General features: G+C 63.7%; 48 protein-coding genes, 1 tRNA gene and 1 pseudogene. 27 read left to right on the plus strand and 23 right to left on the minus strand.

What is annotated here, in order from left to right; translation table 11 throughout:
• The 3 genes from VKR55_RS31850 to VKR55_RS31860 all read left to right on the plus strand — a co-directional run.
• Window positions 1-1097 (plus strand): ammonium transporter (locus tag VKR55_RS31850; RefSeq protein ID WP_324409372.1); only part of this gene is annotated, 1097 nt, incomplete at its 5' end.
• Window positions 1098-1215: 118 nt separating this feature from the next.
• Entirely contained in the window at window positions 1216-1560 is a 345-nt protein-coding gene (locus VKR55_RS31855; RefSeq protein ID WP_324409373.1) for a hypothetical protein, read from the plus strand.
• Window positions 1544-2671: a DUF6745 domain-containing protein gene (locus VKR55_RS31860; protein WP_324409374.1), complete on the plus strand. Its 1128-nt coding sequence runs from the start codon at window positions 1544-1546 to the stop codon at window positions 2669-2671. The genes VKR55_RS31855 and VKR55_RS31860 overlap by 17 nt, the downstream gene beginning before the upstream one ends.
• 104 nt (window positions 2672-2775) lie before the next feature.
• Here the strand turns inward: VKR55_RS31860 and VKR55_RS31865 are convergent, their stop codons facing one another.
• Window positions 2776-3306, minus strand: coding sequence for a hypothetical protein (locus tag VKR55_RS31865; RefSeq protein WP_324409375.1), 531 nt, complete (start codon window positions 3304-3306; stop codon window positions 2776-2778).
• 245 nt (window positions 3307-3551) lie between these two features.
• Between VKR55_RS31865 and VKR55_RS31870 the strand changes: the two genes are divergently transcribed.
• Complete coding sequence (locus VKR55_RS31870) at window positions 3552-4088, plus strand: hypothetical protein (RefSeq protein ID WP_324409376.1); 537 nt, start codon at window positions 3552-3554, stop codon at window positions 4086-4088.
• A gap of 64 nt (window positions 4089-4152) precedes the next feature.
• Here the strand turns inward: VKR55_RS31870 and rpmG are convergent, their stop codons facing one another.
• From rpmG to VKR55_RS31910, 8 genes are all read right to left on the minus strand, one after another.
• Window positions 4153-4320, minus strand: coding sequence for a 50S ribosomal protein L33 (rpmG, locus tag VKR55_RS31875; RefSeq protein ID WP_007603295.1), 168 nt, complete (start codon window positions 4318-4320; stop codon window positions 4153-4155).
• Window positions 4321-4454: 134 nt separating this feature from the next.
• The gene (locus VKR55_RS31880) at window positions 4455-5780 is read right to left on the minus strand and encodes an LLM class flavin-dependent oxidoreductase (RefSeq protein ID WP_324409377.1); all 1326 of its coding nucleotides are present in this window, start codon (window positions 5778-5780) and stop codon (window positions 4455-4457) included.
• 231 nt (window positions 5781-6011) lie between these two features.
• Window positions 6012-7346 (minus strand): amidohydrolase, encoded by a 1335-nt coding sequence (locus VKR55_RS31885; RefSeq protein ID WP_324409378.1) that lies wholly within the window; start codon window positions 7344-7346, stop codon window positions 6012-6014.
• A gap of 17 nt (window positions 7347-7363) precedes the next feature.
• Window positions 7364-8125 carry an NUDIX hydrolase gene (locus tag VKR55_RS31890; RefSeq protein ID WP_324409379.1) on the minus strand — a complete coding sequence of 254 codons (762 nt, stop codon included), beginning with the start codon at window positions 8123-8125 and terminating at the stop codon, window positions 7364-7366.
• A 36-nt stretch (window positions 8126-8161) separates the two neighbouring features.
• Entirely contained in the window at window positions 8162-8605 is a 444-nt protein-coding gene (locus VKR55_RS31895; protein ID WP_324409380.1) for a DUF983 domain-containing protein, read from the minus strand.
• A complete protein-coding gene (gene rnr, locus VKR55_RS31900) occupies window positions 8593-10923 on the minus strand; it encodes a ribonuclease R (protein ID WP_324409381.1) in 2331 nt (776 codons plus the stop codon). Before rnr ends, VKR55_RS31895 begins: the two co-directional genes overlap by 13 nt.
• Window positions 10924-13695 carry a type I DNA topoisomerase gene (gene topA, locus VKR55_RS31905; RefSeq protein WP_324409382.1) on the minus strand — a complete coding sequence of 924 codons (2772 nt, stop codon included), beginning with the start codon at window positions 13693-13695 and terminating at the stop codon, window positions 10924-10926.
• Between the two features lie 200 nt (window positions 13696-13895).
• Window positions 13896-14387 (minus strand): winged helix-turn-helix transcriptional regulator, encoded by a 492-nt coding sequence (locus VKR55_RS31910; protein WP_324409383.1) that lies wholly within the window; start codon window positions 14385-14387, stop codon window positions 13896-13898.
• A 126-nt stretch (window positions 14388-14513) separates the two neighbouring features.
• On the opposite strand from VKR55_RS31910, the gene VKR55_RS31915 reads away from it, so the two are divergent.
• Both VKR55_RS31915 and VKR55_RS31920 read left to right on the plus strand, forming a co-directional pair.
• On the plus strand, window positions 14514-15287 hold the full coding sequence (locus VKR55_RS31915; RefSeq protein WP_324409384.1) for an SDR family NAD(P)-dependent oxidoreductase: 774 nt from the start codon (window positions 14514-14516) through the stop codon (window positions 15285-15287).
• A 174-nt stretch (window positions 15288-15461) separates the two neighbouring features.
• Window positions 15462-15623, plus strand: a complete 162-nt coding sequence (locus tag VKR55_RS31920; RefSeq protein WP_324409385.1) for a hypothetical protein — start codon at window positions 15462-15464, stop codon at window positions 15621-15623.
• A gap of 78 nt (window positions 15624-15701) precedes the next feature.
• Here the strand turns inward: VKR55_RS31920 and VKR55_RS31925 are convergent, their stop codons facing one another.
• Complete coding sequence (locus VKR55_RS31925; RefSeq protein WP_324409386.1) at window positions 15702-16310, minus strand: FMN-dependent NADH-azoreductase; 609 nt, start codon at window positions 16308-16310, stop codon at window positions 15702-15704.
• A 100-nt stretch (window positions 16311-16410) separates the two neighbouring features.
• Here VKR55_RS31925 and VKR55_RS31930 point away from each other — a divergent pair, with 100 nt between their 5' ends.
• Window positions 16411-16818, plus strand: coding sequence for a winged helix-turn-helix transcriptional regulator (locus VKR55_RS31930; RefSeq protein WP_324409387.1), 408 nt, complete (start codon window positions 16411-16413; stop codon window positions 16816-16818).
• Here VKR55_RS31930 and dprA read toward each other — a convergent pair whose 3' ends face one another.
• The 3 genes and pseudogenes from dprA to VKR55_RS31945 form a co-directional block, all read right to left on the minus strand.
• Complete coding sequence (dprA, locus tag VKR55_RS31935) at window positions 16819-17937, minus strand: DNA-processing protein DprA (RefSeq protein WP_324409388.1); 1119 nt, start codon at window positions 17935-17937, stop codon at window positions 16819-16821.
• Between the two features lie 358 nt (window positions 17938-18295).
• Window positions 18296-19021 (minus strand): hypothetical protein, encoded by a 726-nt coding sequence (locus VKR55_RS31940; RefSeq protein ID WP_324409389.1) that lies wholly within the window; start codon window positions 19019-19021, stop codon window positions 18296-18298.
• 54 nt (window positions 19022-19075) lie between these two features.
• Window positions 19076-19165: pseudogene (locus tag VKR55_RS31945) on the minus strand (hypothetical protein); the annotation flags it as partial.
• Between the two features lie 135 nt (window positions 19166-19300).
• Here VKR55_RS31945 and VKR55_RS31950 point away from each other — a divergent pair.
• On the plus strand, window positions 19301-20536 hold the full coding sequence (locus VKR55_RS31950; RefSeq protein ID WP_324409391.1) for an amidase: 1236 nt from the start codon (window positions 19301-19303) through the stop codon (window positions 20534-20536).
• A gap of 2 nt (window positions 20537-20538) precedes the next feature.
• Here the strand turns inward: VKR55_RS31950 and VKR55_RS31955 are convergent, their stop codons facing one another.
• The 4 genes from VKR55_RS31955 to VKR55_RS31970 form a co-directional block, all read right to left on the minus strand.
• Window positions 20539-22014, minus strand: a complete 1476-nt coding sequence (locus tag VKR55_RS31955) for a patatin-like phospholipase family protein (protein ID WP_414642513.1) — start codon at window positions 22012-22014, stop codon at window positions 20539-20541.
• Window positions 22015-22159: 145 nt separating this feature from the next.
• Window positions 22160-22756 carry a glycerol-3-phosphate 1-O-acyltransferase PlsY gene (gene plsY / locus VKR55_RS31960; protein WP_324409393.1) on the minus strand — a complete coding sequence of 199 codons (597 nt, stop codon included), beginning with the start codon at window positions 22754-22756 and terminating at the stop codon, window positions 22160-22162.
• Window positions 22757-22777: 21 nt separating this feature from the next.
• Window positions 22778-24079, minus strand: a complete 1302-nt coding sequence (locus VKR55_RS31965) for a dihydroorotase (RefSeq protein WP_324409394.1) — start codon at window positions 24077-24079, stop codon at window positions 22778-22780.
• Between the two features lie 97 nt (window positions 24080-24176).
• On the minus strand, window positions 24177-25130 hold the full coding sequence (locus VKR55_RS31970; RefSeq protein WP_324409395.1) for an aspartate carbamoyltransferase catalytic subunit: 954 nt from the start codon (window positions 25128-25130) through the stop codon (window positions 24177-24179).
• Window positions 25131-25394: 264 nt separating this feature from the next.
• Here VKR55_RS31970 and VKR55_RS31975 point away from each other — a divergent pair, with 264 nt between their 5' ends.
• Genes VKR55_RS31975 through VKR55_RS31985 form a run of 3 tightly spaced genes read left to right on the plus strand, consistent with a single transcriptional unit; the run spans window position 25395 to window position 28599 of the window.
• Window positions 25395-26138: a M15 family metallopeptidase gene (locus tag VKR55_RS31975; RefSeq protein ID WP_414642514.1), complete on the plus strand. Its 744-nt coding sequence runs from the start codon at window positions 25395-25397 to the stop codon at window positions 26136-26138.
• 21 nt (window positions 26139-26159) lie between these two features.
• Window positions 26160-27803, plus strand: a complete 1644-nt coding sequence (locus tag VKR55_RS31980; RefSeq protein ID WP_324409397.1) for an acyl-CoA dehydrogenase family protein — start codon at window positions 26160-26162, stop codon at window positions 27801-27803.
• A 37-nt stretch (window positions 27804-27840) separates the two neighbouring features.
• A complete protein-coding gene (locus VKR55_RS31985; RefSeq protein WP_324409398.1) occupies window positions 27841-28599 on the plus strand; it encodes a CPBP family intramembrane glutamic endopeptidase in 759 nt (252 codons plus the stop codon).
• A gap of 139 nt (window positions 28600-28738) precedes the next feature.
• Here VKR55_RS31985 and VKR55_RS31990 read toward each other — a convergent pair whose 3' ends face one another.
• Window positions 28739-29662: an AEC family transporter gene (locus VKR55_RS31990; protein WP_324409399.1), complete on the minus strand. Its 924-nt coding sequence runs from the start codon at window positions 29660-29662 to the stop codon at window positions 28739-28741.
• Window positions 29663-29665: 3 nt separating this feature from the next.
• A complete protein-coding gene (gene ruvX / locus VKR55_RS31995; RefSeq protein WP_324409400.1) occupies window positions 29666-30145 on the minus strand; it encodes a Holliday junction resolvase RuvX in 480 nt (159 codons plus the stop codon).
• A gap of 169 nt (window positions 30146-30314) precedes the next feature.
• Between ruvX and VKR55_RS32000 the strand changes: the two genes are divergently transcribed.
• From VKR55_RS32000 to gatB, 7 genes are all read left to right on the plus strand, one after another.
• Complete coding sequence (locus VKR55_RS32000) at window positions 30315-31310, plus strand: NAD(P)H-dependent flavin oxidoreductase (protein ID WP_324409401.1); 996 nt, start codon at window positions 30315-30317, stop codon at window positions 31308-31310.
• Between the two features lie 25 nt (window positions 31311-31335).
• Window positions 31336-32412 carry an NAD(P)H-dependent flavin oxidoreductase gene (locus VKR55_RS32005; RefSeq protein WP_324409402.1) on the plus strand — a complete coding sequence of 359 codons (1077 nt, stop codon included), beginning with the start codon at window positions 31336-31338 and terminating at the stop codon, window positions 32410-32412.
• Window positions 32413-32495: 83 nt separating this feature from the next.
• Complete coding sequence (gatC, locus tag VKR55_RS32010; RefSeq protein WP_324409403.1) at window positions 32496-32783, plus strand: Asp-tRNA(Asn)/Glu-tRNA(Gln) amidotransferase subunit GatC; 288 nt, start codon at window positions 32496-32498, stop codon at window positions 32781-32783.
• A 75-nt stretch (window positions 32784-32858) separates the two neighbouring features.
• Complete coding sequence (locus VKR55_RS32015) at window positions 32859-33083, plus strand: hypothetical protein (protein ID WP_324409404.1); 225 nt, start codon at window positions 32859-32861, stop codon at window positions 33081-33083.
• Window positions 33080-34555, plus strand: a complete 1476-nt coding sequence (gatA, locus tag VKR55_RS32020) for an Asp-tRNA(Asn)/Glu-tRNA(Gln) amidotransferase subunit GatA (RefSeq protein WP_324409405.1) — start codon at window positions 33080-33082, stop codon at window positions 34553-34555. Before VKR55_RS32015 ends, gatA begins: the two co-directional genes overlap by 4 nt.
• Before the next feature lie 3 nt (window positions 34556-34558).
• Window positions 34559-34843 carry a hypothetical protein gene (locus tag VKR55_RS32025; protein WP_324409406.1) on the plus strand — a complete coding sequence of 95 codons (285 nt, stop codon included), beginning with the start codon at window positions 34559-34561 and terminating at the stop codon, window positions 34841-34843.
• A gap of 4 nt (window positions 34844-34847) precedes the next feature.
• Window positions 34848-36326 carry an Asp-tRNA(Asn)/Glu-tRNA(Gln) amidotransferase subunit GatB gene (gatB, locus tag VKR55_RS32030; RefSeq protein WP_324409407.1) on the plus strand — a complete coding sequence of 493 codons (1479 nt, stop codon included), beginning with the start codon at window positions 34848-34850 and terminating at the stop codon, window positions 36324-36326.
• Window positions 36327-37099: 773 nt separating this feature from the next.
• On the opposite strand, the gene VKR55_RS32035 is transcribed toward gatB, so the two are convergent.
• Entirely contained in the window at window positions 37100-37522 is a 423-nt protein-coding gene (locus tag VKR55_RS32035; RefSeq protein WP_324409408.1) for a hypothetical protein, read from the minus strand.
• Window positions 37523-37627: 105 nt separating this feature from the next.
• On the opposite strand from VKR55_RS32035, the gene VKR55_RS32040 reads away from it, so the two are divergent.
• A complete protein-coding gene (locus tag VKR55_RS32040; RefSeq protein ID WP_324409409.1) occupies window positions 37628-37894 on the plus strand; it encodes a hypothetical protein in 267 nt (88 codons plus the stop codon).
• 265 nt (window positions 37895-38159) lie between these two features.
• Here the strand turns inward: VKR55_RS32040 and VKR55_RS32045 are convergent, their stop codons facing one another.
• Window positions 38160-38750, minus strand: coding sequence for a TVP38/TMEM64 family protein (locus VKR55_RS32045; protein ID WP_324409410.1), 591 nt, complete (start codon window positions 38748-38750; stop codon window positions 38160-38162).
• 173 nt (window positions 38751-38923) lie between these two features.
• On the opposite strand from VKR55_RS32045, the gene VKR55_RS32050 reads away from it, so the two are divergent.
• Both VKR55_RS32050 and VKR55_RS32055 read left to right on the plus strand, forming a co-directional pair.
• Window positions 38924-40534 carry a hypothetical protein gene (locus VKR55_RS32050; protein WP_324409411.1) on the plus strand — a complete coding sequence of 537 codons (1611 nt, stop codon included), beginning with the start codon at window positions 38924-38926 and terminating at the stop codon, window positions 40532-40534.
• Between the two features lie 132 nt (window positions 40535-40666).
• Window positions 40667-40960 carry a DUF3551 domain-containing protein gene (locus tag VKR55_RS32055; protein WP_324409412.1) on the plus strand — a complete coding sequence of 98 codons (294 nt, stop codon included), beginning with the start codon at window positions 40667-40669 and terminating at the stop codon, window positions 40958-40960.
• A 149-nt stretch (window positions 40961-41109) separates the two neighbouring features.
• Here the strand turns inward: VKR55_RS32055 and VKR55_RS32060 are convergent.
• Window positions 41110-41203 (minus strand) — tRNA-Ser (locus VKR55_RS32060).
• A gap of 773 nt (window positions 41204-41976) precedes the next feature.
• Between VKR55_RS32060 and VKR55_RS32065 the strand changes: the two genes are divergently transcribed.
• Both VKR55_RS32065 and VKR55_RS32070 read left to right on the plus strand, forming a co-directional pair.
• Window positions 41977-43551 (plus strand): porin, encoded by a 1575-nt coding sequence (locus tag VKR55_RS32065; RefSeq protein WP_324409413.1) that lies wholly within the window; start codon window positions 41977-41979, stop codon window positions 43549-43551.
• A gap of 265 nt (window positions 43552-43816) precedes the next feature.
• Complete coding sequence (locus tag VKR55_RS32070) at window positions 43817-44317, plus strand: MarR family winged helix-turn-helix transcriptional regulator (protein ID WP_324409419.1); 501 nt, start codon at window positions 43817-43819, stop codon at window positions 44315-44317.
• Window positions 44318-44632: 315 nt separating this feature from the next.
• On the opposite strand, the gene VKR55_RS32075 is transcribed toward VKR55_RS32070, so the two are convergent.
• Window positions 44633-46831: a transglycosylase SLT domain-containing protein gene (locus VKR55_RS32075; protein ID WP_324409414.1), complete on the minus strand. Its 2199-nt coding sequence runs from the start codon at window positions 46829-46831 to the stop codon at window positions 44633-44635.
• 303 nt (window positions 46832-47134) lie between these two features.
• Between VKR55_RS32075 and dapA the strand changes: the two genes are divergently transcribed.
• The 4 genes from dapA to VKR55_RS32095 all read left to right on the plus strand — a co-directional run bounded on the left by dapA (window position 47135) and on the right by VKR55_RS32095 (window position 49696).
• Window positions 47135-48025 carry a 4-hydroxy-tetrahydrodipicolinate synthase gene (gene dapA / locus VKR55_RS32080; RefSeq protein WP_324409415.1) on the plus strand — a complete coding sequence of 297 codons (891 nt, stop codon included), beginning with the start codon at window positions 47135-47137 and terminating at the stop codon, window positions 48023-48025.
• 41 nt (window positions 48026-48066) lie between these two features.
• On the plus strand, window positions 48067-48480 hold the full coding sequence (mscL, locus tag VKR55_RS32085; protein ID WP_324409416.1) for a large conductance mechanosensitive channel protein MscL: 414 nt from the start codon (window positions 48067-48069) through the stop codon (window positions 48478-48480).
• A gap of 16 nt (window positions 48481-48496) precedes the next feature.
• A complete protein-coding gene (gene smpB, locus VKR55_RS32090) occupies window positions 48497-48970 on the plus strand; it encodes an SsrA-binding protein SmpB (RefSeq protein WP_324409417.1) in 474 nt (157 codons plus the stop codon).
• 144 nt (window positions 48971-49114) lie between these two features.
• Entirely contained in the window at window positions 49115-49696 is a 582-nt protein-coding gene (locus tag VKR55_RS32095; RefSeq protein ID WP_324409418.1) for a peroxiredoxin, read from the plus strand.
• The last annotated feature ends 249 nt before the right edge of the window (window positions 49697-49945 follow it).

Raw genomic sequence — 49945 nt, forward strand, 5'->3', positions numbered from 1 at the left:
TCACCTGCCTCGTCACCGTGCTGTTTGCGTGTCTCACCTACAGCCTCGCCTTCACGGAGGGGGGCGCCTACATCGGCGGCCTTTCGCGCGCCTTCCTGCAGGGCATGGTGAGCGACGGCAAGAACAACACCGGCACCGCGAACGGCCTGGCGCCGACGATCCCGGAAAGCGTCTACATGTGCTTCCAAATGACCTTCGCGATCATAACCCCGGCGCTGATCGCGGGCGCATTTGCGGAGCGCATGAAGTTCTCGGCGATGCTGTGGTTCATCGGGCTGTGGGCGATCTTCGTCTACGCGCCGATCGCGCACTGGGTCTGGGGGCCTGACGGCATCTTCTCCTCCGGCAACGACGCCGCCTGGGTGAAAGTGCTCGACTTCGCCGGCGGCACCGTCGTGCATATCAACGCGGGCGTCGCCGGATTGATGTGTGCCATCATGCTGGGACCGCGCAAGGACACCGGCCCCGCGCACAACATGGTGCTCACCTTCATCGGCGCCGCGCTGTTGTGGGTCGGCTGGTTCGGCTTCAACGCCGGCTCCGCCGTCACCGCCGGGATGCAGGCCGGCATGGCCATGCTGGTGACGCAGATCGCAACCGCGGTCGCGGGCTTTACCTGGATGCTGGTGGAGTGGTCGCTGAAGGGCAAGCCGACGGTGGTCGGCATCTGCTCGGGCGCGGTCGCGGGCCTTGTGGCAATCACGCCGGCGTCCGGCTTTGTCGGCCCCGTCGGCGCATTCGCGATCGGTGTGGCCGCCGGCGTCGTCTGCTACTGGGGCTGCACCGGCCTGAAGCACATGTTCTCCTATGACGACGCGCTCGACTGTTTCGGCGTGCATGCGGTCGGCGGCATCGTCGGCGCGCTGCTCACCGGCGTGTTCGCGGTGGAGCAATATGGCGGAACGGCCGGCGTGCTCGAGGGCAATGCCATGCAGTTCGTCAACCAGTGCATCGGCGTTGTCACGGTGTTCGTCTATGACGCCGTGGTCAGCCTGATCATCCTCGCGATCCTCAAGGTCTTCGTGGGCCTGCGCGTGTCGGAAGACACCGAGCGCGAAGGTCTCGATCTCGCGCTGCATGGCGAAGTCGTGCAGTGACCCAAGCGATGACCGCCTCCTGACCGCTCGTGCGCGGCGGGAGGCGGCCTCAAACGATTTGGAGGAAATCGAGCGTCCGCACCAAAGTGCCGGATGCGCCGGGCACAAGGAGAGAGCGATGACCGAGATCTTCGCACAAGGTGATCTTCTGCTCGAACGGGTGGCCGATGTCGTCCCCTCCGGGACCATCGCGGAGAATGCGGAAGGCACCGCATTGGTGCTGGCGGAAGGCGAGGAGACCGGCCACCGCCACGCGGTCTGCGAGCGCGTGAGGCTGTTCCGCGACGACAAACTCGCCGAAGATATCCCCACGGGCCTCTATATCGGCCATATCCAGGTTGCTTCGGCCTACGCGCGGGTCACCCACGACGAGCACGCGCCGATCACGCTGCCGCGCGGGACTTATCGCATCCGGCGGCAGCGCGAACTCGGACCGCGGGACGCGCGTGTCCTCCCGGATTGAGGGGGACGCGCTAACAGCAGCGCAGTCGGCGGCGCTCGACCGTTATCGCGCGCGGTGGATGGCGATCGCCCGCTCGACCGGGCCGGCCGATCGCACTGCGGCGGAAGAGGGCGTGCGGCTCGCCTATCAGGCTGCAGGCTTTGACCCGCCGGCGCGCTTCGTGTGGTGCGACAGCCCGGTCGCGATGTCGCGCCGTGCGCAGCGGATTGCGAAGGGCGATGGCCCCAATATCCGCTGGGAGCTGATCGACAGGATGCGACGGAAAACCGCCGCGCGGGTGCGGCGGCGGCTGTCGCGACGGTTGCTGTTGGAAGTGGAGCGCGCCGTCAATCCTCAGGACGGGCTGATCGCGTCGGTCGCGGAGGCGGTGACGGAGGCGGCGACGCTCGAGCCTGTCGCCTTGCTTGCACGCTACTGCCGCTCGGAGCCGTTGTCGCTGACTTCAGTCATCCTCGCTCTGCGCGGCCGGGAGGGATTTCGCTATGCAGCGGCGGGTCCGCACGATCTCGCCTGGCTGTCGGCTTATGAATATCTGCGCGGCGTGCTCGGGTTGAAGGCCGAGACCGAGGCTTTGCTCGGCCTGTGGCAAGTCGCGGCGAATGTAGGATGGCTGCAGCCACATGCAGAGACCTGCTGGCTTTCGGAGCGGCCTGAATTGCTGCGCACGGATGCCACCGATCGCCTGCATTGCGCCAGCGGCCCCGCGCTGCGTTTTGCCGATGGTTTTTCGGTGTGGGCGTGGCGCGGCGTCGAAGTGCCGCGCACCATCATCGAAGAGCCGGGCGAAATCACGCCGGCCGCGATCGACGTACAGACCAATGTGCAGGTGCGCCGCTGCATGATCGAGATCATGACGCCGCAGCGTTATATCGCCAAGGGTGGGGCGAGGAGGTTCGCCGAGGATGAAACCGGAGTTTTGTGGCGCAAGACCTGGCTCGCCTCCGATGCCTGGGCCGCAGTCGAGGTGATCAACGGCACACCGGAGGCCGACGGCACGCGCAGGCATTATTTCCTGCAAGTGCCGGCGAACTTTCGCACGGCGCGCGAGGCCGTGGCCTGGACCTATGGGATTGAGCCGGAGGCGTATGACAAGCTGGTGGTGAGGACATGAATTGTAGGGTGGGCAAAGGCGCGCAAGCGCCGTGCCCACCATCAAATGCCTCGCTCGCAATGGTGGGCACGCTTCGCTTTGCCCACCCTACGCATACTTGCTGGCTAGCTCCGGTAATAGCGCCACATGCGCAGGAAAGTCCGATGGATCACGTCGGGCGGCTGGTCGAACGGCTCGAGATTTACCCGCACCATGTTGGTGTGGTTCATGCGCCAGGGCAGGCGCATCAGGCGGCGCCAGGCCGGCTGCTTGCGCCAATCGACCACGAGCGCGCTGCCGAGCGGTGCGGCGAGCACGATCTGCAGCTCGTGTACGGTCATCGCGCGCTCGGCGATCTCGGCGAGATCGATGCGCTCGATCGCGCGCCAGCGGATCAGCCCGAAGGCCTGCAGGAAGATGCCGTATTGATTGGCGCCGATGGTCGGCCGTCCGGTCTCGAGCAGGGGAATGTTGTAATAGGTGAAAGCCGCAGCGGCCGCCGCGAGCAGAAGCCAGTAGAGCTCGCCCGCGATCCAGCTCGCCGTCACGAAAATCAGGGCAAGCGCGGCCGTAATGTAGACGGGAAAGTAGGTGTCGTCGCGGCTATAGGCGACCGAATAGCCACCGACGTTGCCTTCCTCCAAAGGTGCGATCATGATGAACCTGCCCCCCTGCAGGCATGCAAGGTACGGGCCGCGGGCAAGCGGCAGCAAAAGCGATGAGGGCGGCGAGGGCCCGTCGGTGACGAATGTTCCGCGATCCTGTTTGATAGCCTCGCTGAATTCGGGATGCCTTGCGCGCAACCGCCGCTTCGTCGGCGCGATCCGACCAATGGCCTATACGATCGAGCGAAAAATCCGGTCAAACTGGATTCGCTGTTGTCAATTCGTAACGAGGGGCCATGAGAGCGACCTGGATTTTTCTTTTCACTGTCGCCGCAGCAATAACGTACTCAGAATCGGCAATTGCGGCCGCGCCGGAGAATCTGCGCAACAAATCGTTTACGATTTCGTGGAGCGAAGAGCACAATCAGAGCCGGGATGGCGGCCCCTTCCGCGACGTTTCCGTTCCTTACACATGGACGCTTTACATCAGTTCTGTCGGCAGAGGATTTTCCCGGTTGCACATCGGCTCGGGGCGGGGAGCGGGCACCCATGAAAACGTTGGAAAGGGCGGCAAGTCGTTCGGCGGCGGCGAGCACGCCATAAAATTCACCGCGTCCGGATTTGTGAACGCAGCCAATTTCGGCGAGGCAGCCCGGCGTATCAGCGTGGAAGTAACCGGATCCGGATGCTCAGCTCAGGTCACGGTCGGCATGGCGCAAGGTGCTGCGTCCGCCAGTTTTAACCACACGGACGGACGCCACTTCGAAATCCGCTCGCTGCACGCCGGCTCCGCCACTTGCCAGGTTCAGGACGGCAACGCGTTCGCGAATTGACGGGCGAGTGGCAAAACAAAACGGGGCCGCAAGGGGCCCCGTCAGTCGGCATTGTCCCGCGATGTTACTTGATCTTGGCTTCGCGGAATTCGACGTGCTTGCGCGCCACCGGGTCATACTTCTTCTTGACCAGCTTGTCGGTCATGGTGCGCGAATTCTTCTTGGCGACGTAGTAGAAGCCAGTGTCCGCCGAGGAGACGAGCTTGACCTTGATGGTGACCGCTTTGGCCATGTTCCAGTGACCTCGATTATCTCAGGAATGAAAGGTTGGATGCCGGCCAAACCGGCCCGGATTTGGGCGGCAACCTAGCCGCAAACCGCCCAAAGTCAAGGTTTTCGGGGCGAATAGGGCCATGTTTTGGCGCTTTAACTCTCGAAGAAGCGGTTTTTCGGCCGCGGCAGGCCGAGATTCTCCCGCAGCGTCCGCCCCTCATACTCCTTCCGAAAGATCCCGCGCTTTTGCAGTTCCGGGATCACCCGGTCGACGAAATCGTCCAGCCCCTCCGGCAGATAGGGGAACATGATGTTGAAGCCGTCGCAGCCGCGGCTCATCAGCCATTCCTCCATCTGGTCGGCGATCAGTTTGGGCGGACCCATGAAGGCAAGGCCGGAGAAGGCGCCGACGCGCTGGGCGAGCTGGCGCACGGTGAGCTTGTCGCGGGCTGCGACATCGACGATCCGCTGGCGGCTGGTCTTGCTGGCGTTGCTTTCGGGGATCGGCGGGAGCTGCCCGTCCGGATCGAAGCCGGAGGCATCGGTGCCGAGCGCGATCGAGAGCGAGGCGATGCCGCTATCGTAATGCACGAGGCCGTCGAGTCTGGCGCGCTTCTCTTTCGCTTCCTCGATGCTGTCGCCGACGAACACCATGGCGCCGGGCAATATCTTGCAGTGGTCGGGGTTGCGGCCGACTTTCTCCATGCGGCCCTTGATGTCGGCGTAGAGCTTCTGGCTGTCGGGCAGTGGGCTGCCGCCGGTGAACACGGCTTCCGCGGTCTCGGCCGCGAGTTGCCTTCCGTCGTCGGAGGCGCCGGCTTGCACGATCACGGGCCAGCCCTGCACGGGGCGGGCGATATTGAGAGGGCCGCGCACCTTAAGATACTTGCCCTTGTGGTCGAGCACATGCATGCGCGCGGGATCGAAATAGAGACCTTGCTCGACGTCGCGCGGGAAGGCGTCGTCGGCGAAGGAATCCCACAGGCCCGTGACCACGTCGAAGAACTCGCGCGCCCGCTTGTAGCGCTCGGCGTGCTCCATGTGATCGTCGAGGCCGAAATTCAGCGCCGCATCGGGATTGGACGTCGTGACGATGTTCCAGCCGGCGCGGCCGCCGGAGATATGGTCGAGCGAAGCGAAGCGGCGCGCGACATGATAAGGCGCGTCAAACGTGGTCGAGCCGGTCGCGATCAAGCCAATGCGTTCGGTCGCGCCCGCAAGCGCCGAGAGCAGTGTGAACGGCTCGAACGATGTCACGGTGTGGCTGCGCTTGAGCGCATTCGTAGGCATGTTGAGCACGGCGAGATGGTCGGCCATGAAGAAGGCGTCGAATTTTCCGGCCTCGAGCTTCTGGGCCATCTGCTTGATATGCGCGAAGTTGAAGTTCGCATCCGGCCAGGCGCCGGGATAGCGCCACGCGCCGGTGTGCAGGCTGACGGGGCGCATGAACGCGCCGAGTTTGAGTTGACGTTGTGCCATGGGCCCGTTCCGAGAGGGTTGTTGTTGGGCCAAAAGATAGGCATGGCGCGCCGGGGTCGCCATCGGGCCTGCGGCAGAAGATTATTTTGTTTTTCCCCGCTCTCTCAACATCGTCATTCCGGGACGCGATAAAGTTGCGGCCCGGAATCCATAACCACAGCCGGTGGATATGGATTCCGGGCCTGCGCCTTACGGCGCATCCCGGAATGACGACGAGGGGAGGGGACGAAGTTACTGCCCCTTTGCCCTTTGATCGAACGCGCTCAGCACCGCGAGCGTCATCGCGGTGACGCCGGTCTGGATGGTCGGCTTCGGCACCGGCGCAAACAGCGGCGAATGGTTGCCGGGAAGCGGCGGGCCGCTGCCGTTGCGGGCTGCGGCGACGCGCTCGGGCTCATAGACGCCGATGTTGAAGAACATCGAGGGCACGCCGGCGTTGATGAATTCCGAATAGTCCTCGCTGGGCGTGCCCGGCGGCGTGGCGACAATCTTGTCCGCGAATGCCGCCTTCAGGACTTTTACGGCCGTGCCGACCACAGCGGGATCGTTCACGATGGCCTTGGTGCCCTCCGTGATCTGGATGTCCGGTGGGGGCGCGTCGGCCATCGCCGCAACCGCCTTCGCGGTTCGCTCGATGCCGGCGAACATCTTGGCGCGGACCTCCGGCTTGAAGCTGCGAATGGTCCCGACCAGGGTCGCGTCGTCAGGAATGATGTTCCCGGCGCTGCCACTGTGAATCGCGCCGATCGAGATCACGCCGAATTCGGTCGGATCTTTTTCGCGGCTGATCACGCTCTGCACGTCGACCACGAAGCGCGCCGCCATCATCACGGGATCGATGGTGGCCTGTGGTATCGCGCCGTGGCCGCCGCGGCCGTGGAATTTGATATAGAGGCCATCGGCATTGGAGGAGCCAATCCCGACCCGGTAGCTGATATAGCCGTAAGCGCCCGGCCCGTCGTGCAGGGCAAAGCCCACATCCGGTTTCGGAAAGCGCGTGAACAGACCATCCGCGATCATCGCCTTGGCGCCCGCAACCTCTTCTTCCGCCGGTTGTGCGATGAACATCAACGTGCCGTGCCACTGGTCCTTCAGCCCGACCAGAGTTTTCGCCGTGCCGACCCAGCTCGCCATGTGGATGTCATGGCCGCAGCTATGATCGACGAAGGTTTCCCGCCCGTGCCAGATCTGCTTGTCGTGGCTCGCATAAGCTAGCCCGGTCTTCTCTTCCATCGGCAGCGCGTCGAGCTCAGTGCGCACCATGACGGTGGGGCCGTCGCCATTTTTGTAGATCGCGACCAGCCCGGTCTTGCCGACCTTCTCGGTCACCTCGAAGCCGATCGCGCGCATCTCGGCGGCGAGTTTCGCGGCGGTCTTCTCTTCCTGGAAGCCGATCTCGGGATGGGCGTGGATATCCTTGTAAAGCGCGTCGAGCTTCGGATAGTCGCTCTCGAAGGAGGTCTCGATGCTCTGCTTCAGCTTGGCGACGTCGAGCTCCGCGTGCGCCGGCCACGCCAGCACGCTGTATAGCGCAACCGAGGCGAGAATCGGTTTTGTAACCCGCATCGCAGCCCTCCCATTGCTCAGGCGCCTTTGCCATCACCCAACGTATCGCGGTGCATTTTGCCGCTGTAGAAATGATAGAATGGCACGTCCGCGTCATGGCGCAGTGGGCCGGTCGCAAGCCGGCGCTCCAATTCGCCCAGCACATTCCTGGTCATCGGATGCAGATCGGCGAGTGGCTTGGAGCCGATCTCGACCCAGACCAGCTCGACGAGCTCGGCATCGGGATGGATCACGCCCTCGACGCGATGGGTAATTGCCGAGGCATCGGCCGTGAAGAAGCGCGTGTCAAAACGCTTGATGCGGCCGGGCGGGGTGATCGCACGCGCGATCAGAAACAGTCCGGATGGATCGGGCAACAGGCCGGCATCCGCAAATGGCTTCCACGCGCCTTCGAGATTCGGCGCGGTCCCGGCTTTGCGGCCGAGGCAGAGGCCCGTCTCCTCGCAGGCCTCGCGGATCGCCGCAATCGCAAGCGATTTTGCGCGCGCCGGATTGATCTTCGGGCTGCCCTTCAGCAGATTGTCTTCCAGCTCCCTCGGAATGGGCGCCGCCACCGGCACGCGGTGATCCGCCTTGTCGACCCGTCCGCCAGGAAAGACGAATTTGCCGGGCATGAACACCACCTTGTCGTGGCGCTTGCCGACCAGCACTTTGGGAATGGAGCCCGCGCGGTCCACGAGGATCAGCGTCGCGGCATCCTTCGGCCGGTAGTAGGGATGGTGATCGGCCTCCTTCTCTTCGGGCTTTTCCCGTCGCGTGGCCTCGGCAGTGTCGGTCATTTCCATCCCTGACTTTATTGTTATTGTTCGTGCTGCCTACACCGGCGGAATATTGTCCGGCGGATTGTCGTCGAAGCCATGCATGCGCAGCGCCCATTGGATGCCGACAACGGCGCCCTTCACCGGCTGCAGCAGCACCAGCGACAAAATCAGCGTGATCGGCAGATAGATCAAAAGCTGCAGCCAGGTCGGCGGGGAAAAATTGGTTTCGATGACGAGCGCACTCGGCACCACGATGTGGCCGACAATGACGATGACGAGATAGGCGGGCAGATCGTCGGCGCGGTGCGGGGTGAAATCCAACCCGCAGACGCTGCAATTATTGTCGACCTTCAGGAACGCGCGGAACAGCTTGCCCTCGCCGCAGCGCGGGCAGCGGCCGCGAAAGCCGCGCTTGAGGGAAAGCCACACATCGCGCTTCTTGCCGACGGCCGCGGTTTCGCGTGTCCAGACTTTCGGGGCATGGCTCATCGCTTCCATGATTTGCCTCGCTTCTTCTTGCCGGATTCCTTCTTTTCCGGCTTACGCTTCGTCTCGCGCCGGCCACCGCCGGCGTTTTCCTTTGCACGGTTTTGCTTGCGCGCGTAGCGATCACTCTTTCTGCCGCGCGGAATGAGGCCTTTCGCCCCTTCCGACAACAGTTCAAACCGCAGCGCGCCGGCGATCGGTTGAGCTTCTACCAGACGGACGTCGACGACGTCCCCCAGCCGGTGCATGGCACCGCTGCGCGAGCCGACCAGCGCGTGTCGGGTCTCATCATAATTGAAATATTCCGTGCCCAGCGAACGGATCGGCACCAGCCCGTCGGCGCCGGTGTCGTCGAGTTTCACGAACAGGCCGGCGCGGGTGACTCCGGAAATCCGGCCCTGGAACGAAGCGCCGATACGGTCGGCGAGATGGTGCGCGATCAACCGGTCGGCGGTCTCGCGCTCGGCCTTCATCGCACGCCGCTCGGTCAGCGAGATTTGGGCGGCGATCTCGCTCAGATGCTCCGTCGTCTCGCTGTCGGGCAGCGCGCCTTCGCCAAGGCCGAGCGCGCTGATCAAGGCGCGGTGCACGACGAGGTCGGCATAGCGGCGGATCGGCGAGGTGAAATGGGCGTAGCGGCGCAGATTGAGGCCGAAATGGCCGTAGTTCTCCGCCGAATATTCCGCCTGCGCCTGCGAGCGCAGCACCACCTCGTTCACCAATGACTCGTAGTCCTGCCCGGCGACCAGCGTCAGCACGCGGTTGAACAGCGAGGGCCGTAGCGCGCCGCTCTTGGCGAAGGGAATGTCGAGCGTCTTCAGGAACTCCTGCAACGCATGCACCTTCTCCAGCGTCGGCTCGTCATGCACGCGGTAGATCAGCGGCAGCGATTTCTTCTCCAGCGTCTCGGCGGCCGCAACGTTGGCCAGGATCATGAACTCCTCGATCAGCCGGTGCGCCTCGAGTCGTTCCGGCACGATGACGCGATCGACCGTGCCGTCGGCCTTCAAGAGGATTTTGCGCTCGGGCAGGTCGAGATCGAGCGGATCGCGCTCGGCGCGGGCGCGCTTGACCGCTTCATAGGCGGCATAAAGCGGCTTTATGATTCGCTCGAGCAGGGGGCCGGTGACGTCATCCGGTCTGCCGTCGATTGCGGCCTGGGCCTGGACGTAGTGCAGTTTTGCGGCCGAACGCATCAGGACGCGATGAAAGGTGTGCGAGCGCTTGCGGCCGTCCGCGCCGATCACCATCCGCACCGCGAGCGCGCCGCGTGCTTCGCCGGGCACCAGCGAGCAAAGATTGTTGGAGATGCGCTCGGGCAGCATCGGTACCACGCGGTCCGGGAAATAGACCGAGTTGCCGCGCATCAGCGCGTCGCGGTCGAGCGCGGAGTGAGGGCGCACATAGAAGGCGACGTCGGCGATCGCGACATGGACGATGAAGCCGCCGTGGTTCCTGGGATCGGGATCCGGCTCCGCGTGGACGGCGTCATCGTGATCCTTGGCGTCGGGCGGATCAATCGTGACCAGCGGCACGTCGCGCCAGTCTTCGCGGCCTTTCGAGCTGGCAGGCTCGGCTTCCTCGGATTCGCGCTGCGCCTCGCGCGAAAAGGCAAGCGGAATGTCGTGGGCGTGGATCGCAATCAGGCTGATCGCCTTTTCGCTCGAGAGCGAGCCGAGCCGCTCCTTCACCCTGCCGGAGGCGAGGCCAAACCCACGCGAACGCACGAGATCGACGCTGACGAGATCACCATCCTGCGCACCGCCGGCATCGGTTCGGGCGATGTTGAGCTCCTTGCCGGCCTGCTTCTTGTCGACGGGGACGAGCCGCCCGCCGCCATCGGGCAGCGCACGGAACACGCCGAGCACGCGGGACTTGCCGTGATCGATGATCTTGATGACGCGGCCGCGATAGGCTGCGCCTTCATCTTCGCTGCGCTCGACGCGCAACAGCGCGCGGTCGCCGACGCCGGCCATCATGCCGGGCCTTGCGTGGCGCGGAATGTGGATGCGAATACGCGGCGGCTCGCCTTGCTCGACCTCGTCCCATTCGGCGGGGGTCGCAATCAGCTCGCCATCGGCGTCGCGGGTGGTGATATCGGCGAGCAGCGTTGCGGGCAGCTCGGCGGTCTCGACGATCTTCTTGCCGTTCTTCTTGATCGTGCCCTGGTCTGCAAGGTCACGCAGAATGCGCTTGAGCTCGGCGCGGTCGGCATTCTTCAGGCCGAACTCGCGCGCGATCTCTTTGGTTCCGACCTTTCCCGGGTTACCGCGGATGAAAGCGACGATGGCGTCCCTGGTCGGAAAGCCATTGTCGGGTTTTTGCTTCACTTAGCCACGTGCCTTTCCGGCGCTCTTCTTCGCGGCCGTCTTCGCCGCCGCCGATGGCTTGGCCGCCGATGTCTTCGCGGCTGCTGCGACGGGCGCGCGCGCCTTGCTGACGGAAACCGATTTCGGCTTGGCGGCTGTCTTCTTGGCTGCCGCCTTTTTTGCTGGCTTTGGCGCATCGACATCGGATGCAGAGGCCTCGACCTTGGCCGCCTTGGAAGGCTTTGCAGCCTTCTTCGCCTTGGCCTTGCCGCCTCCCTTGTTACCTCCCCTGGCTGCGCGCTCGTCGATCAGCGCGATCGCCTCGGCCAGCATGATGGTATCCTTGTCCTTGTCACTCGGGATCGTGGCATTGACGCCGCCTGCGGTGACATAAGCACCATAGCGGCCGTTCTTCACTGCGACCGCGCCAAGGGTGGGATGATCGCCAAGTGCCTTGCCGGGATCGGCGCCGAAGCGACCGCGGCTCGGGCCCTTGGCGAGTTTTTCCGCAATCAGCGTCACCGCGCGGTTCAGGCCGATATCGAAGACCTCGTCGCCGGCTTCAAGGCTCGCATAAGTCTTGTCGTGTTTTACGAACGGCCCGAAACGGCCGATGCCTGCGGTGATCGGCAGGCCCGTCTCCGGATGCTTGCCGATCTCGCGCGGCAGCGACAACAGTTTCAGCGCACGTTCGAGCTCAAGATCCGAGGGCGAGATGCCCTTCGGAATGCCGGCGCGCTTCGGCTTCTCGTCCTCGCCATAATCCTTCTGCTCACCGAGCTGGATATAAGGACCGAAACGTCCGGCCTTGACGGTGACATCAAGGCCGGTTTCAGGATCCTGGCCGAGCACGCGGTCAGCGCTCTCGGCATTGTCGGCGGCAAGCGGACGGGTGTAGCGGCATTCCGGATAGTTGGAGCAGCCGACAAAGGCGCCGAACTTGCCGGCCTTCAGGTTGAGCCGGCCGGTGCCGCAGGTCGGGCACTGCCGCACGTCGCCGCCATCGGTGCGCGGCGGATAGATGTGCGGACCCAGCATCTCGTCGAGCGCATCTAACACCTCGGCGACGCGCAGGTCCTTGATGTCGTCGACTGCGCCGATGAAATCGCGCCAGAAATCCTGCAGCACCTGCTGCCACGAAATCTCGTTGTTCGAGATGCGATCGAGCTGCTCCTCCAGATCGGCGGTGAAATCATACTCGACATAGCGGCGGAAGAAGTTTTCCAGGAACGCGATGACGACGCGGCCCTTGTCCTCGCCATGCAGGCGCTTCTTCTCCAGCTTCACATAGCCGCGATCCTTGAGTACTTGCAGGATCGAGGCATAGGTCGAGGGACGGCCGATGCCCAGTTCCTCCATGCGCTTGACCAGCGAGGCTTCCGAGAAACGCGGCGGCGGCTCGGTGAAGTGCTGGGTGACGGCGAGGCTCTGCCGCTTCAAGGGTTCGCCTTCGCTCATGGCGGGCAGGCGGCGTGAATCCTCGTCCTCGTCGTCGTCGTGGCCTTCCTGATAGAGCGCGAGGAAACCGTCGAACTTGATGACCTGGCCGGTTGCGCGCAGTTCCAGCACGCGGGAACCGGCCTTCGCCGTGATGTCGACGGTGGTGCGCTCGAGTTCCGCCGATTCCATCTGGCTCGCGATGGCGCGCTTCCAGATCAGCTCATAGAGCCGCGCCTGGTCATGATCGAGCCGGCGCTTCATCGTGTCCGGACGGCGCGAGAGATCGGTCGGACGGATCGCCTCATGCGCTTCCTGGGCGTTCTTCTGCTTGGTCTGATACTGGCGCGGCGCGTCCGGCACGTAGGCGTTGCCGTAATCCTCGCCGATCACCTTGCGCGCCTGGGTGACTGCAGAGGGGTCGATCTGCACGCCGTCGGTCCGCATATAGGTAATGAGACCGGTGGTCTCGCCGCCGATGTCGATGCCCTCGTAGAGCCGCTGCGCGATACGCATGGTGTGCGCGGGCGCAAAGCCGAGCTTGCGGCTCGCTTCCTGCTGCAAGGTCGAGGTGGTGAAGGGCGCTTGCGGATTGCGGCGCGCGGGCCTGGCATCGACGGTCGTGACCGTGAAGCTCGCGGCCTCGACCGCCTTCCTGAAATCCTCGGCTTCGGCGCCAGAGCCGATATCGAGCCTCTGGATTTTCTTGCCGTCGGCGCCGACCAGGCGCGCTTCAAAAGCTTCGCCGCGCGGCGTGTTCAGCGTTGCGATCAGCGACCAATATTCGCGCGGAACGAATTTCTCGATCTCGAGCTCGCGGTCGCAGACAAGCCTGAGCGCCACCGACTGCACGCGTCCGGCAGAGCGGGCGCCCGGCAGCTTGCGCCAGAGCACCGGCGAGAGGGTGAAGCCAACCAGGTAATCCAGCGCCCGGCGCGCCATATAGGCGTCGACGAGGGCGCCATCGATCTGGCGCGGCTGCTTCATCGCATCCGTGATCGCTTGCTTGGTGATGGCATTGAACACCACGCGCTCGATCTTCTGATCCTTCAGCGCGCGCTTCTCTTTCAACACCTCCAGCACGTGCCAGGAGATGGCCTCGCCCTCGCGATCAGGGTCGGTGGCGAGGATCAGGCGCTGGGCTCCCTTCAGCGACTTGGCAATGTCGTTGAGGCGAGAGGCCGCCTTCGGGTCGACCTCCCAGATCATCCGAAAATTATGGTCGGGATCGACCGATCCGTTCTTGGCCGGGAGGTCCCGGACATGGCCGAACGAGGCCAAAACCTCGTAGGACGAGCCCAAATATTTGTTGATCGTCTTGGCTTTCGCCGGAGACTCCACAATAACGATATTCATGTAATTCCAGTGACTTACGGGAAGTTTTGGGGGCGTTTTGGCGAGATTCGCACTTTGCCTCTCGGGGCGAACATGGGTTCTGAGGGGGCCCGTGTCAAATGGACAGATGTTGAAGGAGGGTCCTTAGCGACCGGCTTAGTATTCGAAAGGTTGTAAAAGACGACTTCTGGTTGTGAGAAATACGGTATTATGAAACCTTTTCATCGGGCGCGCCCTTGGCGCGACCCGTTGACTCGCAATGACGGAGTGGGCCTCGGCTTCAGCGTTGTATCGCCAAACGCAAGCAGCCGGCCGTCGGACGCATGCAGTTCCAGCGGCCTCACCGGGCGGCCCTTGTCGCGGTCGACCAGGATGGTCGCGATCTCCTCGGGGTGTTCGTCAAACTCCTCGCTCCATTGTCGGAGCGCGACCAGGATCGCAAAGATGCCGCGTCCTTTCTCCGTCGGAACATATTCATGATAGGCGCTGCCGTCGGAGGCGGGCTGCATTTGAAGAATGCCGCGGTCGACCAGCGTGCGCAGCCGCACCGAGAGAATGTTCTTCGCAAGCCCCAGGCTCTTCTGGAATTCGCCGAAGCGGCGGCGGCCGAGCAGGGCGTCGCGGATGACGAGGAGCGACCACCAGTCCCCGATCGCATCGAGCGAGCGTGCGATCGGGCATTCGCAATGCGCGAGAGAGGTTCGTTTCACCATCGCGGGCCTGCTTCCTCTTGATTGGCGGGCGATCACGGCCTTGTGTGGTTGCAATATTAAACCAGAAGCTCTAGGTGGGCAATACGGTTTAATAATGCAACCAATGAACTGGATGGAGACACGGCCATGAGGCTGAAGAACAAGACGGCATTGATCACGGGTGGCAACAGCGGCATCGGCTTTGCGACGGCGAAGCTGTTCGTGGCCGAGGGCGCCAAGGTCATCATCACCGGGCGCAATCAGGCGACGCTCGAGGCGGCCGCAAAGGAATTGGGGCCGAACGCGTTGGCGGTGGTGGCCGATGCGACCGACATCGCGGCGACCGAAGCCGCGATCAAGAAGGGCGTGGAGAAATTCGGCAAGCTCGACATCGTCTTTGCCAATGCCGGCATTCCCGGCTCGACGCCGGTCGGCGGCACGACGCTCGCCGCCTTCGAGCAGGTGATCCGCACCAACATCACCGCGGTGTTCTTCACGGTGCAGGCGGCGGTCGCGCGAATGAACGACAATGGCGCGATCATCCTCAACGGCTCGGTGATCTCCGTGCTCGGCAATCCCGGCTATGCTGCCTATGCCGCGAGCAAGGCAGGCGTGCGGGCGATGGCGCGGGTGATGGCGTCAGAGCTGTCGCCGCGCGGCATCAGGGTCAACGTGGTGGCGCCGGGAGCTGCGAAGACGCCGATCTGGAACGGCGCGGCGCCGACGGCGGACGCCTTCGCGGCGCTCGAAACTCGCATCTCGAAATCAACCCCGCTCGGCAGAATGGCGGACGCCGACCATGTGGCGAAAACCGTCCTGTTCCTCGCCTCCGACGATGCGTCCCACGTGCAGAGCGCCGAAATCTTCGTCGATGGCGGCGCCACCGGCTCGCCTGCGGGCGCGCCGATCTATCGCGGCTAGCGCGGTTCCACCGAAAAGGCGAGTCCGCCCAGCATGTTGTTGGGCGGGCTCGCGCTTGGGTTGAGCAGTCCTCACGAAGACGTAAGTCGGCGCGCGTTGAACCTTTTCGCGCGCACGCCGACCTTTGCATGGGGCAGGTGATTTTTGACTTGAAATGAATTGGAGAGCCCTACCATGTCAGATGTCGTTCGTATTGCCGCACCTATTCGTTCTTCGACCGCGTCCTCCCGCCAGTCCAAGCAAAGCGATTTCGTTCCTGTCGCCATCTTTTCCGGAATAGGCCTGCTGGTGTCGCTGATTGCCGTGCTGACCGGCGTGCAGGGTGTGTGGTTCTGAGTTTCGACTGCGCTCCTTGTAGACCACTAGCACCAGCCCGCCGTGTTTGACGTCGGCGGGCGGTGCCGATCTTTGCCGCTAGGCAGCCTGCAGTCGCGTCACGGCCTGCAGCGCGTTCGCCAGCGCCTTCTCGCGATGTTCGGGTCCAACCCGGATGCCATCGGCCGAAATGAATTCGGGGTTGGCGATCCCGATGAAGCCGAATACGCCGCGCAGATAGCTCTCCAGATGCTCGAGTGCCGCAGCCGGCGTGCCTGCGCCGTAGAAGCCGCCGCGCGAGATCGCAACGATCACGCGCTTGCCTGCAGCAAGTCCTTCCGGCCCTTGCGCGCCATATTTGAAGGTTTTGCCAGCCACCAGGATGCGATCGATCCATGCCTTGAGCTGGCTTGGAATGGTGAAATTGTACATGGGCGCGCCGAGCACGACGACGTCGGCGGCGAGAAACTCGTCGAGCACGGCCTGTCCGGCGGCGAGATCCTGGCGCACCTCGGCGGACGCGGCACCGCCTTGCGCGGCGGCGAGATGCGAGCCGGACAGATGCGCAAGCGGCGTCGCGCTGAGGTCGCGATAGGCGACCGCAAGATTCGTGTTCTGCTGACGCAGCCGCTCGACGATCGCCGCGGATAGTTGGCGGCTGACGGAGTGGGGGCCGAGCACGCTGGAGTCGATATGCAGGAGCTTCATGGTTGGTCACCTCGGTTGGTATTGATTTGTAACTGGCGCTATATGAGTGACCGCCCTAAATGCCCGCAAGAACGCACAATCTTGAGCCCCGAGCACAGCCATGAAACCTGAGCACATCCGTATGCCTACCTTGCCGCCCGAGCCGTACGCGCATGAGGGACACGAATGCCGCGCCGTTGCCTCCGTGCTCGCACGGGTCGGCGACAAATGGAGCGTGTTCGTGATCATGATGCTGGGCGATGGCCCGAAGCGCTTCAACGAGTTGAAGCGGCAGATCGGCGGCATCTCGCAGCGGATGCTGACGTTGACGTTGCGCGGGCTCGAGCGCGACGGCCTGATCACGCGCACGGTGTTTCCGACCATCCCGCCGCGGGTCGATTACGAATTGACCGATCTCGGGCGCGGCTTGTGGAAGCCGGTGCAGGCGCTCGGCGAATGGGTGTTTCAGCACAGGCAGCAAATCGAAGACGCGCGCCAAAAATTCGACGCGCGCAATGATCCGGAGTGATCAGATCATCGACACCAAGCCGCCGCCGTGGCGTTCGAGCCGGCCGGCGAGTTCAAGCTCGAGCAGTACGGTGCGCACGATCGCGGGCGGCGCACCTGACATGCGGATGAGATCGTCGATCGACACCGGGCTTGGGCCGAGCAGGGCGGTGATCTGCGCGCGGTCGCCGGCGTTGGGATCGCCCGAGAGCTGATCCTCGTCGTCCTCGCGCAAGGGCAGCATGATCGGCCGCTCCATGATCGGCGCCACCGCCTGGATCACGTCGGCCGCTTCGGTGACGAGCGTCGCGCCCTGCTTGATCAGGTCATTGGTGCCGGCCGCGCGCGGATCGAGCGGCGAACCCGGCACCGCAAACACTTCGCGGCCCTGCTCATTGGCCATGCGCGCGGTGATCAGCGAGCCCGAGCGCTGGGCTGCTTCCACAATGACGACGCCGAGCGCCGCACCCGAGATCAGGCGGTTGCGCCGTGGAAAATCCCGCGCCCGCGGCTCGTGTCCGGGCGGCATTTCCGTGATCGCCGCGCCCCTGGCGTCGAGGATCGCAGCAAGCAGGTCCTCGTGCTCGCTCGGATAGATACGGTCGTGGCCGCCGGCCAGCACGGCGACCGTGCCGCTCGCGACGCTCGTGCGGTGCGCGGCCTGATCGATGCCGCGCGCGAGCCCGGAGATGATGACAAAGCCGGCTTCGCCGAGATCGCGCGCGAGTTGGCCGGCGAATTTCAGTCCGGCCGCCGACGCATTCCGGGAGCCAACGATCGCGATCATCGGCCGCATCAAGGTGTCCAGCGCACCGCGCACGCCGAGCAGCGGCGGCGCATCGTCGATGGCGGTGAGCCGCGGCGGGTAGCCGGCTTCCTCCGGCGCGAGCAGGGAAACACCGAGCTTCCGGCTTGCGGCAAGCTCGGCGCGGGCATCCTCCTCGCTGCAGATCCGCATGGCGCGCGACGAGCCGCCGCGCCGGGCAAGATCAGGCAATTGGGCGAGCGCCCTTCGCGCGCTGCCAAAGTGGTTCACGAGCGAGCGAAACGTCCGCGGCCCGACATTGTCGGTCCGGATCAGCCGCAATCGGTCGATCCGCTCGGCCTCGGTGAGTTTGGTCGGCTGGCTGACGGCGTCCACGCTGCTCCTTGCGGCAACTTTAGGAGAACTTGCGGTAGATTTAGCGGGGGATGTATTACTTAAGCATAGGGCGGGGAGGTAGAAATGGCAAAGAGGTTTAGACCGGGCAAGCACATGACCCGGACGGGATCATGGACGTTGACTCCGAAGAAGGGACGAAAGCGGGATTTTACGGGCACACTGCTTAAGACGATAAACCTTGGTGCGAAGCGGATTGCTATTTTCAGCGTGCCAAAACGCTTCTCATGAGGAGCCGGGATCACCATGAAGCCGAAGCGCGGGACGTTTTCCGCAACGTTCTTCCCGGCTTGCATTGTGGCAATGGAATTGGAAAGGGGTAGTGCTGGAGGAATTTTAGCTATCGCTTTGGACGGTCGCGGAATTCAATGCCCTTGTCGCTTCCATTGAAATCGTTTTCCACGATGCAGAGTTTCATGCTAGCCGGCGCGCTGAGGCTAGTTTTGAAGCCTGAAAAAGCATTTTCTGCAATAATTGTGTAGCCGGGCGGGCAATCATATCGGTTCTTCACTTCTACCCTCGCCTGCGATGGTGAGGTCGTGACTGGCCCGTTATATACCGGGCCATTGTTATTGATCGTCCCGCCCATCTGGCCGCCCTGTTGCTGATTATTGACAGGGTGGGGTTGTTGCGGCTGTCGCACAATGGGGGCGGGTCTATGAGAATATTCCCACCAAAAAAGCACCCCACTAATAACAGCCAATCCGATAGCAAAAATTAGATTGAAGATTAGGCGACGACGATTTGCGAAGCCTCCGTATCGTTTGGAAGCCATCAGCGCGGCTACGGCCACTAGGTAGGCTAGCACCAAGAGTATGCCAGCGCCGATCATATCGCCCCCGGTCCCGGCGGAATATGACCAAGCGGCCAACGTTAGATAGGCGGCAGTACCTCCCGCGCCGATAAAAACAGAAATCCAGTTTTTAGGTTCGTCGTGACCGGCGGCGACTGATTTAGGTTCGTCGTGGCTGACGGCGACCGGCTGCAAAGCGGCGGCGCGTTGCGCCGCCCGTCGCGCATCTCGCGCGGCCAACCGCATTTCCCTCTTCTCGATATTTTCGACCATGACTCGCCCCGAACGTGCAGTTTAGTCGCTCGGTGACGTTTGCGCCATAATACCGCGCGGCCCGACATTGTCGGTCCGGATCAGCCGCAATCGGTCGATCCGCTCGGCCTCGGTGAGTTTGGTCGGCTGGCTGACGGCGTCCACGCTGGCTCCTCGGCCCGGCCAGCATGGATCAACCGCAGCGCATGGGGAAGGGGGGCTATGCCTATGGGCGGGGTTGTCCCGGCGATTGGCGTCCTTAAAAGTGCCCGATCAAGCAATGCCCAAGAGGACCTTCCCATGATCTCGCTCGCTGATCTCAAACGCCGCATCGACAAAGGCGAGCTGTCGCCGGAGGCGGCATTGGCGCAATCCCTGGAAGTGATTGCGGCGCAGGAGAAGACCATCGGCGCCTTTGCCCACCTCGCGCCACATCCGCGCGCGCAGCAACAAGGCCCGCTGCGGGGGATTGCGGTCGGGATCAAGGACATCGTCGATACATCAGACATGCCGACCCAGATGGGCGCCGAGATCTACAAGGGACATCGCCCGCGCGCGGATGCGCCGGTCGTGATGCTTTTGAAAGAGGCCGGCGCGACCGTTGCCGGCAAGACCACGACGACGGCGTTTGCCGCGAATGATCCGACCGCGACGCTTAATCCGCACAATCACGCCCACACGCCGGGCGGCTCGTCGTCGGGCTCGGCGGCAGCCGTCGCGGCCGGCATGCTACCGCTTGCGCTCGGCACGCAGACCGGTGGCTCGGTGATCCGCCCGGCCTCGTTTTGCGGTGTAGCCGCCATCAAGCCGTCTTACCGGATGTTGCCGACCGTCGGCGTCAAATGCTTTTCCTGGACGCTCGACACCGTCGGGGTGTTTGCCGCCGGCGTGGAAGACGTTGCGGTCGCGCTCTCGGCCATGACCAGCCGCCCGGAACTATTGGCGCCGGCGGCGAAAGCGCCAAAGATCGGCGTCGTTACGCAGGATTTTGCTGGCCCCGCCGAGAAGGCGGGCACCGATGCGCTCAAGATTGCGGCCGCCGCCGCGGAGAAGGCGGGCGCCTCGGTGCGCGAGCTGAAAATGCCGACGCTGATCGCCGACGCCTGGCGCATCCACACCACCGTGCAGCAATTCGAGGCGCATCAGGCGTTCGCCTGGGAATATCGTGAGAACTACGACGCGATGCCGCCGCTCTTGCGCAAGCGGCTCGATGAGAGTCGGGACATCCAGCCTGCCGACTATGACGAGGCGCGCTCGGTGGCCCGGAAAGCGCGCGTGGTACTGTGCGAGATCTTCCGCGACGTCGACGTGATCCTCGCGCTGTCGGCACCGGGTGCGGCGCCCAAGGGACTGGATTGGACCGGCGATCCCCGCTTCAACCGGCTGTGGACGCTGATGGGAACGCCTTGCGTCAACGTGCCCGCGCATGTCGCCGAGGGCAATCTGCCCATCGGCGTGCAGGTGATCGCGGATTTCGGCGACGACGCCAAGGCACTCGCCGTCGCACGCTTCCTGGAAGCCGCCTTAAGAGCCTAGCTTCAGGCGTCTACGAGAGCCGACGGCTCGGCTGCGACGACAGGCGTCGGCTTTGCCGGCACGGTTCCCCGCAGCCAGCGATCCGCGGCGCTGCGGCCACGTCCGTGCAGCATCGTGATGAAGCCGCGGCCGAGGTCGGCCGGGTTGCGCTGGGCGAGACCCTCGACTTCGTCTTCCGCGGCAATCCGATGAAGGTTGGGTGCCGACACGCCGCGCTCGCGCGCCCACCGCAGCGCTTCGAGCTCGGCATGGAGCACGGCATTCGCCGTGATCTGGTCGAGCCTGAGGTCGATCGCGGCCATGGTGATCGGCACAAAGCTGTCGCGTGCGGGCGTGACCTGCACGACCAGGAGGTCGGAAGCAGTGGTTTCCTCCACGAGCCGGACTAGCGGCGGATTGGCGCCATAACCGCCGTCCCAATAGGACTGGCCCTCGATCTCGACCGCGCAGTGCAACTGCGGCGGGCAGGTCGAGGCGAGCAGCACGTCGGGTGAGATGGCGACGTTGTCGAATATCTGCTGTCTGCCGTCGCGCACTCGGGTGGCCGCGACCAGGAGCTTTGGACAGGAGGGGCTGCGCAGCGCGGCAAAATCGATGTCGCGCGAGAGCGCGTCCCGCAGCGGATCCAAATCAAAGGGATCGAAATGGCCGGAGCGCAGAGTAGGACCAAACGCGACCGAGCTTCCCGCCGGTGAAAAGCCGCCGACCAGCATCAGCGAGCGGAACGAGGTTTCGTTGGTCATGCGCTGCCAGAAACTGGCCAGCAGCTTGCGTGCGCCCTCGCGCCCGCCCTTCACCAGCCCACAGGCCAGGAGCGTGGCATTGATCGCACCGACGCTGGCGCCGCTGATGCTATCGAACGCGCAAGTAGGCTCTTCGAGGAGCCGCTCCAGCACGCCCCAGGTGAAGGCGCCGAAGGCGCCGCCGCCTTGTAGCGCCAGCGACAATTTCTGCGGTGGCCAGGTAGGAGGAGGCGGCAGGGGCGCGCTGACTTTGGCCTTCGCCAGCACTGCGGCGGCGTGCTTTTCCAGCGCGCGGGCGGTCTCGACGTCGATCGACGCATCGGAAGTAAGCGGCGGAGAGTTCAGCGCGGGATCGCCGTCGGACGCGACTTCAGCGGCCGGGCCGTCCGGCGTCCGCTTTCCCTGCAGCAGACTGAAAAAACGGGCTTCGGCCAGAACCTCCGATGGCCGTAATCGCTTCCGGAAGCCAGGTTCCTCAGGTGATTTGGTTTCTGCTTCGCGCGTTGCCGGTGGCTCGTCAGCCGCCGCGGCCGTTTCGGCCGTTGCCTTAGCTTCGGCGCACGGCGCGACAGCTTCGATGCGCGGCGCGACGACGTTGTCGGTCGACCAGATCTCAGCGGCGGAAAGCAGCGCAGTGGCCGCGGTGCGGAGCAAGGTGGCAGCTTCCCGTGCTGCGCCTTTTTGTTCCACTCCTTCACCCGCGCCTGATGAAACATTCTCGTTCATCTCAGGCATTCCAGAAATGCGAAACTACCCCGCGGCCAACATGGCAGCGACCAAAACGTTTTTCCAGTTACGGAATTCGGTTCCGAACAGATATCGGTGGATTGATACACCGGTGTCGCAACCACGCAACGTCGGTGATTCCCGGCCCGTGGTTCTACGCTCTTTGCCCGATTTTGCCTTCGGTGCCCGCCAGCAGCCGTTTGATGTTTTCGCGGTGCGAGTAGAACAGAAGGAGAGTGAGCACGGCAAACAGCACGGCGAGCGCCGCGTGCTCGAACCACCACAGGAACAGCGGCGTAATCACGCTTGCCGTCAGCGCCGACAGCGAGGAGTAGCGGAGCGCGAAGGCGAGCGCGAGCCAGATCGCGCAGAACAGGATCGCCGCCGGCCAGATCAGACCGATCAGGATGCCGATATAGACGGCAACGCCCTTGCCGCCCTTGAATTTGAGCCAGACCGGGAAGATGTGGCCGAGGAAAGCCCCGAGGCCCGCCAGCATCGCGGCGTCGGGTCCGCCGAGATAGCCGGAAATGATCACGGCGACCGTGCCCTTGAGCGCGTCGAGCACCAGCGTCGCGGCGGCGAGCCCCTTGCGCCCCGTGCGCAGCACGTTGGTCGCGCCGATATTGCCGGAACCGATCGTGCGCAGGTCAGCCGTTCCGGCAAGCTTGGTGAGGATGAGCCCGAACGGGATCGAGCCAAGGAGATAACCGATGATCAGGGATAGCGGATAGGCGACTTCAGGTCCCATGTGAGCGGCTCCCTGGAGGCGTTACACGTGTTCGTAGACCGTGCGGCCGCCGACGATGGTGCGCATCACGCGCCCCGAGAAGCGCGCCTCGTCGAACGGCGTATTCTTGCAAAGCGATTTGAGATCGGCGGGATCGAGCACCCAGGGGATGTCGGCGTCGATCACGATAACGTCCGCCGGCGCGCCCGGGCGCAACGAGCCGCCCGGCAGGCCGAGCAGCTCGGCCGGACGCGTCGACATTGCGCGGATCAGCGTCTTCCAATCCATCTCGCCATTATGGATCAGACGGAGCGCCGCCGGTAGCATGGTTTGCAGGCCCACGGCGCCGGACGCAGCTTCCGCGAACGGCAGCCGCTTGACCTCGACGTCCTGTGGGTTGTGATCGGACATGATCACATCGACCAAACCGGAGGCGAGCGCCTCGACCAGGGCCCGGCGGTCGTTCTCGGTGCGCAGAGGCGGCGACAGCTTCAGGAACGTCCGGTAAGGGCCGATGTCGTTCTCGTTCAAGGTGACGTGATTGATCGAGACGGAGGCGGAAACCTGCAAGCCCGCTTCGCGCGCGCGTTTGAGGATGTCGAGAGAGCCGATACAGCTCACCGAGGCTGCATGATAGCGCCCCCCGGTCAGCGCGACGAGCCGCATGTCGCGCTCCAGCATCACGGCCTCGGCGGCATCGGGGATGCCCATCAGGCCAAGACGCGCGGCGAACTCGCCTTCGTTCATGACGCCTTCGCCGACCAGGTCGGGGTCCTCGGTGTGGTGCACGATCAGCGCGTCGAAATCGCGCGCATAGGTCAGCGCGCGACGCATCACCTGCGCGTTGACGACGCTCTTGTCGCCATCGGAAAACGCCACCGCGCCCGCGGCCTTCAACAGGCCGATCTCGGTCATCTCCTCGCCGGCGAGGCCCTTGGTCAGCGCCGCCATCGGATGGATGTTGACGATTGCGGTGTCGCGGGCGCGGCGGAGAACGAAATCCACCGTCGCCGAATTGTCGATAACCGGCTCGGTGCCCGGCTGGCAGACGATGGTGGTGATGCCGCCCGCCGCCGCCGCCTGGCTTGCGGAAGCAAAGGTCTCGCGGTGGCTGAAGCCGGGCTCGCCGACAAAGGCGCGCATGTCGACCAGGCCGGGTGCGACGATCTTGCCGGCGCAATTGATGACGTCGGTCCCTTCGGGCACGCCGGCCGCGCCAATGCCGCGTTTCAAGTCGCGGATCACGCCGTCGGCGATCAGGACATCGCCGGGACAGTCGAGGTCGCGCGACGGATCGATCACGCGCGCGTTGGCGAGCAGGATCGGGCGGCGATCGGTCAGCATGATGTTCGAATCTCTTGTTTGAGCATGATCTCCGCGCAAACGCGTTCCGCGTTTGTCGCGAGGGAAAACCGGTGTCCACTTTTCCGGATCATGCGTCTCAAGCGTTCGGCAAGTTGCGGGCGAGCGCTTCCAGCACCGCCATTCGCACCGCCACTCCCATTTCAACCTGTTCCCGGATCAGGGACTGCGCGCCGTCGGCCACCATCGAGTCGATCTCCACGCCGCGGTTCATCGGCCCCGGATGCATCACCAGCGCGTCCGGCTTGGCGTAGGCGAGCTTCTTCTGATCGAGGCCATAGTAATAGAAATACTCGCTGGTCGACGGCACGAAGGAACCGTTCATGCGCTCGCGCTGCAGCCGCAGCATCATCACGATATCCGCGCCTTCCAGCCCCTCGCGCATGTCGCGCGCGACCTCGACGCCCATGCGCTCGATGCCGGACGGCAGCAGCGTGGAGGGCGCGACGACGCGCACCCGCGCGCCCATGGTGTTGAGCAGGATGATGTTGGAACGCGCCACCCGCGAATGCAGGACGTCGCCGCAGATCGCAACCAGAAGGCCCTCGATTCGGCCCTTGTTGCGGCGGATGGTGAGCGCATCGAGCAGCGCCTGGGTCGGATGCTCGTGGGCGCCATCGCCGGCATTGATCACGGAACCGTCAACCTTGCGCGCCAGGAGTTCCACCGCTCCCGACGCGTGATGGCGCACCACCAGGATGTCCGGATGCATGGCGTTCAGCGTCACGGCCGTGTCGAGCAAGGTCTCGCCCTTGCGCATCGACGACGAGGAGACCGACATGTTCATGACGTCGGCGCCCAGCCGCTTTCCGGCGATTTCGAAGGAGGATTGGGTCCGCGTCGAGGCCTCGAAGAAGAGGTTGACCTGGGTGCGGCCGCGGAGCGAGGTGCGCTTTTTGTCGATCTGGCGGTTGAGCTCGACATATTCTTCGGAGAGGTCGAGCAGGCCGGTAATATCGGCAGCGGAAAGGCCCTCGATACCCAGCAGATGCCGGTGACCGAGGACGAAGGTCGATTTCGAGTAGGATGTCATTAAAGCCAGAGCTATAGGCGGGGATTCCCCTGGCCGCAAGGCCGAAAGGGCGACGAAAGAGTTATCCCCCGATCGTTGCCGGGCAGGGTAAATGAGGTGCTGAGGCGGCGCGCTGGTTTAAGGTCGTCATGCCCGGGCTTGTCCCGGGCATCCACGTCTTTGCCGCGCGAAAGTTAGACGTGGATGGCCAGGCCTCGCCGCGCCGGAGGGGCTTCTACCCCCGCAGGCGCGACAAGCCCGGCCATGACGAAGGTGGATAGGACCGTGAGAACCATTTCTGTCGCGCTTGTTGCTGCCATCGCCATATCCCAGGCTCACGCTCAGAGCTTGCCCGGGGGCTTCGTCTATCTCAGGGATATCGACCCTTCGATCATCCAGGATATCCGCTACGCCTCGTCCAACAATTTCATCGGTCGGCCGCTGCATGGCTATGAGGCCGCCGAATGCGTGGTGAAGCGCGACGTGGCGCTCAGGCTGAAGGCGATCCAGCAAAACCTCGCCAAGCGAAAACTGTCGCTGAAGATGTACGACTGCTATCGCCCGAGGCGCGCCAGCGTCGACATGCTGGCCTGGGCGCGCGACGGCAAGGAGGGATCGCGACGCTTCAATCCGTCCTTCGACAAGCGCGACCTGTTCCGCCTCGGCTACATCGCCTACTACTCGCAGCATTCGACAGGCGCCGCCCTCGACCTCACGCTGGTCGATCTCACGGCCGACAATTCTGCGACCTTCGACCCAACCAAAACCTATGCCGATTGCACCGCGCCGGTGGACAATCGCGCGCCGGAAGGCAGCATCGACATGGGCACCGGCTATGACTGCACCGATCCGAAAGGCCACACGCGCTCGAGCGCGATCACGCCGGAGCAGCGGCACTGGCGCCAGGTGCTGATCGATGCCATGGCCAAGCAAGGCTTTGTGAACTATTCGAAAGAGTGGTGGCATTTTTCACTGCCGGGCGCGGGCTGGCCGGCCTATGATTTCCCGATCACGCCGCGCCGCCAGTGATTGCGCTTTTGGGAAACGGCCATGAGCAAGACCGCCTTTGCCACCCACGAGGTCTTCAACCAGTCGCCGCCGTTCGAGGACATCGACCTGTTTGCTTGCGACAGGCCGCTGAAAGAGGCAGTGGCGGCGTTTGGCGGGTCGGAAGCCGAAAAGGAATTGTCCGAGTTCGGCCGGCATTGGGGCTCGGCCGCGATGGCCGCGCGGGGGCGCGTGGCCAACGAGAACACGCCAAAGCTGCGCACGTTCGATGCCAGAGGCAACCGCCGCGACGAGGTCGAATTCCATCCGGCCTATCACGAGCTGATGGCGCATTCCGCACATGCCGGCGTGCACAATTCGACCTGGACCGCCGACGGCAAGCCGGCCGGCGGCGCAGCCGAGGTGGTGCGTGCGGCGAAATTCTACATGGCTTCGCAAGTCGAGACCGGACACCTCTGTCCGATCACCATGACCCGCGCTGCGGTGGCCGCGCTGGCATCGCAGCCGGATCTGCTCGCGAAAACTATGCCGGTCATCGCCACGCGTGCTTACGATCCGTCGTTTGCGCCATGGTGGACCAAGCGCGGCATGACGCTCGGCATGGGCATGACCGAAAAGCAGGGCGGCACCGATGTGCGCGCCAACATGACGCGGGCCGAGCGCGCGGCCGACGGCTATCGCATCGTCGGCCACAAATGGTTCATGTCGGCGCCGATGTGCGACGCATTCCTGGTGCTGGCGCAGGCCGCCGAAGGCTTGACCTGCTTCTTCATGCCGCGCTTTGCGCCGGATGGTTCGGTCAATGCGATCCATTTCCAGCGCCTGAAGGACAAGCTCGGCAACCGCTCCAATGCATCCTCCGAGGTCGAATTCGCCGGTGCTTTTGCGATGCGGATCGGCGAGGAGGGCAAGGGCATCCGCACCATCATCCAGATGGTGCAGCTCACGCGGCAGGACTGCGCTATCGCTTCCGCAGGATTGATGCGCTCGGGGCTCGCGCATGCGCTGCATCACGCCCGTCACCGCAGCGTGTTCCAGAAGCATCTCGCCGATCAACCCCTGATGCGCGCCGTGCTCGCCGACCTAGCGCTGCATGTGGAGGCGTCGACCGCGTTGGTGATGCGGCTCTGTCAGGCTTTCGACCGCACGCCGAATGATCCGCGCGAAGCCGTCTATATGCGGCTGCTCACTCCCGCCATCAAATACTGGACCTGCAAGAGCGCGCCGCCGTTCCTGTTCGAGGCGATGGAATGTCTTGGCGGCAACGGCTATGTCGAGGAGGGCATCTTGGCGCGACATTATCGCGAGTCGCCAGTCAATGCGATCTGGGAAGGTTCTGGGAATGTGATGTGCCTCGACGTGCTGCGCGCGCTGTCGCGCGAGGCGGAAGCCGCGATGGCGGTGCTCCATGGGCTCACTGAAGCAAGCCACGGCCTGCCGGGCGCAGGTGAGACAGCAGGCGTCATCGCCCAGGCATTCCGCCGGCGAGACAACGAGCACGTCGCGCGGCTCGCGATCGAGAAATTAGCATTGCTCGCCGCTGCCGCCGCACTCAACAAGGTTGCGCCGCGATCAGCGGAATTGTTCGCAGCGACGCGGCTCGCCAATCCCCACGCCGGCATGTACGGCGCCGTCGATCTCGCCGAGAATGACACCAGCGCGTTGCTGGAGCGGGCGCTGCCGTGACCACAGCCACCGTCGTCATGCCAACCGAAAGCCCCTGATGGATTCCCTCAATCCCGAAATCTTGCCGATCGAGCGCGCGCCGCATGTCTGGAAATTCTGGGGCACCGCGCTCTGGGGCTTTGTCGTCTTCGCTGCGTTGTTCATCGGTCAGATCGCGGTCGTGATCTTCTTCGTGCTTCGGGGAGCCGGGTCGGCGAATTTCGAGCAGGCAGTCAGGGTTGTCGCCTCCAGTGGGCTAGCGATCTCGCTCTCGGTCATCGCGGGCCTGCCCGCGGTCGCCGCGGCGTTGTGGCTTGCGATCCACTGGACCCGCATCGGCTTTGCCGACTATCTCGCGCTGCGCTGGACCAACTGGCGCAATCTCGTCCTCGGCGTCGTTGGTCTCGGGGTGCTGGTCGAAGGCTGGGATCTCTTGTCGCGTGCGACAGGCCATGACGTGACGCCGGATTTCATGATCGATGTGCTGAAATCGGCGCGCGGGGGCAGCTCGGTGTGGCTGCTCGCTATCGCCATATGCGTCGCGGCTCCGATCTCCGAAGAGCTGTTCGCGCGCGGCTTTCTCTATCGCGGCTGGTCGGAGACGGCGCTGGGGGTGCCCGGCGCGATCGGCCTGTCGTCGCTCGCCTGGACCAGCCTGCATCTGCAATATGACTGGTTCTTCTTCTGCGAAGTCTTCTGCATCGGCCTCTGGTTCGGCTACATGCGCTATCGCAGCAACTCGCTCTGGCTGACGATCCTGCTGCACGGCCTGAACAATCTCGGCGCGCTGGTGCAGACGATATGGCTCGCGGGATAATGGCCGCTTTTTCTCCGTCATTGCGAGGAGCGTAAGCGACGAAGCAATCCAAAGCCACGCGTGAGACTCTGGATTGCTTCGCGGAGCCTGTCATCGGGCGCGCCCTTGGCGCGACCCGTTGGCTCGCAATGACGGCGATCTATGAGCAAAGCGCGATCGCGATCGGCATGGTGATCGCGGCCAGAATCGTCTGCAGCGTGATGATCTGGGCGAGCAGAGGCGCGTCGCCGCCCATCTGGCGCGCCATCACATAGGCGCTCGGCGAGGTCGGCACGGCCGAGCACGCCGCGACGATCGCGAGATTGGTGCCGGACACGCCGAACCACAAAGCAAGTCCGATCGCGAGCAAGGGCATCAGCAACAGCTTGAACGCCACGCCGGCCGCAGCCGCGACGCTGGGCCGCAATAGGCCTTCGAGATGCAGCCCGGCGCCGGTCACAAGCAGGCCGATCGCAAGCGAGGAGCCGCCCAGCGCGTCCGCGACCTCGTGCCAGATTTTCGGCAGCGGCAGGTGGGTCACGTTGATGAAGAGACCGATGGCGCAGCCCCAGATCAGCGGATTCCGGATCAGAGTCATCACAATCGCACGCCCCGACTGCTTTTCCGGCGAGGCGAAATGCGCGAGCACGGCCACACTGAACACGTTGACCATCGGGATGATGGCGACCATGGCAACCGAAGCCAGCGCGAGCCCGGCCGCGCCATAGAGATTGCGGGAAACCGAGAGCCCCACGTAGGTCTGCCAACGGATCGCGCCCTGAAAGATCGAGCTGAAAGCCGGACCGTCGATTTTCAGGCGCTTGAACAATGGCCAAAGGGCAAGGCAGAGCAGCGACACAGTGAGGGCGGCGAGCATCAGCGCGCCGCCGACGCCCGCAACCGGCACGCTCGAAAGATCGGCCTTCACCAGCGTCTGGATCAAAAGCATCGGGAACAGCACGTAATAGGTCAGCCGCTCCAGCCCGTGCCACTGCGTCTCCAGCCGCATCAGCGTCCGCTTCAGCACTGCGCCCAGAACGATCAGGACAAACACCGGCAGCAGCGCCGCTATCACAATTCCCATTCGCTAGCTTTTCTTGATGTTGGCGAGGCGGTCGAGCGCGCCTTGCAGGATGAAGATCGCGGCATGCTGGTCGATCACTTCGGCGCGCTTCGCACGGCTGACGTCCAGGCCGATCAGCTCGCGCTCGACCGCTGACGTGGAGAGGCGCTCGTCCCAGAACGCGATGGCAAGATCGGCGAGCTGGGCGAGGTTGCGGGCAAAGGCGCGGGTCGATTGCGCGCGCGGGCCTTCGCTGCCGTCCATGTTGATCGGCAGCCCCAGCACAAAGCCGACCGCGTTGCGCTCGGCAGCGATCGCGAGCAGCCGCGCTGCGTCAAGCTTGAACGCCTTGCGCTGAATGGTCTCGACGGCGGTCGCGAGCCTCCTGTCCGGGTCGGACACCGCGACGCCGATGGTCTTGGTGCCCAGATCAAGGCCGACCAGTGCGCCGCGTTCCGGCCAAAGCGTGGCTGCATCGATCAGGGAAAGGACTGGAGCGGGCATGGAGAAAGCGCATAACACGCGGCTCTGCGGTCGCGCAAAGCCGGGTTTGCCGGGATGTTCTCGGTGGCGACGGTGACTTGTTTCAGGAACGAGGCGGGACTGTTCTCGATTATTCATTTTTCGCCGCCGAGCGGGCAGCCTATGGTCGGTGGTGGGACTGGAAACAGACATGGCAATCAACACGACATTAACGGCGCGGCTGGGTAGTCGGCACCCGATCCTCTCCGCGCCGATGGCGGGGATTGCCGGCGCGCGCCTGGTTGCCGCCGTCAGCGAGGCCGGCGGCTTCGGCATCCTCGGCGGCGGCTATGGCGAGAGAGCCTGGCTCGAGCAGGAAACCGCCAAGCTCAAAACCTGCACGGCGCCGTTTGGCATCGGCTTCATCACCTGGAGCCTGGCGAAGCAGCCTGATCTTCTGCACATGGCGCTCGCCGCAAAGCCGCGCGCGATCATGCTGTCGTTCGGCGATCCCAAGCCCTTTGCGCCAGCGATCAAGGCCGCGGGCGCGCTCCTGATCTGCCAGGTGCAGAGCGAGGACATGGCGAGAGAGGCGCTCGGTGCCGGCGCCGACATCCTGATCGCGCAGGGCACCGAAGCGGGCGGCCACGGCGCCGCTCGCACCACGCTCGATATCGTGCCGGCGATTGTCGATCTCGCGGCCGGCCGTGTGCCAGTCGCGGCTGCCGGCGGCATTGCGGACGGACGCGGACTTGCGGCCATGATGATGCTCGGCGCGGCCGGCGTGCTGCTCGGAACGCGCTTCTACGCGAGCGTCGAGTGCGATGGGTCCGAGGAAGCCAAGAAACGCATCTGCGCGGCATCAAGCGGGAGCACGGTGCGGGGCGTCGTCTTCGATTGGTCGCGCGGCATCTTCTGGCCGGCGCCCTTCACATTGCGGTCGCTTGTCAATGATCACTCGCGCCGCTGGAGCGGGCGCGAAGTCGAGCTCATGCACAACATCGCCACGGTGACGGCGGACTATGTGGCCGCAAGGGAGGCTGGCAATTTCGATATTGCCGGCGTATTTGCCGGCGAAGCCGTCGGCCTGATCCACGATATCCCGAAGGCCGGTGAGATCGTGGAGCGGATCACGCTGGAGGCCGAGCAGATCCTTTCCGGCCGGCGCAATTCCGCGACGATGTCGCAGGCGGTCGCTGCACGCTGATCAACAAACGAGAAAGAGAACACCGATGTGGCCGGATCGCCGGATAATCGACCTCTTCAAAATCGAGTTTCCGATCCTGCTCGCGCCGATGGCGGGCGCGATCGATGCCGAGATCGCGATTGCGGTCGCGGAGGGCGGCGGGATGCCGTCGGTGCCCTGCGCGCTGATCTCGCCGGAAAAGGCACGCGAGCAGGTCAAGATCATCCGCCAGCGTGTTTCCGCGCCGATCAATCTGAACTTCTTCTGCCACAAGGCTGTCGATGCCGATCCCGCGCGCGAAGCGGTCTGGCGGCAGCGGCTCGCGCCCTACTACCGCGAGCTTGGGCTTGATCCGGCTGCGCCGATCAACACCGCCAACCGCGCGCCGTTCGATGCCGCCTTCTGCGAGGTGGTGGAGGAGCTGAAGCCCGAAGTGGTCAGCTTTCATTTCGGCTTGCCGGAGGCGGGCCTGCTCCAGCGCGTGAAGGCGACCGGCGCGTTGGTGATGTCGTCGGCGACCATCGTGCGCGAGGCGATCTGGCTCGAGGAGAACGGCGCCGACGTCATCATCGCGCAAGGGGCCGAGGCGGGCGGGCATCGCGGCATGTTCCTGACCGACAACATCGCCGAGCAGCCCGGCACCTTCGCGCTGGTTCCGCAGGTCGTCGATGCCGTGAAGGTGCCGGTGATTGCCGCCGGCGGCATTGCGGACGGCCGCGGCATTGCGGCGGCCTTTGCATTGGGAGCAGCCGGCGTGCAGATCGGCAGCGCCTATCTGCGCTGCCCGGAATCCAGGGTGATTGCGCCGGCCCGCGTCGCGCTGGGCCAGGCGATGGATGATTCCACCGTGATCACCAATGTTATGACCGGGCGCCCCGCACGCGGCGTCGTCAACCGCGTCATGCACGAGGTGGGGCCGATCGCACCGGAGGCTCCGGCCTTTCCGCATTCGGCGACCTCGCTTGGACCCCTGAAGCAGGCTGCCGAAAAGCTCGGCAAGACCGATTTCACCAGCTTGTGGGCCGGTCAGGCGGTGCGTTTGGGCCGGGAAATGCCTGCCGCGGAGCTGACCCGGGCGCTGGCAGGCGCTGCCCTGGTGCGAATGAGCAAGCTCGCCGGCTAAGACCGGCCCGTGGCCCATGGTTGCGGCGCGAAAGCGGCCTCTGCTATAGGGCGGGGTGAAACCCCCGTTTGAGGCCTTATATAATGTCGGTCGATGCCGCCACCGTCCGCCGTATCGCGCATCTGGCGCGGATTGCGGTCACGGACGCCGAAGTTCCGCATCTGCAAGGCGAACTGAACGCCATGCTGGCGTTCGTCGAGCAGTTGTCGGAGGTCAATATCGAGGGGGTCGAGCCGATGACCTCGGTGACGCCGATGGCGATGAAGAAGCGGCAGGACGTGGTCAATGACGGGGAGATCGCCGACGATATCGTGGCCAACGCACCGGCGACGGAAGGTCACTACTTCCTGGTGCCGAAGGTCGTCGAGTAACATAGCGTTTTCGAGCGAAGTGGGCACCGGTTCGCGCGAAGAAAACGCGACAAACACAAGAGTCCGAGAAGTCCGATGTGTCTGCTCTGCGACGATGAAAAGGCCTATCAGGCCTATATGAACTATCTCGACGCGATGGAGCGGCAGGGCAAGGCCGCCGATCCGCAACTGGCGATCAATGCCGTGCTCGACCAGCTCGAGGCGCAGGATCGCGACCAAGCTCGCGCGCGCGCCAAACAAGACGACCCGGCCAACGACAAGACCCTGTCTCCGTTCTTCTGCAGCCCGATCAATAAATGACTGATTTGACATCGATGACGCTCGCCGAGGCCCGCGAGGGGTTGGCGAAAAAGTCTTTCACCTCGCTTGAGCTGACGGACGCCCATCTGAAGGCGATGGAAGCGGCGCGTTCGCTCAATGCCTTCGTGCTGGAAACCCCGGAGCAGGCCCGCGCCATGGCACGCGAGGCGGATGGCAAGATAGCCAAGGGTGATGGCGGTCCGCTCGCCGGCATTCCACTCGGAATCAAGGATCTTTTTGCGACCAAGGGCGTGCGCACCACGGCGTGCTCAAAGATCCTCGGCAATTTCGTGCCGACCTATGAGTCCACGATCACCGAGCAGCTCTGGCGCGATGGTGCCGTGATGCTCGGCAAGCTCAACAATGACGAGTTCGCGATGGGCTCATCGAACGAGACCTCGTGCTTCGGCCCCGTCGCCAATCCGTGGCGGCGCAAAGGCAGCAACACCACGCTGGTGCCGGGCGGCTCATCCGGTGGTTCCGCCTCGGCGGTTGCCGCGATGCTCTGCATGGGCGCGACCGCGACTGACACTGGCGGCTCGATCCGCCAGCCTGCGGCCTTCACCGCAACCGTCGGCATCAAGCCGACCTATGGCCGCTGCTCGCGCTGGGGCATCGTGGCGTTCGCCTCTTCGCTCGATCAGGCCGGCCCGATCGGCCGCACCGTGCAGGATTCGGCAATCCTGCTCCGCTCGATGGCGGGGCACGATCCCAGGGATACAACGTCGGTCGATCGCCCGGTGCCGGACTACGAGGCCGCGATGGGCAAGTCCGTGAAGGGCATGAAGATCGGGATCCCCAGGGAATATCGTCTCGACGGCATGCCGGCCGAGATCGAAAAGCTCTGGAGCGAAGGGCAGGCCTGGCTGAAGGCCGCCGGCGCCGAGCTCGTCGAGGTGTCGCTGCCGCACACCAAATACGCGCTGCCGGCCTATTACATCGTGGCGCCGGCGGAAGCGTCCTCCAACCTCGCGCGGTATGACGGCGTGCGCTACGGCCTGCGCGTGCCCGGGCGCTCGATCGGGGACATGTATGAAGCGACCCGTGCCGATGGCTTTGGCGCCGAGGTGCGCCGCCGCGTCATGATCGGCACCTATGTGCTCTCGGCCGGCTACTACGACGCCTATTATCTGCGCGCGCAGAAGGTGCGCACGCTGATCAAGAAGGACTTCGAGGATTGCTTTGCCAAGGGCGTGAACGCGATCCTCACGCCTGCGACGCCGTCGGCCGCCTTCGGTATCGGCGAGAAAGGCGGCGGCGATCCGGTCGAGATGTATCTCAACGACCTCTTCACGGTGCCCGCGAACATGGCGGGCTTGCCGGGGATTGCAGTTCCCGCCGGCAAGGACTCGCAGGGCCTGCCGCTTGGACTGCAATTGGTCGGCCGCGCCTTCGATGAAGAGACGCTATTCTCGCTCGGCGAAGTGATCGAGCAGGCGGCAGGACGTTTCACGCCGGAGAAATGGTGGTGAGCCATGGCCGACTTCAAAGCCACTCTGTCCAATGCGAAGCCGGCGACCGGGCTGTCACCGCCGCTGGCCGCCTTGTGGTGGGCGGCAAAGGGCGACTGGGACGCCGCCCACAAGATCGTGCAGGACGAGGACGATGCCAACTCGGCCTGGGTGCACGCCTATCTGCATCGCGTCGAGGGCGATCCCGGCAATGCCGGCTACTGGTACCGGCGCGCCGGGCAACCGGTGGCAAAGGATTCACTCGAAGCCGAATGGGAGCGGATCGCCTCCGCGCTGATCGGGGAGTAACGGCATGACGGCATTGAGCGGCAAGCTGGTCAAGGGCTCAACCGGCGACTGGGAAGTCGTGATCGGCATGGAGGTCCATGCCCAAGTCACCTCGAACGCAAAGCTGTTCTCCGGCGCTTCGACGGCCTTTGGCGGCGAGCCCAACAGCCACGTGTCGCTGGTCGATGCGGCGATGCCGGGCATGCTGCCCGTGATCAACGCGGAATGCGTCCGCCAGGCGGTGCGCACCGGGCTTGGCCTGAACGCGAAGATCAATCTCCGCTCGGTGTTCGACCGCAAGAACTACTTTTATCCCGACCTGCCGCAGGGCTACCAGATCAGCCAGTACAAGTCGCCGATCGTGGGCGAGGGCGCGATCACGGTCGAGCTCGACGGCGGCAAGACCGCGACCATCGGCATCGAGCGCCTGCATCTGGAACAGGACGCCGGCAAGTTGCTGCACGACCAGAGCCCGACCCTATCCTATGTCGATCTCAACCGCTCCGGCGTTGCGCTGATGGAGATCGTGTCGAAACCCGATATCCGCGATGCCGAACAGGCCAAGGCCTATGTGGCCAAGCTGCGCTCGATCCTGCGCTATCTCGGTACCTGCGACGGCGACATGGAGAAGGGGAACCTGCGCGCCGACGTCAACGTCTCCGTGCGCAAGCTGGGCGCGCCGCTTGGCACCCGCTGCGAGATCAAGAACATGAACTCGATCAACTTCATTGGCCAAGCGATCGAATACGAGGCGCGGCGCCAGATCGAGATCCTGGAAGACGGCGGGCAGATCGAGCAGGAGACCCGGCTCTACGACCCCAACAAGGGCGAAACGCGCTCGATGCGCACCAAGGAGGAGGCGCACGACTATCGCTATTTCCCCGATCCAGACCTTTTGCCGCTGGAGTTCACCCAGGCTTTCGTCGACGAGCTGAAAGGCCACCTGCCGGAGCTGCCCGACCAGAAGCGTGCGCGCTTCATCGCCGATCTTGCGCTGTCGCCCTATGACGCGGGCGTGCTGGTGGCCGAACGCGAGAGCGCGGACTTCTACGAAACCGTGCTCGGCAAGCTCGCCAACCCGGTGCGCGACGGCAAGGTCGCCGCCAATTGGGTGATCAACGAGCTGTTCGGCCGGCTCAACAAGGAGGGGCATGCCATTAGCGGCTCGCCGGTGTCGGCCGCCCAGCTTGGGGCCATCATCGACCTGATCGGCGAGGGCACCATCTCCGGGAAGATCGCCAAGGACCTGTTCGAGATCGTCTGGAAGGAGGGCGGCGACCCGCGCGAGCTCGTCGAGGCGCGCGGGATGAAGCAGGTCACGGATTTGGGAGCGATCGAGAAGGTGGTAGACGAGATCATTGCCGCCAATCCCGACAAGGTCGCCCAGGCCAGGGCGAAGCCGCAAGCGCTCGGCTGGTTCGTCGGCCAGGTGATGAAATCATCCGGTGGCAAGGCCAACCCGCAAGCCGTCAACGATCTCCTGAAGGCGAAGCTCGGCCTCTGAACGCATCCGGCTCGCGCGCTTCGCGGCCTTCGTGGGCTCGCTCGCGTCATTTGCGTCGTCGTGACGCCATCCCGAAGCCTCATTCAACACTCCGCGTCGAGGTGGGCGTGTTGCGAATCGTAGCTCATCGATTCGCAACAATGAGCGCCGTTGGCGAACGTCGACGCCGCCGAACGCCGTTAACGATGAAAATTTTTTGATTGCCAAAGTTCGCGACTCAGAGTCCGCGCACCACGGGTCAAGCACGCTTCAGCGACTCGCACATGCATCCTCGTCGCATGATGCGCGTCACATGCGAATTCAAGAAAACGCTGCGGCATAGGCGTTTCCTGCAAACTTGACAAATGCCGATGTCGGCGGCGCGGGCGTTTCTTGCATTCTGCTTTCGATGTGTCGCGCTCTTCTTGCAAATCACTCTGCGCGCGAGCTCGTCGCCGTGCGTCAACACTTCCTTAAGCGGGACACTGTTTTTTTTGATGCGTTGGTGTATTCGGAATGAAGTGCATTTCGATTCCCGAATGCACGCAGCGATTAAGCCATCTCACTACATTAGGAGGGCAACATGGCTAAGAAAGCGAAGAAGGCAAAGAAGGCGAAGAGCGCAGTGAAGAAGACTGCGAAGAAGACCCGCAAGGTCTCCAAGAAGAAGTAAGTCTCGCCTGATCGAAATGCCGGCAGCTTGAAGCCGGCACGTCATTGGAGCGACCCCGGGGTGATCCCGATCAACCCGAACAGCTCCGATCGACGAAAGAGGGTGTCGGCGAGACATCAGGTCAAACGGCTGGATCGAACTTCAAAAAGCGCTCGCGCTTCCTTGACAGCCGGTCCGGCAGAAGAAACAGGTTTTCTTCGTTCGGTGCGGATCGCTCGAGGTCCGCAATTTCACCAGCGGCCTTCTTGCCTGGTGGGATCTGGTCCTGACGTGTTCGCCGACGCCCTCGTTCCAGCCGGAGCAGGTCATGCCCGGCGTTTCCCTTTCCCAAGATCGTTGTTGTTCCGAGCACGCGGGCAGGCGCGTGGCTGGCGGTTCCATTGCGCCGATGGTTATCGGTTTGCCAAGGCCGCACGGTAAACCGCAGGTCAACGGCGCGACAAACGCGCGTTTCATGGGCACGTCCCGATTGCGCGCGCAGCCAGGGCTCCGGCGCGTTTACACCGCGTTCATCGCGCCGCTTAAGCCGCCCTTCAAATTTCACCCCTCATGATCGCCCCACAAGCCGGTCAACGGCGAAGAGCGTTTTTCAGAGATGGACGGGGGCCGCGCGCGGGGCGGGCGGTCAATAACAAGAAGGGGACTTGAGATGTTTCAGGGGACGATCGATCTGGAGACGGCAACGCCGGTGGCAGCAACCGCCATTCCCGACGTGCTGTTCGAGCGCGGACTTTATTGGGCGAGCGGCCGTTCCGGCGTCGTCAATCTTGTCGCTGCGCACAAATGGTTCAATCTCGCCGCGCTGAAGGGCCGCACCGATGCGGTCGCCCTGCGCCGCGAGGTCGCCGAGCAGATGTCGGATGCCGAGATCGCGGCCGCCCAGCGCGAAGCGCGCGCCTGGATGACCGCGCATTAGGCGGGCATGAGTTTGGGCTAAATCGGCTGGTGCGAGTTCGGTTCACCTCTCCCCGTCGGGGAGAGGTCGGATTGCTCCTGGCGATGCGAAGCATCGTCCAGTGCAATCCAGGTGAGGGGCTCTTGCCCTCACGATAGACCGTAACCCCTCACGCGATTTGCTGCGCAAATCGACCTCTCCCAAGGGAGAGGTGAGCCCTTCCGATGCCGCGCCAGTTCAATCTAATTTCATCAAGCCTTAGATCGCGAAGCGCGTCGCATCGTCTTTACGGCGTCGGCAGGGATTTGCGGAGCATCGACCGGACGCGCCATGAGATCAGCGCGATCACGATGACGGCAAGCGCCGTCGAGACCAGGCCTGTTCCCAACCTTGAGCCACCGAGCAGCGACTCGCGTCCGGTCGCGCCGAGGAAGCAAAACAGGACGATCTGCGGAATGCTGAAAATCAGGGTCGCGATCGCATAGGTCGCAAGATCGATTCCGGTCAGGCCCAGCATGTAGTTGGTGGCGGCGTTCGGTACCGGCCCGCCCAGCCGCAGCAGTGCGACGATCTTCCAGCCTTCGAGGTCGACAGCGCGCGCAATCACATCGAGCCTGCGATGCCGCTCGAGCCATCGATGAAATCGGCCGGCGGCGAGATGGCGAGAGAGGAGAAAAGCGGCGATGCTTCCCACGGTGCCGCCGACGAGGATGATCGGCGCGGCGGCAAGCCCGAATGCGGCGCCGGCGGCGATGATGAACGGCGTGCGCGGCAAAACCACGAAGCCGGCGGCTGCAAAGAACAGGCCGAGCGCGAGCGCGGAGGAGCCGCTGAGCTGACCCAACCGCTGGACCCATTCGACGAGATCTGCCGTCACGAACATTCAGGCGGGTGTCGGCAACGGGCGCGAACGCGACGATGAGATCGGCAACATTGCAGAAGTCCTGATTGCAGAAGTTTTGGGGACGGCTATCGACCCGGCGCATTGACCTGGGCAGCTTCGGGATATGGTACTGGCGACGGCGCAACTCTATCACCTGAAATTTGCCGATGCAGTATTTTCCGGACCAGGGTTCGCCAAGCCGTTTCAACCGGTACTTGATCACCGCGATCCCGCTTTTTTATCTCGTGGTCACGCTCATCTATTCGGCCAGCCAGGTCCCCTGGGGATACCAGGTCGATCCCGAATCCGCCTATGCGATGAACGGCCTCGTCGGCGCACTGGGCCATCAGTTCATGAAGGCTGACCATCCGGGAACGACGACCATTCTGCTTGTCGCTATCCTCGCGAGGGTATGGGCGTTCGTCGCGGGATCAAGAGACGTCGTGGAATTCGGCCTGAAGAATTACGATGGCCTCATCTATGCGGCGCGTACCGCCGAGGCGGTGATCCTCAGCTCGGTTCTGCTCGCGTGCGGTTTCATCGTTCGCCGGGCGACGCAGAGCTCGATCGCCGCGATGCTGTTTCAGGTGGGGCCGTTCGTCCATCCCGATACCTATCATTTCGCGATGGTGTTGATTCCCGAAAGCCTCATGGTCTCCTTTGCCCTGCTCGGCATGGCGCTGTCGATTAAGGCTGCGCTCGGGAAGGAGCCGCCAAGCGCGGCCTCCGGAGCGGCGCTGGGATCGATCTGCGCGTTCGGCTTGGCGTCGAAATATCTCTATCTCGCGCTCGTCCCGCTCGTCGTCAGCCTGCTCAGGAACTGGAAGGCGGTTGCGGCTGCGGTCTTCTGCGCCGTCTTCGTCTTCTTCGTGTTCATCCGCGTGTTCTGCCCGCTGGTGTTCTCGGCCGGGTTTCACTGGCTCGTGCGCCTGGCGACCCACAAGGGCGTCTACGGCCACGGTGAGAGCGGCTTTGTCGACCTTTCGACCTTCTGGTCCAACATGGCCGAGATCCTCCGATCCGCACCGCTGGTGTGCGGAATATTTGTCGCGGGCGCGATTGCGGCATTGCTGCAGATGGCGAGAACCAGGCGTGTTCTTGATCCCGTCAGTCTCACGCTGCTTGCGGCGGCTTTCGCCTTCCTGCTTCAGCTCGTCGCCACCTCGAAGCATTTCGCGCTCCACTACATGATGGCGTCCTGGGTGCTGGCTGGCGGCGTGCTGGTTCTTGCCGTCATCGAAGTGCAGCGGCTGCTTCCGCGGCTTTCATCGCGCGCGATCACCTCTATCGCAGCGCTCTGCTGTGCGTTCCTGATCGTGACAACGCTGCTCGATGTCCGCCATGACGCGCTCGTGGAGATGGCCGCCGATCGCAATGGCGCAAAGTTGTCTCAAATCATCGTTTCGACGGCACCCGCTTGCGCGAACGTGTCCCGCATGTTCGTGCGCGCACCGGAAAACGAGATGAATCACGGTGGCGACATGGCGCTTGGCTTGCCGGAACTCGCGAATCGATTCTCGGAGGCTTACGTCCACACGCACGCTGCCGCGCTGCTCGACGACAAGGTCTACGGTCCGAATGTTCTCTACAAGAACTTCCATCCCTATAGCTACGCCAAGCTCGCGACCGAATATCCCTGCATCGTGATTCGCAGTGCCCGGCCGCTGACGGGCCCGCAGGATCTGTTCGAGCTCAAGCCCGATCACTGCATGATCGACGGCATTCACGTTTATACGGTGGGATTGGCCTGCAAGGTGCTGCAATCGGCGGCGGCGTAAGCGAATCCTGCCACGTTGCGCGGGAGTTGTTCCGACGACGGCCTTGAGCATCGTCGTCGGATCATAAGGCATGGCTGTCTGGAGACCACTGACAGCTTAGGGGTGGATCAGCGCCACCACGGCATAGTACAAGTGATCGACGTGTTGCTTTTGTTGGAGGTTCTCGTGGTCAAGTTGATGGTTGCGGTCCTGGCGCTCGCGTTGACCGTTATGTCCGCATCCGTGAAGGCTCAAATGTACGATCCCCGCTATCCGGTGTGCATGCACGTGTATGGCTTGCAGACGGGCGAGCGCATGGATTGCGACTTCACCACGATCGCGCAGTGCCAGGCTTCGGCCTCGGCCCGTGGAGCAACATGCGACATCAATCCGTATTTCGTGCGCACGCCGAACGTCGTGCGCGCACCGCGCCCATGGAGGCGCTAATCTCCAGACAACCTCGCGGGTAGCTCCATGCCTGCGCAGCGCGTCGCGCGTCCGTCCGTCTTCGCGCTTGCTACGCTCGGCTTCGCCGGACACGCTTCGCCCTTCGGTCTTTGCGTGGCTGCGCCACGCGTAGCCCGAAGGGCGAAGCGTGGCGGAGACGGAGGGATTCGAACCCTCGATAGGCCTTTACAAGCCTATAACGGTTTAGCAAACCGCCGCCTTCAGCCACTCGGCCACGTCTCCGGTAGGGCCGATATGCCCGAGCCGGCCGAAAGCCGCAAGCGGCAGATCGAACGCTGTTGAGAGCGTTCGTGCATGGCCGGGGCGAAGGTTGCTTGCGGCGATTTCGCGAGCCCCGCGCAAGGCCCGCGAGTTCCGTCCGATCGCGCTCTTCAGGATTCAACTTGAGCCTGAAAATGGCGCACTTTCCGCGCATCCCTGAGTCGTTGTTGCGAAGCTGGAACTGGGGCCGCTCGCAAACTGCGCCGCTATATAGAGTGCGAGGCTCAAACAACGCGCGGTGACCGCTCACACCGTCATCGGCTCGCTTGAGCTGCATTGTCCGCAGGGATTCGCACAGGCTTTTCGATTCGATTGGTGCGGTCGGCGCGTGCGACGGGGAAAACTCTCCTCGCCATGGCTTTCGCGGCAATCGGCGGGCGAATTCGGTCATTCTAAAATCATGTGCTAAAACAATGGCTTGTGACGGAAGTTTGATCACGGCTGCGTGTTATTTGTGCAACACCCGCCCAAAAACGCGCTTAACACCGCCTTTCCAAGCGGTTCCTTTGTTGCGTGTGCATGTCCCTTCGGTAATTGTGATGGAGCGACGGAGGGGGGCATCCCGAGGTCGTCCCGTTCTAGGTGGTTCGCTTAAGTCCCTCGCGTTCTCGCGGGTGTGTCCGAAGACGCGAAGCGGCCTAAGCGGTGGATTAAGGGACAAGGGAACCAACCTTAGGGTGTCTCACCCAGCGGATCCGGAACCTTCCCTGATTAGAGCAACTTGGAGGTTTAACATGAAGATGGTGAAGAGCCTTTTGCTCGGTTCTGCGGCGGCTCTGGTCGCTGTGGGCGGGGCACAGGCGGCTGATCTTCCGTTGAAGGCCAAAGCGGTCGAATACGTGAAGGTTTGCTCCCTGTATGGTGCCGGATTCTGGTACATTCCCGGCACCGATACCTGCGTCAAGCTGAGTGGTTATTTGCGCATGGACGTCGCAATTAACACCAACGCTGACGATACCGGTAACATGTCGGGCGCCGGTGGTGCACACAATCGCTTCACGAACGCCTACACTTGGCGGTCTCGTGAAGACCTGAGCATCGACACCCGCACCGCGACCGAGTACGGCGTGCTGCGCACGTTCTTCGATGGGACGTTCTCCTGGACGGACGACAGCTTCGCCGGCACCGGCGGTGGCGCGACTGTCTATTCGCCGGTCGGACCCTTCCCGTTCGGCTCCGCGCCGAACAACGCCAACGCAGGTGCGGTCGCCGGCGGCACGGTCGGCGTGTACTACGCCTTCATCCAGTTCGCCGGCTTCACGATGGGTAAGGCCATCTCGGAGTTCAGCGCGCCCTGGACGAACTATCCCGGCAACAACTACGACGGTCTCGTCGGCGGCGGCGGCACGGTCACTGGTGTGAACCAGTTCACCTACACCGCGCAGTTCGGCAACGGCGTGTCGGCGGCGATCTCGGCGCAGGATCCGACGGCCTACTATCAGGCTGGCGTGATGAACGTCAGCGCCGGCGGCCCCTTTGGCACCTCTGACTACGGCGGCACGGCCGCTCCCGATATCGTGGGCAGCGTGACCGTCGACCAGGCTTGGGGTCTGTTCAAGTTCTCGGCGGCGGCGCACGACAACCATGCGGCGTACTATGGCGGGACTGAGCTGACCGGCCATCCCGACGACCGGTGGGGCTGGGCTGTGCAGGCGGCCTTGTCGATCAAGAACATCCCGACTGGACCTGGTGACGTGATCAACGTCCAGGGTGTGTTTACGGATGGTGCAACCCGTTACAACATCCAGGATTTGGCAGGCGGGAACGCAGGTGCGGCCACAATGTATGGCAGCACGGGCCTTGCCGGCGCCTATCAGAGCGTGGGCTTCGGCATCGCTCCTGACACGGTGTTCGGGGCGGCGGTCGGGGGAGGGGGAACCGCGCAGAAGCTGGTCCAGACGTGGGGCGGCCGCGGTGGCTACACCCATAACTGGGATCCCTACTGGAACACCTCGATCTACGGCGCCTGGGCCTCGGTCCATTACAGCGGTGACGCTGCGGCTCTGATTTGCGGCGGCGTTGTTGACGGGCTGGCTTTTGCTGGTTCGATCCATGCGATCACCCCGGCGGGTACTGCGATCACCACCTGCAACCCCAACTACAACATTGCGCAGGCTGGCATCATCACCCGTTGGACTCCGGTCAAGAACCTGACCTTCTCGGCCGACTTCACCTGGCAGCATCTGGATCAGAAGATGGTGGGAACGGTCAGCGCGGCCAGCACCACGATCGGCAAGCCGGCGGCTGTTTACGAGCTCAGGAACCAGGACAACGAGGTTCTTCTGCTCCGTGCCCAGCGCAACTGGTAATCCGGTTCGCCTGATCTGAGAGAGATATTGACCCCGGCGGGAAACCGCCGGGGTTATCTTTTGTTTCCGACAGCGCGCCAATCGGATGGCGCATCGAGACTTCACCCCGAGCACATGCGCTCGCGTTGGCGGTATGACGATGTTTGTCATTACCCCTCGATCGGCGCCGCTCGGGAGTGGGCGGTTTTGATGACATGTTGCGATGGTGGTAGGATTTCGCGCATCTTCGGCAAGCCTTGCGGCACATTCGGGAGGTGCGGTGCAGATGCTTCAGAGCCGTCTGGTGAAAAAGACCGCAGCGAAAGACAGGGCCCGCATCGTCCAATTCGCCTGGACGATTGTGTCGATGAATGCGTACTTCGAGAAAATTCATCAGTTCTGGGCAAAGGCACTCGGCATCACAGCGCCGCAGTGGTCGATCATCGTCGTATTGGCCGCACTCGATGAGGGCGAGGGGGTGCCCGTGAACGTTGTTTCCAAGAAGGCCCAGGTCCATCCCAGCTTCGTGACAACGCAATCGCAGGCGCTCGAAAAACAAGGCTTTGTGAGGCGCAAGGCCTCGAGCAAGGATGCCCGGATCGTGTTGCTGTCGCTCACCGACAAGAGCTACAAGCAGCTGGCGGAACTCGCGTCGCGGCGGCAAGATCTGGATGCGTTCATCTTCCAGGACCTGGACGAAGCCGCACTCCTGGGCCTGGTTCAAACCCTCGAAGGTCTTGACGATCGCTTTGCAAAGGGCGTCTTGAAGCTAAAGCTGGACCTCTAGTTGGTCTGCGACATTAGGACCGGATTGGTCGGTGAGCGCGTCGGCGACTGTCAGAAGTAAGCGCCGCCACTGCGGGATGAGCTTTGATCGAATCGTTCGCCGGGAATTCGGTTCACCTCTCCCCTTGTGGGACCTTGTGGGAGAGGTCGGATCGCATCGAAAGATGCGATCCGGGTGAGGGGTCTCTCTCCGCCCGGAAAACTGTTTGCTGCACCCGCGGATACAACCCCTCATCCGGCGCTTCGCGCCACGTTCTCCCGCAAGGAGAGAAGGGACAGTCTCCGACTCGGTTTCAGCTCCTGATCTCAGCACGCTTTACTCGATCGCGCCGCGATGCAGGTCGGCCTCGATCTGAAGCCTGGAGCCGCCGCCGAAGCGGGCGCGATAGACCTGCAGGTTCTCCATGATCCGCTGCACATAGTTGCGGGTCTCCGAGAACGGGATCAGCTCGACCCAGTCCACCGCATCGACCTTGGGATCGCGCGGATCGCCATAGCGTTCGATCCACTTCTTCAGACTGCCGCGGCCGGCATTGTAGGCGGCAAAGGTCATGATGTAGGAGCCGCGGAAGTCCTCCATCAGGCCGCCGAGCTCGGCTGCGCCGAGAGCGGCGTTGTAGGCGGGATCGGTCTTCATCCGGGCAACATTGAAGCTGACGCCGGCGCGCTTGCAGACGTAGCGTCCGGCGTCCGGCGTCACCTGCAACAGCCCATAGGCTTGCGCCGGCGAAACATCGCCCGGATTGAACATGCTCTCCTGCCGCGCGATCGCAAACAGCACGCTTTTCTCCACGTCCGATCCGATCGGGCTGTAGGCGGGAATGCCGGTCACGGGATAGGCGTAGCGATCGAACGGCATGCCGCGGTTGAGCGCGGCCTTGCCGGCCAGGATCATGCCGCGGGCATAGCCATAGCGTGCCGTCAGCTCGGCGAGGCCGAGCACGGCCTCCTCGTCGCCGTTCTCCCCGACATCGGCAAAGATCGGGATCGCGATCTCGCGCTCGTCGAGGTCGAACAGGAGCTGCACGGCGCGGACGATCTCGAGCCGCTCGGCGCCGCGCGCACGCGGGACTTCGTTGAGCACGAGCTGCGGCATGCTGAGTTTCGCGCGGGCGAGCTGGCCATAATAGCTCGTCGATTGCTCGGCCGCGGACGCATAATAGCTGCGCGCTTCCTGCATGCGGCCCATCGCTTCGGCGGCGCGGCCCTTCCAGTAGCCGGCGCGCGCCAGCGTCGTCGGATTGACGCTGCCGATGCCGATGCGGGAAAAATGCTGGAGCGCCGTCTGGGGATCGTTGAGGAAGCGCAGCGCGATCCAGCCCGAGGTGAAGAGCTGTTCGGTCCGGTAGACGTCGCGCGTGGGCGGCGCCGCGTCGCGCGCAATCAGATAGGCGTTCTTGTACTCGCCGAGATCGATCATCTTGCGCGCGATCAGCCGCCGCTCGATCCACCATTCGTCGAGATTGTAGAGGCGGCTGGGGTCGCGGGGCGCGCTCATCATGAGCTGAGCGGCCTCGTCGTATTTCTCCGCGCGGCGAAGCTGCTGGATCCTGGCGAAGAGGTAGCCGGTATCGCTGCGCAGCTCGTACGGCACCGCTTCCAGCAGCGCCTTGGCGTTGGACGACTTGCGCACCGAGGCAAGCCGCGCCTTCACCAGCGCCACGTAGCCCGCGCCCAGCCGCTTGGCCGCACGCAACGCCGCCAATTCGTTCTCGGTGGTGTAGCCGAACGCATCCATGCGCGCCTTCTGATCGCCGGGCGTGATCAGGGGGCCGAACATGTCGAGGGCGGCGTCCTCGGTCTCCTCCGTCATCGGGTCTGTGCGCCAGGCATCGCGCACCAGCCGCCGGGCATTGGCGCGGTCGCCGCGATCCAGCATGACCTTGGCGAGCGCGAGCTTGCCCTTGGCCGAGATCGGCGTTTCGTTCTCGAACCAGGACCACACCACCTCATCCTCGCGCTTGTCGTCCCAGAGCGAGGCCTCGAGCCGCCGGCGCAGGAAGATCTGCGACGGCCAGCTCGGATTCGCGGCGAGGAAGGCGCGATAGCGTTCGACGGTGGCGTTGTTGTTGTCGCTGCGCAGGATCAGCCATTCCGCGAGCTTTTTGGCCACCGGATCGGAGATCGCCGCCTCCGCCTGGGTTGCGTCGTCAGGCTGGTGCTTGCGAATGAGATTGATGACTTCGGCAAGCTGGTCGAGGTCGGCCTTCGAGGTCGACGAGGTCGCCGCGACGGCGGCCGGCACGATCGGCTTGCGTGCCGGCGTCGGAGCGACGACCCGCAGGCGAGGCGCGGGGACCGCTACCGGCGGCAGCGACAGGGAGGCCGCTTCGCGGGCGGGCGCAGTTGCTGCGGAAAGAGGAATCGTGTGGGGAACCGCGTTGCGCACGATCGGCCGCGGCTTGGGTAGCGGCACCTTATGATGCTTGGCGGGTGGGGCATCAGCCGGCTGATGCTTGGCGGATGAGGTTGCGGCCAGCGCCTGAGATCCCAGGGCCAGCGTCAAGACAGTCAATATTGCGCTCGATCGCAATGCTTTCGCACGGACAATCGGGGTCACGGCCTTCCTTCGCGGCGAATCAGCAGGTCCCCAAGGGATTTGCAGTATTTGAGAGAAACCGTGGACAAAAACTAAACGCGCAGGCAGGCGAGCTTATTGCGCTGCCACCGCGGCAAAATCGCGGCCAAAGGCAGGTCGGGCAAGTCCGGTCGTTTCCGGGGAGGGCAGGTACGCGGCCCTTTCGCGGGGGCGCCAGACCTTATATGAATTGCGTTTCAAGGGCAGGCCGAGCCTTTAAACAGCGTTGGGAGGAGTTCCATGGCAGCCAAGACGAAATTCCGGGGGTCCTTCACCGCCTTGGTCACGCCGTTCAAGAACGGCTCGCTCGACGAGGCCGCCTTCCGTTCGCTGGTGAACTGGCAGATCGCCGAAGGCACCCACGGCTTGGTGCCGGTCGGCACGACCGGCGAAAGCCCCACACTCAGCCATGACGAGCACAAGCGCGTGGTCGAGTGGTGCATCGAGGAAGTGAAGGGCCGCGTGCCCGTGATCGCCGGCGCCGGCTCCAATTCGACCAAGGAAGCCATCGAGCTCGCCGAGCACGCCGAAAAGGCGGGTGCGAATGCGGTGCTGGTGGTGACGCCCTACTACAACAAGCCGACGCAAGAGGGCCTGTACCAGCACTTCAAGGCCATCAACGACGCGATCGGGATTCCGATTATCATCTACAACATCCCGCCGCGCTCGGTGATCGACATGTCGGTCGACACCATGAAGCGGCTGTGGGAATTGAAGAACATCGCGGGCGTCAAGGACGCGACCGCCAGCATGGTGCGGGTGTCGCAGCAGCGCGCGGCGATGGGCGAGGATTTCAACCAGCTTTCGGGCGAGGATGCCACGGTGCTCGGCTACATGGCTCATGGCGGCCATGGCTGCATCTCCGTGACCTCGAACGTGGCGCCACGGCTCTGCTCGGAATTCCACCTCGCCTGGCAGAAGGGCGACGCCAAGACGGCGCTCGCGCTGCACGACAAGCTGATGCCGCTGCACAGCAATCTCTTCATCGAGTCCAATCCGGCGCCGATCAAATACGCGATGTCGCTGCTCGGCAAGATGGACGAGAGGCTGCGGCTGCCGATGGTGCCGGTGCAGGAATCGACCCGCATTGCCGTGCGCAGCGCCATGGTGCATGCGGGCCTGATCAACTGAAGTTGGACGGGTCGCGCCTTCTCGATTGAACGGAGCAGCCCATGCTCAAGGAATTTCGCGAATTTGCCCTGAAGGGCAACGTCGTCGACCTCGCGGTCGGCATCATCATCGGTGCGGCCTTCGGCGCCATCGTCAATTCCCTTGTTAACGACCTCATCATGCCACTCATCGGCGCCATCGGCAGCGTCGACTTCTCCAATTACTTCATCCGGCTCTCCGATAAGGTGACGGCCACCAATCTGGCCGACGCCAAGAAGCAGGGCGCGGTGTTTGCCTATGGCAACTTCATCACGGTGGCGGTGAATTTCGTCATCATCGCCTTCTCGCTCTTCATCGTGATCCGCGGCATAAACAAGCTGAAGCGTCAGGAGGAAACCAGGCCGGCCGAGCCGCCCAAACCCTCCGCGGAAGTTCAGCTCCTGACCGAGATCCGCGACCTGCTCAAGAAGAGCTGACTCAAGAAGAACTGACTTGGCCGACAAGAACGAACGCGCGATCAAGGTTGTCGCGGAAAACCGCAAAGCCCGCTTCAACTACGCGATCGAGGACACGGTCGAGGCCGGCCTTGCGCTGACCGGCACCGAGGTCAAGTCGATCCGCAGTGGCAAAAGCACGATTGCGGAATCCTACGCCGATTCCAAGAACGGCGAGATCTGGCTGATCAACGCCAACATCCCGGAATATCTGCAGGCCAATCGCTTCAATCACGAGCCGAAGCGGCCGAGGAAGCTGCTGTTGCATCGAAAGCAGATCAATAAATTGATCGGCGCCGTCGACCGCGAGGGGATGACGCTGATCCCGCTAAAACTCTATTTCAACGAGCGCGGCCGCGCGAAGCTGCTGCTCGCGGTCGCCAAGGGCAAGAAGCTGCACGACAAGCGTGAAACCGTGAAGAAGCGCGATTGGGGCCGCGAAAAAGGCCGCCTGTTGCGCGCGAGAGGATAGGACTTCGTCATTGCGAGCCAACGGGTCCGCGCGAAGCGCGGCCCGATGACAGGCTCCGCGAAGCAATCCATAGTGCCACGAGTCGAGACATGGATTGCTTCGTCGCTTCGCTCCTCGCAATGACGACCTGAGGAGGATGAGATCATGGCTCAACCAAACCTGCTCGACGTGGACTGGAGCAAGATCCCGGCGCCAGCCGATGACGGCGGGGCGGCGCATCTCGCCGGCATGATGCTCCCGCCGGTCAGCCTGCGCGCGACTGACGACACCATGGTGGCGCTTTCGGCGCTGAAGGGGCGCACGGTGGTGTTCGCCTATCCCCGCACCGGCGAGCCCGGCAAGATCGCTCTCGTCGACGACTGGGACATGATCCCGGGCGCGCGCGGCTGCACGCCGCAGACCTGCGCCTTCCGCGACCTCTACGCCGAATTGAAGACCGCGGGCGCAGCGCACGTGTTCGGCCTGTCGACGCAGAGCACTGACTATCAGGCCGAGATGGCCTCGCGGTTGCATCTGCCGTTCCCGGTGCTCTCGGACGAGAAGCTCGCGCTCACGCGCGCGCTCAAGCTGCCGACCATGGAGGTCGCGGGGCTGACGCTGATCAAGCGCCTCGCGCTGATCATCGACGATGCGCGCATCCGCCACGTGTTCTATCCGGTGTTCCCGCCGGACCAGAACGCGGGCGATGTGCTGGAATGGCTGAAGAAAAATCCCGCGAAATCGTAGGAATCGTAGGGTGGGTTAGCGAAAGCGTAACCCACCACTTCTCCTTCCGCTGGCACGCGGTGGGTTACGCTTCGGCCTGCGCGCGTTGAAGCTATCGAGCAAGGAGTGGCTAATCTTACTGCGTCATGGGCGTCTACGTCTGTTCGATGCTGCGCGGGCGCCGCAGCACGGACATTGCGGCAAGGTTTTGATGAGGGCTTTGATCAGGCGGGCGCGCATGGTTGCGATCGAGCTCGGGATGTGGCGTTC

It is taken from the genome of Bradyrhizobium sp., from assembly GCF_035309285.1.
Classification (GTDB): Bacteria; Pseudomonadota; Alphaproteobacteria; order Rhizobiales; family Xanthobacteraceae; genus Bradyrhizobium.

Excerpts from the sequence above, each read along its gene's own strand:
- gatA (WP_324409405.1), top strand. The coding sequence starts at position 33,080 with ATGACTGATTTGACATCGATGACGCTCGCCGAGGCCCGCGAGGGGTTG.
- mscL (WP_324409416.1), top strand. The coding sequence starts at position 48,067 with ATGCTCAAGGAATTTCGCGAATTTGCCCTGAAGGGCAACGTCGTCGAC.
- VKR55_RS31980 (WP_324409397.1), top strand. The coding sequence starts at position 26,160 with ATGAGCAAGACCGCCTTTGCCACCCACGAGGTCTTCAACCAGTCGCCG.
- VKR55_RS32000 (WP_324409401.1), top strand. The coding sequence starts at position 30,315 with ATGGCAATCAACACGACATTAACGGCGCGGCTGGGTAGTCGGCACCCG.
- VKR55_RS31990 (WP_324409399.1), bottom strand. The coding sequence starts at position 29,662 with ATGGGAATTGTGATAGCGGCGCTGCTGCCGGTGTTTGTCCTGATCGTT.
- VKR55_RS31925 (WP_324409386.1), bottom strand. The coding sequence starts at position 16,310 with ATGAAGCTCCTGCATATCGACTCCAGCGTGCTCGGCCCCCACTCCGTC.
- ruvX (WP_324409400.1), bottom strand. The coding sequence starts at position 30,145 with ATGCCCGCTCCAGTCCTTTCCCTGATCGATGCAGCCACGCTTTGGCCG.
- dapA (WP_324409415.1), top strand. The coding sequence starts at position 47,135 with ATGGCAGCCAAGACGAAATTCCGGGGGTCCTTCACCGCCTTGGTCACG.
- VKR55_RS32050 (WP_324409411.1), top strand. The coding sequence starts at position 38,924 with ATGCAGTATTTTCCGGACCAGGGTTCGCCAAGCCGTTTCAACCGGTAC.
- VKR55_RS32040 (WP_324409409.1), top strand. The coding sequence starts at position 37,628 with ATGTTTCAGGGGACGATCGATCTGGAGACGGCAACGCCGGTGGCAGCA.
- topA (WP_324409382.1), bottom strand. The coding sequence starts at position 13,695 with ATGAATATCGTTATTGTGGAGTCTCCGGCGAAAGCCAAGACGATCAAC.
- VKR55_RS32005 (WP_324409402.1), top strand. The coding sequence starts at position 31,336 with ATGTGGCCGGATCGCCGGATAATCGACCTCTTCAAAATCGAGTTTCCG.
- VKR55_RS32015 (WP_324409404.1), top strand. The coding sequence starts at position 32,859 with ATGTGTCTGCTCTGCGACGATGAAAAGGCCTATCAGGCCTATATGAAC.
- VKR55_RS31880 (WP_324409377.1), bottom strand. The coding sequence starts at position 5,780 with ATGGCACAACGTCAACTCAAACTCGGCGCGTTCATGCGCCCCGTCAGC.
- VKR55_RS31865 (WP_324409375.1), bottom strand. The coding sequence starts at position 3,306 with ATGATCGCACCTTTGGAGGAAGGCAACGTCGGTGGCTATTCGGTCGCC.
- VKR55_RS32025 (WP_324409406.1), top strand. The coding sequence starts at position 34,559 with ATGGCCGACTTCAAAGCCACTCTGTCCAATGCGAAGCCGGCGACCGGG.
- VKR55_RS31965 (WP_324409394.1), bottom strand. The coding sequence starts at position 24,079 with ATGCTGACCGATCGCCGCCCGATCCTGCTCGCCAACGCGCGCGTGATC.
- VKR55_RS31895 (WP_324409380.1), bottom strand. The coding sequence starts at position 8,605 with ATGGAAGCGATGAGCCATGCCCCGAAAGTCTGGACACGCGAAACCGCG.
- VKR55_RS31985 (WP_324409398.1), top strand. The coding sequence starts at position 27,841 with ATGGATTCCCTCAATCCCGAAATCTTGCCGATCGAGCGCGCGCCGCAT.
- VKR55_RS31855 (WP_324409373.1), top strand. The coding sequence starts at position 1,216 with ATGACCGAGATCTTCGCACAAGGTGATCTTCTGCTCGAACGGGTGGCC.
- gatB (WP_324409407.1), top strand. The coding sequence starts at position 34,848 with ATGACGGCATTGAGCGGCAAGCTGGTCAAGGGCTCAACCGGCGACTGG.
- VKR55_RS31910 (WP_324409383.1), bottom strand. The coding sequence starts at position 14,387 with ATGGTGAAACGAACCTCTCTCGCGCATTGCGAATGCCCGATCGCACGC.
- gatC (WP_324409403.1), top strand. The coding sequence starts at position 32,496 with ATGTCGGTCGATGCCGCCACCGTCCGCCGTATCGCGCATCTGGCGCGG.
- rpmG (WP_007603295.1), bottom strand. The coding sequence starts at position 4,320 with ATGGCCAAAGCGGTCACCATCAAGGTCAAGCTCGTCTCCTCGGCGGAC.
- VKR55_RS31890 (WP_324409379.1), bottom strand. The coding sequence starts at position 8,125 with ATGACCGACACTGCCGAGGCCACGCGACGGGAAAAGCCCGAAGAGAAG.
- VKR55_RS32065 (WP_324409413.1), top strand. The coding sequence starts at position 41,977 with ATGAAGATGGTGAAGAGCCTTTTGCTCGGTTCTGCGGCGGCTCTGGTC.
- VKR55_RS31955 (WP_414642513.1), bottom strand. The coding sequence starts at position 22,014 with ATGCCTGAGATGAACGAGAATGTTTCATCAGGCGCGGGTGAAGGAGTG.
- VKR55_RS31915 (WP_324409384.1), top strand. The coding sequence starts at position 14,514 with ATGAGGCTGAAGAACAAGACGGCATTGATCACGGGTGGCAACAGCGGC.
- VKR55_RS32070 (WP_324409419.1), top strand. The coding sequence starts at position 43,817 with ATGCTTCAGAGCCGTCTGGTGAAAAAGACCGCAGCGAAAGACAGGGCC.
- VKR55_RS31920 (WP_324409385.1), top strand. The coding sequence starts at position 15,462 with ATGTCAGATGTCGTTCGTATTGCCGCACCTATTCGTTCTTCGACCGCG.
- VKR55_RS31970 (WP_324409395.1), bottom strand. The coding sequence starts at position 25,130 with ATGACATCCTACTCGAAATCGACCTTCGTCCTCGGTCACCGGCATCTG.
- VKR55_RS31950 (WP_324409391.1), top strand. The coding sequence starts at position 19,301 with ATGATCTCGCTCGCTGATCTCAAACGCCGCATCGACAAAGGCGAGCTG.
- VKR55_RS31930 (WP_324409387.1), top strand. The coding sequence starts at position 16,411 with ATGAAACCTGAGCACATCCGTATGCCTACCTTGCCGCCCGAGCCGTAC.
- VKR55_RS32095 (WP_324409418.1), top strand. The coding sequence starts at position 49,115 with ATGGCTCAACCAAACCTGCTCGACGTGGACTGGAGCAAGATCCCGGCG.
- plsY (WP_324409393.1), bottom strand. The coding sequence starts at position 22,756 with ATGGGACCTGAAGTCGCCTATCCGCTATCCCTGATCATCGGTTATCTC.
- VKR55_RS31870 (WP_324409376.1), top strand. The coding sequence starts at position 3,552 with ATGAGAGCGACCTGGATTTTTCTTTTCACTGTCGCCGCAGCAATAACG.
- VKR55_RS31940 (WP_324409389.1), bottom strand. The coding sequence starts at position 19,021 with ATGGTCGAAAATATCGAGAAGAGGGAAATGCGGTTGGCCGCGCGAGAT.
- VKR55_RS31885 (WP_324409378.1), bottom strand. The coding sequence starts at position 7,346 with ATGCGGGTTACAAAACCGATTCTCGCCTCGGTTGCGCTATACAGCGTG.